General features: G+C 67.5%; 44 protein-coding genes and 1 tRNA gene (2 of these 45 running past the window's edge). 28 read left to right on the top strand and 17 right to left on the bottom strand.

Features of this window, described 5'->3' with window-relative positions:
* The 3 genes in view from FD678_RS03780 to FD678_RS03770 are tightly spaced (at most 54 nt apart) and all read left to right on the top strand, a layout consistent with a single transcriptional unit that may run on beyond the window.
* A protein-coding gene (locus FD678_RS03780; RefSeq protein ID WP_140719404.1) for a TonB-dependent copper receptor crosses the window boundary here: on the top strand, positions 1-1,147 show its 3' portion. The gene continues 905 nt to the left of window position 1, outside the view; the window shows 1,147 of its 2,052 coding nt (coding positions 906-2,052); its start codon lies beyond the left edge, outside the window; its stop codon occupies positions 1,145-1,147.
* Positions 1,148-1,201: 54 nt separating this feature from the next.
* Positions 1,202-3,244, top strand: a complete 2,043-nt coding sequence (locus FD678_RS20365) for a TonB-dependent receptor (RefSeq protein ID WP_140719401.1) — start codon at positions 1,202-1,204, stop codon at positions 3,242-3,244.
* Positions 3,241-4,665, top strand: coding sequence for a PepSY-associated TM helix domain-containing protein (locus FD678_RS03770; protein WP_218569476.1), 1,425 nt, complete (start codon positions 3,241-3,243; stop codon positions 4,663-4,665). Before FD678_RS20365 ends, FD678_RS03770 begins: the two co-directional genes overlap by 4 nt.
* A 377-nt stretch (positions 4,666-5,042) precedes the next feature.
* Here the strand turns inward: FD678_RS03770 and FD678_RS03765 are convergent, their stop codons facing one another.
* From FD678_RS03765 to FD678_RS03755, 3 genes are all read right to left on the bottom strand, one after another.
* Positions 5,043-5,765: a phosphoadenylyl-sulfate reductase gene (locus tag FD678_RS03765; RefSeq protein WP_140719399.1), complete on the bottom strand. Its 723-nt coding sequence runs from the start codon at positions 5,763-5,765 to the stop codon at positions 5,043-5,045.
* Positions 5,762-7,468: an assimilatory sulfite reductase (NADPH) hemoprotein subunit gene (gene cysI, locus FD678_RS03760; RefSeq protein WP_140719397.1), complete on the bottom strand. Its 1,707-nt coding sequence runs from the start codon at positions 7,466-7,468 to the stop codon at positions 5,762-5,764. Before cysI ends, FD678_RS03765 begins: the two co-directional genes overlap by 4 nt.
* 84 nt (positions 7,469-7,552) lie before the next feature.
* Positions 7,553-9,403 carry an assimilatory sulfite reductase (NADPH) flavoprotein subunit gene (locus FD678_RS03755; protein ID WP_140719395.1) on the bottom strand — a complete coding sequence of 617 codons (1,851 nt, stop codon included), beginning with the start codon at positions 9,401-9,403 and terminating at the stop codon, positions 7,553-7,555.
* 201 nt (positions 9,404-9,604) lie between these two features.
* Between FD678_RS03755 and cysD the strand changes: the two genes are divergently transcribed.
* From cysD to FD678_RS03735, 4 genes are all read left to right on the top strand, one after another.
* Positions 9,605-10,513: a sulfate adenylyltransferase subunit CysD gene (gene cysD / locus FD678_RS03750; protein ID WP_140719393.1), complete on the top strand. Its 909-nt coding sequence runs from the start codon at positions 9,605-9,607 to the stop codon at positions 10,511-10,513.
* A gap of 128 nt (positions 10,514-10,641) precedes the next feature.
* Positions 10,642-12,501 (top strand): sulfate adenylyltransferase subunit CysN, encoded by a 1,860-nt coding sequence (gene cysN / locus FD678_RS03745; protein WP_372237521.1) that lies wholly within the window; start codon positions 10,642-10,644, stop codon positions 12,499-12,501.
* A gap of 427 nt (positions 12,502-12,928) precedes the next feature.
* On the top strand, positions 12,929-13,996 hold the full coding sequence (locus FD678_RS03740; RefSeq protein WP_140719389.1) for an efflux RND transporter periplasmic adaptor subunit: 1,068 nt from the start codon (positions 12,929-12,931) through the stop codon (positions 13,994-13,996).
* Complete coding sequence (locus tag FD678_RS03735; protein ID WP_140719387.1) at positions 13,993-17,118, top strand: efflux RND transporter permease subunit; 3,126 nt, start codon at positions 13,993-13,995, stop codon at positions 17,116-17,118. The genes FD678_RS03740 and FD678_RS03735 overlap by 4 nt, the downstream gene beginning before the upstream one ends.
* 17 nt (positions 17,119-17,135) lie before the next feature.
* Here the strand turns inward: FD678_RS03735 and FD678_RS03730 are convergent, their stop codons facing one another.
* On the bottom strand, positions 17,136-17,615 hold the full coding sequence (locus FD678_RS03730) for a hypothetical protein (protein WP_140719385.1): 480 nt from the start codon (positions 17,613-17,615) through the stop codon (positions 17,136-17,138).
* 51 nt (positions 17,616-17,666) lie between these two features.
* Positions 17,667-20,165: a glycogen/starch/alpha-glucan phosphorylase gene (locus FD678_RS03725; protein ID WP_140719383.1), complete on the bottom strand. Its 2,499-nt coding sequence runs from the start codon at positions 20,163-20,165 to the stop codon at positions 17,667-17,669.
* Between the two features lie 120 nt (positions 20,166-20,285).
* Between FD678_RS03725 and FD678_RS03720 the strand changes: the two genes are divergently transcribed.
* The 3 genes from FD678_RS03720 (at position 20,286) to FD678_RS03710 (ending at position 23,377) form a co-directional block, all read left to right on the top strand.
* The gene (locus FD678_RS03720; RefSeq protein WP_140719381.1) at positions 20,286-20,834 is read left to right on the top strand and encodes a GNAT family N-acetyltransferase; all 549 of its coding nucleotides are present in this window, start codon (positions 20,286-20,288) and stop codon (positions 20,832-20,834) included.
* A gap of 166 nt (positions 20,835-21,000) precedes the next feature.
* The gene (locus FD678_RS03715) at positions 21,001-22,494 is read left to right on the top strand and encodes an alanine/glycine:cation symporter family protein (protein WP_140719379.1); all 1,494 of its coding nucleotides are present in this window, start codon (positions 21,001-21,003) and stop codon (positions 22,492-22,494) included.
* 1 nt (position 22,495) lies between these two features.
* Positions 22,496-23,377 carry a TrmH family RNA methyltransferase gene (locus FD678_RS03710; protein ID WP_140719377.1) on the top strand — a complete coding sequence of 294 codons (882 nt, stop codon included), beginning with the start codon at positions 22,496-22,498 and terminating at the stop codon, positions 23,375-23,377.
* A gap of 112 nt (positions 23,378-23,489) precedes the next feature.
* Here the strand turns inward: FD678_RS03710 and FD678_RS03705 are convergent, their stop codons facing one another.
* The 5 genes from FD678_RS03705 to FD678_RS03685 all read right to left on the bottom strand — a co-directional run bounded on the left by FD678_RS03705 (position 23,490) and on the right by FD678_RS03685 (position 27,767).
* Positions 23,490-24,506 carry a LacI family DNA-binding transcriptional regulator gene (locus tag FD678_RS03705; RefSeq protein ID WP_218569475.1) on the bottom strand — a complete coding sequence of 339 codons (1,017 nt, stop codon included), beginning with the start codon at positions 24,504-24,506 and terminating at the stop codon, positions 23,490-23,492.
* An 82-nt stretch (positions 24,507-24,588) separates the two neighbouring features.
* On the bottom strand, positions 24,589-26,010 hold the full coding sequence (locus FD678_RS03700; RefSeq protein ID WP_140719373.1) for a M28 family peptidase: 1,422 nt from the start codon (positions 26,008-26,010) through the stop codon (positions 24,589-24,591).
* Positions 26,011-26,183: 173 nt separating this feature from the next.
* Complete coding sequence (gene mscL / locus FD678_RS03695) at positions 26,184-26,597, bottom strand: large-conductance mechanosensitive channel protein MscL (protein ID WP_140719371.1); 414 nt, start codon at positions 26,595-26,597, stop codon at positions 26,184-26,186.
* Between the two features lie 62 nt (positions 26,598-26,659).
* The gene (locus FD678_RS03690) at positions 26,660-27,373 is read right to left on the bottom strand and encodes a fumarylacetoacetate hydrolase family protein (protein ID WP_140719369.1); all 714 of its coding nucleotides are present in this window, start codon (positions 27,371-27,373) and stop codon (positions 26,660-26,662) included.
* Positions 27,374-27,485: 112 nt separating this feature from the next.
* Complete coding sequence (locus FD678_RS03685; RefSeq protein WP_140719367.1) at positions 27,486-27,767, bottom strand: hypothetical protein; 282 nt, start codon at positions 27,765-27,767, stop codon at positions 27,486-27,488.
* Positions 27,768-27,910: 143 nt separating this feature from the next.
* Between FD678_RS03685 and FD678_RS03680 the strand changes: the two genes are divergently transcribed.
* A complete protein-coding gene (locus tag FD678_RS03680; protein WP_218569474.1) occupies positions 27,911-28,282 on the top strand; it encodes a Rieske (2Fe-2S) protein in 372 nt (123 codons plus the stop codon).
* A gap of 344 nt (positions 28,283-28,626) precedes the next feature.
* Here FD678_RS03680 and FD678_RS03675 read toward each other — a convergent pair whose 3' ends face one another.
* Both FD678_RS03675 and trmB read right to left on the bottom strand, forming a co-directional pair.
* Positions 28,627-30,489, bottom strand: coding sequence for an SLC13 family permease (locus FD678_RS03675; RefSeq protein ID WP_140719365.1), 1,863 nt, complete (start codon positions 30,487-30,489; stop codon positions 28,627-28,629).
* Between the two features lie 65 nt (positions 30,490-30,554).
* Complete coding sequence (gene trmB / locus FD678_RS03670) at positions 30,555-31,313, bottom strand: tRNA (guanosine(46)-N7)-methyltransferase TrmB (RefSeq protein WP_140719363.1); 759 nt, start codon at positions 31,311-31,313, stop codon at positions 30,555-30,557.
* A 222-nt stretch (positions 31,314-31,535) separates the two neighbouring features.
* Here trmB and FD678_RS03665 point away from each other — a divergent pair, with 222 nt between their 5' ends.
* The 8 genes from FD678_RS03665 (at position 31,536) to FD678_RS03630 (ending at position 41,438) form a co-directional block, all read left to right on the top strand.
* Positions 31,536-34,034, top strand: a complete 2,499-nt coding sequence (locus FD678_RS03665; RefSeq protein ID WP_140719361.1) for a TonB-dependent receptor — start codon at positions 31,536-31,538, stop codon at positions 34,032-34,034.
* 11 nt (positions 34,035-34,045) lie between these two features.
* Positions 34,046-35,512, top strand: coding sequence for a CehA/McbA family metallohydrolase (locus tag FD678_RS03660; protein ID WP_140719359.1), 1,467 nt, complete (start codon positions 34,046-34,048; stop codon positions 35,510-35,512).
* Positions 35,513-35,765: 253 nt separating this feature from the next.
* On the top strand, positions 35,766-37,586 hold the full coding sequence (locus FD678_RS03655; protein ID WP_218569473.1) for an autotransporter outer membrane beta-barrel domain-containing protein: 1,821 nt from the start codon (positions 35,766-35,768) through the stop codon (positions 37,584-37,586).
* Between the two features lie 101 nt (positions 37,587-37,687).
* Positions 37,688-37,761 (top strand) — tRNA-Gly (locus tag FD678_RS03650).
* A gap of 80 nt (positions 37,762-37,841) precedes the next feature.
* Positions 37,842-38,750 carry a 30S ribosomal protein S6--L-glutamate ligase gene (gene rimK, locus FD678_RS03645; RefSeq protein ID WP_140719357.1) on the top strand — a complete coding sequence of 303 codons (909 nt, stop codon included), beginning with the start codon at positions 37,842-37,844 and terminating at the stop codon, positions 38,748-38,750.
* Positions 38,751-38,905: 155 nt separating this feature from the next.
* Positions 38,906-39,379 (top strand): hypothetical protein, encoded by a 474-nt coding sequence (locus FD678_RS03640; protein WP_140719355.1) that lies wholly within the window; start codon positions 38,906-38,908, stop codon positions 39,377-39,379.
* A gap of 24 nt (positions 39,380-39,403) precedes the next feature.
* Complete coding sequence (locus tag FD678_RS03635) at positions 39,404-40,081, top strand: response regulator transcription factor (protein ID WP_140719353.1); 678 nt, start codon at positions 39,404-39,406, stop codon at positions 40,079-40,081.
* On the top strand, positions 40,074-41,438 hold the full coding sequence (locus FD678_RS03630; protein ID WP_140719351.1) for a sensor histidine kinase: 1,365 nt from the start codon (positions 40,074-40,076) through the stop codon (positions 41,436-41,438). Before FD678_RS03635 ends, FD678_RS03630 begins: the two co-directional genes overlap by 8 nt.
* Before the next feature lie 44 nt (positions 41,439-41,482).
* Here FD678_RS03630 and coaE read toward each other — a convergent pair whose 3' ends face one another.
* From coaE to FD678_RS03615, 3 genes are read right to left on the bottom strand one after another with little or no spacing between them, the layout of a single operon-like run.
* Complete coding sequence (gene coaE / locus FD678_RS03625; protein WP_140719349.1) at positions 41,483-42,103, bottom strand: dephospho-CoA kinase; 621 nt, start codon at positions 42,101-42,103, stop codon at positions 41,483-41,485.
* Between the two features lie 12 nt (positions 42,104-42,115).
* Complete coding sequence (locus FD678_RS03620; RefSeq protein ID WP_140719347.1) at positions 42,116-42,979, bottom strand: prepilin peptidase; 864 nt, start codon at positions 42,977-42,979, stop codon at positions 42,116-42,118.
* 6 nt (positions 42,980-42,985) lie between these two features.
* Positions 42,986-44,245: a type II secretion system F family protein gene (locus FD678_RS03615; protein WP_140719345.1), complete on the bottom strand. Its 1,260-nt coding sequence runs from the start codon at positions 44,243-44,245 to the stop codon at positions 42,986-42,988.
* Positions 44,246-44,610: 365 nt separating this feature from the next.
* Here FD678_RS03615 and FD678_RS03610 point away from each other — a divergent pair, with 365 nt between their 5' ends.
* From FD678_RS03610 to pilB, 5 genes are all read left to right on the top strand, one after another.
* Positions 44,611-45,048 (top strand): pilin, encoded by a 438-nt coding sequence (locus tag FD678_RS03610; RefSeq protein ID WP_140719343.1) that lies wholly within the window; start codon positions 44,611-44,613, stop codon positions 45,046-45,048.
* The gene (locus FD678_RS03605; RefSeq protein WP_218569472.1) at positions 45,027-46,784 is read left to right on the top strand and encodes a phosphoethanolamine transferase; all 1,758 of its coding nucleotides are present in this window, start codon (positions 45,027-45,029) and stop codon (positions 46,782-46,784) included. The genes FD678_RS03610 and FD678_RS03605 overlap by 22 nt, the downstream gene beginning before the upstream one ends.
* 52 nt (positions 46,785-46,836) lie before the next feature.
* Positions 46,837-47,421, top strand: coding sequence for a hypothetical protein (locus FD678_RS03600; RefSeq protein WP_218569471.1), 585 nt, complete (start codon positions 46,837-46,839; stop codon positions 47,419-47,421).
* A complete protein-coding gene (locus FD678_RS03595; protein ID WP_218569470.1) occupies positions 47,418-48,920 on the top strand; it encodes a hypothetical protein in 1,503 nt (500 codons plus the stop codon). Before FD678_RS03600 ends, FD678_RS03595 begins: the two co-directional genes overlap by 4 nt.
* A 117-nt stretch (positions 48,921-49,037) precedes the next feature.
* Positions 49,038-50,774, top strand: a complete 1,737-nt coding sequence (gene pilB / locus FD678_RS03590) for a type IV-A pilus assembly ATPase PilB (protein WP_140719339.1) — start codon at positions 49,038-49,040, stop codon at positions 50,772-50,774.
* Positions 50,775-50,849: 75 nt separating this feature from the next.
* On the opposite strand, the gene FD678_RS03585 is transcribed toward pilB, so the two are convergent.
* Together FD678_RS03585 and FD678_RS03580 are read right to left on the bottom strand one after the other, a co-directional pair.
* Positions 50,850-52,232 carry a sigma-54-dependent transcriptional regulator gene (locus FD678_RS03585; RefSeq protein WP_177497541.1) on the bottom strand — a complete coding sequence of 461 codons (1,383 nt, stop codon included), beginning with the start codon at positions 52,230-52,232 and terminating at the stop codon, positions 50,850-50,852.
* 88 nt (positions 52,233-52,320) lie between these two features.
* Positions 52,321-53,934, bottom strand: a complete 1,614-nt coding sequence (locus FD678_RS03580; protein WP_140719335.1) for a sensor histidine kinase — start codon at positions 53,932-53,934, stop codon at positions 52,321-52,323.
* A gap of 280 nt (positions 53,935-54,214) precedes the next feature.
* Here FD678_RS03580 and sucC point away from each other — a divergent pair, with 280 nt between their 5' ends.
* From sucC to FD678_RS03560, 4 genes are all read left to right on the top strand, one after another.
* Positions 54,215-55,384, top strand: a complete 1,170-nt coding sequence (sucC, locus tag FD678_RS03575) for an ADP-forming succinate--CoA ligase subunit beta (protein WP_140719333.1) — start codon at positions 54,215-54,217, stop codon at positions 55,382-55,384.
* 24 nt (positions 55,385-55,408) lie between these two features.
* On the top strand, positions 55,409-56,284 hold the full coding sequence (gene sucD, locus FD678_RS03570) for a succinate--CoA ligase subunit alpha (protein ID WP_140719331.1): 876 nt from the start codon (positions 55,409-55,411) through the stop codon (positions 56,282-56,284).
* Positions 56,285-56,848: 564 nt separating this feature from the next.
* Entirely contained in the window at positions 56,849-57,229 is a 381-nt protein-coding gene (locus tag FD678_RS03565; protein ID WP_140719329.1) for an endonuclease domain-containing protein, read from the top strand.
* Between the two features lie 13 nt (positions 57,230-57,242).
* Positions 57,243-57,671, top strand: partial view of an NAD+ synthase gene (locus tag FD678_RS03560; RefSeq protein WP_140719327.1) — the 5' end (the start) only. The gene runs 1,212 nt beyond the window's last position; the window shows 429 of its 1,641 coding nt (coding positions 1-429); the start codon lies at positions 57,243-57,245; its stop codon lies beyond the right edge, outside the window.

Raw genomic sequence — 57,671 nt, 5'->3', positions numbered from 1 at the left:
CAACCCGGATTCGTCGATGCCGATGGCGATGGCCGCGAACGTGGATCGCCGCACGACCGGAGGACGCGTCGCGTCCGAGTGGCGCTGGGGCGATGTCGAGCTGGTCGCCGGTATCGACGTCCAGGACAGCCGCCATCGCGACCGCAGCGCGATGGGGCGCGGCGCCTACCGGGCGATGCCCTGGCGCGTGGACGCGCGCCTGGCCAACCTGGGGGCGTTCTCGGAGATCACCTTCGGCGCCGGTACCGCCGCGCGCTGGGTGGCGGGTTTGCGCGTCGACCGCGCGGAGGCGAGGGACGAGCGCGCCACCATCGGCATGATGGCGATGCCCAATCCCACCGCCGGGCAGGCCCGCAAGGAGCACCTGGGCAGCGGCTTCCTGCGCCGCGAAGGAGATCTTGGCGGTGGCATCGGCTGGTATGCCGGGTTGGGCCACAGCGAACGCATGCCGGATTACTGGGAGCTGTTCTCCGCGGACCGCGGCCCGGACGGGGCGGCCAATGCCTTCGCCGGCGTGCGGCCGGAAAGGACCACCCAGCTCGATCTCGGCCTGCAGTATCGCGGCGAGCGCGTGGATGCCTGGGTCTCCGCCTATGCCGGCCGCATCGACGACTACATCCTGTTCGCCTACGCCGCGGGCGGGATGATGGGGACGAGCAGCGCCGCGCGTAACGTCGATGCGCGCATCGCCGGGGCCGAAGCGGGACTGGACTGGCGCCTGCGGGGCGGCTGGAAGCTTGGCGGGACGCTCGCCCATGCCTGGGGCGAGAACCGCAGCGACGGTTCCGCCTTGCCGCAGATGCCGCCGCTGGAGTCGCGCTTCAGCGCGGACTGGCAGGGCCGGCGCTGGTCGGCCGGCCTGTTGTTGCGTGCGGTGGCGCGCCAGGGCCGGGTGGCGGTGGGCGAAGGCAACGTGGTCGGGCAGGATCTCGGCGAGAGCGCCGGCTTCGCCACGCTTGCGCTCAATGCCGGCTACCGGATCAGCGACGCGATGCGCGTGACCGCCGGCGTGGACAACCTCCTCGACCGCGATTACAGCGAGCACCTGAACCTGGCCGGCAGCGCGGACTTCGGCTATCCGGCCGATCCGGTGCGCATCCACGAACCCGGGCGCAACGCCTGGCTGAAGCTCGACTACACCTTCTGATCCCGTCCGCGGCGCGCCGGCCTTGCGCCGCCGCGGACGGGAGGAGTCTTTCGCATGAACCGCCATGTCCATCCCGCTCCAATACCGTTGGCCGGTGCCGTGCTGTGCGTGCTCGCCTGCACCGCGCATGCCGCCCCGCAGGACGATTCCGTGCTCACCCTGGGCACGGTGCGCGCCGAGGCCCGCGCCGCGGGCGAGCGCAGCTTGCCGGTGGGGCGGGTGTTCTCCTCGGTCGACGTGCTCGGCGCCGACCTGGTGCAGGACCAGCGCGTCGACTACAGCTGGGAACTGTTCGCGCGCGCGCCTGGCGTGCAGGTGACCCAGTTCAAGATGGGGACCGACGCCGGCCGCATCTCCTTCCGCGGCTTCAACGGCGAGGGCCGCATCAATGCGGTCAAGCTACTGATCGACGGCGTGCCGTCCAACGACAACGCCGGCGGGATGCCGTACCTGGACGCGGTGTTCCCGCTCGACATCGCCGCGATCGAGATCGTGCGCGGCACCAACGATCCGCGCTACGGGCTCAACGCCATCGCCGGCGACGTCAACGTCGTCACCCGCAGCGGCGGCGACGAGGGCGCGCTGAGCGTCACCGCCGGCAGCTTCGGCACGCGCGACGTGCAGCTCGCCAAGGGCTTCGAGCAGGGGCCGTGGAGCCAGGACTATTTCGCCGGCTGGCGCGATTCGGACGGGTATCGCGAGCATGCGCGGGCGATCAAGCGCACCTTCGCCGGCAAGTGGTTCTATGCCGATCCCGAGGATCGCTGGCGTGCCGGGCTCAGTACCCGCTATTTCCACAACGATGCGCAGGAATCCGGCTACCTGGCCTATGCCGACGCGGTGGCACGCCCGCGCAGCTCGCCGGCGTATTCCGACCAGGATCGCAGCGAGCGCCAGACCGTGCAGACCGCGCTGCACCTGGATGGCCGCATCGGGGCCGACTGGAACTGGAACGCCAAGGCCTACGTCAACCGCTACACCAACGACCGGGTGGTGAAGTTCACCGCCGCCGGCGCGCGGCAGGAGCGCTACAACGACGAGACCCACCGCGGCCTGCTCGCCAACGCGACCTGGACGCCGCAGGTGGCATGGGCGCGCGAGTTCGCGCTGGAGGGCGGCGTGGACGCGCAGTGGCAGGACAACGTCGCGCGCCGCTTCGGCATCGTCGACGGCGCGCGCGGCACGGTGCTGCGCGACTGGGCCCACGCGCTGGACACGCGCGGCGCCTACGTGCAGGCGGTGATCCGCCCGGGCGAGCGGCTCAAGCTGGTGCCGGCCTATCGCATCGACCGCGTCCACGGCGATTTCGACGACGTCGCCAACGGCGCACGCTATCCGGTCTACGGCTACGGCACGATCCGGCAGCCGAAGTTCAGCGCCGCCTACCGCCTGGGTGAGACCTCCACCGCCTATGCCAACTGGGGCCGCAGCTTCCAGATCGGCACCGGCAACGGCGCCTACCGCACCGGGGCCAACGACCTGGCGCCATCGATCAACACCGGGTGGGAAGCCGGCCTGAAGTTCCGGCCGGGGCCCTGGGCGGACGCACGGCTGGCCTATTGGGAGCAGCGTGCATCGGGCGAGGTCGCCACGGTGCTCGGGGTGAACGGCAGCGTCGCGGTCGGCGACGTGGCCAACGTCGGCAAGACGCTGCGCAGGGGCTGGGATGCGCAGTTCAACCTGCAGCCGGGCGAGCGCTGGCGCGCGTGGCTGGCGTATTCGCGGCAGAAGGCCACGATCGTGGCGCCGGACCCGGGCGCGCCCGACACGCGCGGCAAGGAGATCGAGAACGTGCCCCGCTGGTTGGCGAACGCGGGCGTGGAATGGCAGGCCGGCGCCCGGCTCAAGCTCAGCGCCTGGGGCAACGGCCAGGGCGATTACTACGTCGAGCGCACCAATACGCTCGGCCGCTACGGTGGCTACGTGCTCGGCAACCTCGGCGCGACCTGGACGCCGGATGCGCGCAATGCGTTCTCGCTGCAGCTGAAGAACGTGACCGACCGCTTCTACGCCTACGCCTGGTACGACAGCGGGTCGTCCGGCTATTCCCCGGGCGATGGCCGTGCGTTCTACGTGAACTGGACGAGGCGCCTGTGAGCCGGTCGCGCGAAGGCGAGGCGGCGCCCTGGCGCTTCTACCGTGCGGTCTGGCGCTGGCATTTCTATGCCGGCCTGCTGGTGCTGCCGTTCCTGGCCTGGCTTGCGTTGACCGGCGCGGCGTTCCTGTACCAGAAGCCGATCGACCGGTTCTTCCACCACGATCTGAAAGTGGTGGCGCCGGCGGACGGGCCGCGGCAGCCTGCCCGGGCGCAGTTGGAAGCGGCGTTGCGCAGGCAGGCCGGGCAGGTCTTCCGCTACGTCGCGCCCGAGCGGGCGGATGCCAGCGCCGAGGTCGGCATCGTCGCGCCGGACGGGAGCCGGCAGGTGGTCTATGTCGATCCGTACCGGGCGCGCGTGCTCGGCACCTTGCCCGAGCACGGCACGGTGGCCTGGACGATCCGGCGCCTGCACAGCCTGGACCTGCTCGGCGTGCAGGCCAACGCGATGATCGAGGTCGCGGCGGGATGGGCGATCCTGCTGGTGCTGACCGGCTTCTACCTGTGGTGGGCCTCGGCGCGAGCCCCTCGCAAGCGCCCGCACGGCTCCGCGCGGGGATTCGGGTTCGCGCCGCGTGGGCGGCCGCGGCAGCGGCTGTTCTGGCGTGACCTGCACGCGACGCTGGGCGTGTCCGTCGGCGGCGTGTTGCTGTTCCTGGCGCTGACCGGGCTGCCGTGGTCGTGGCTGTGGGGCGCCAAGGTCAACGCGTGGCTCAACGGCCATGACTACGGCTATCCCGCCGGGCTGCGCGTGCAGGTGCCGATGTCCGACCAGCGCCTGGCCGACGCGACGGTACCGGCGTGGTCGTTGCGGCAGGCGCGGCTACCGCGTTCCGAACCGCATGCCGGGCACGAGCCGGCGGCACATGCGGCGCATGCCATGGCCGCCGGCGCGGGCGACTACGCGCCGCAGCCCGGCGCGATCGGCCTGGACGCGGCGCTCGCGCGCTTCGATGCGCTGGATGTCGCGCCGGGCTATGCGGTGTCGTTGCCGCGCGGCGCGGAAGGGGTCTATACCGCTTCGGTCTACCCGGCCGACCTGGCGCGCCAGCGCGTGGTCCATCTCGACCAGTACAGCGGCCGGGTGCTGCTGGACATGCGCTATGCCGACTACGGCGCGCTGGCGCGCGCGGCGGAGTGGGGCATCAACGTGCATCTCGGCCAGCAGTACGGGGTCGCCAACCAGCTCGTGCTGCTGGTGGCGTGCCTGGGCATCGTCGTGTTGTGCGCCAGCGCCGTGGCGATGTGGTGGAAGCGCCGGCCGGCAGGGCGGCTCGGCGTGCCGCCGGCACCGGTGGACCCGCGCACCTTGCGCGTGGTGACCGCGCTGCTGGCGATCGGCGGCGTGCTGTTCCCGCTGACCGGGCTGTCGATGCTGGTGGTGCTGGGATTGGACCGTTTGTGGCCGGGACGGCACCGCTGATCGTCGGCCGCTGAGCAGGCCGGAACAATCATTGTGGGAGCGACTTCAGTCGCGACGGGCTTTACCGGTAAGGCCCGCCGCGACTGAAGTCGCTCCCACAGTGCGTGGTGGGGCGCGTACTGGTGATGGGGGGCTGCTCCGATGACAGAGGTGCCGCTGCCGGCGGCGCTGGAAATGATTGTGGTTGGGCTGGCGTGCCTGCTCGCCGGCCATCGAGGGCCTGAATCATCGTGGGAGCGACTTCAGTCGCGACAGGGCTTTGTCGGTAGGGCCTCATCGCGACTGAAGTCGCTCCCACAGAAGCCGCTCCCATAGAAGCTGCTGCCACGGGAGTCATTGCCACAGGAGTCACCCCAGGCGCTTGTCCGCCGGGCCGCTCAGATGTCCTCGTGGATGCCGCACTCGCGCTTGAGGCCGAAGAAGCGGGTGTCCTCTTCGCGCATGCCCGGTTCCCAGCGGCGGGTGGTGTGGAAGTCGCCGATCGAGACGTAGCCCTGTTCCCACAGCGGGTGGTAGGGCAGGTCGTGCGCCTTCATGTACTGCCAGATGTCGCGGTCGGTCCAGTCGGCGATCGGGCTGATCTTCCAGCGCTCGCCGCGCTGCTGCACGATCGGGGTGTTGGCGCGGCTGGTGGCCTGCTGGCGGCGCAGGCCGGTGAACCAGGTGCCGACCTGCAGTTCGTCGAGGGCGCGGCGCATCGGCTCGACCTTGCGCAGGTTGTTGTACTGCTCGATGCCGACCACGCCCTGTTCCCACAGGCGGCCGTGGCGCGCCTCCATCCAGGCGCGGCTGACCAGCGGGCGGTAGACCTTGAGGTTGAGGCCGAGCCGTTCGGTCAGCGCGTCGGCGAAGCGGTAGGTCTCCGGGAACAGGTAGCCGGTATCGATCAGGATCACCGGGATGTCCGGCTTCTGCCGGGTCAGCATGTGCAGCGTCACCGCCGACTGCGCGCCGAAGCTGGAGGAGAGCGCGGCCTGCTTCGGTCCGTGCTCGAGCGCCCAGGCCACGCGTTCGACGGCATCGAGCTTCTCGAGCCGCGCGTTGACCGATTCCAGGTCGTAGGGGGCGTCGTGGTCGTTGGAGGCGGGACGGGCGGTCATGCGCGCAGTTCCAGTGAGATTTCGCGATGGGTGGGATAGGCGGGCAGGGCGATCTCGCCGCTGCGGTGCAGGAAATCGCCGAAACCCTCGTCGCCGCCGCGCTCGGCGGCGTAGCGGGCCAGCAGCGGGTCGAGCGCGGCCAGGATCTCGGGTTCGGTGATGTTTTCTCGGTACAGCGTGTTCAGGCGCTGGCCGCGGTGGTCGCCGCCGAGCATCAGGTTGTAGCGGCCGGGCGCCTTGCCGACCAGGGCGATCTCGGCCAGGTACGGGCGCGAGCAGCCGTTGGGGCAACCGGAGATGCGCAGCAGGATCGGCGCCTCCGCCAGTCCGTGTTTTTCCAGCAGGGGCTGCAACCTGGCATTGAAGTCGGGCAGGTAGCGCTCGGCCTCGGCCATGGCCAGCGCGCAGGTCGGCAGCGCGACGCAGGCCATCGAGGCGCGCGCCAGCGCGGTCGGGGCGCGGTTGTCCTGGTCCAGGGCATGGGCGCGGACCAGGGCGTCGATGCGTTCGCGCTCGCCGGCCGGCACCCCGGCGACGATCAGGTTCTGGTTGGCGGTCAGGCGGAACTCCCCGCGGTGTACCCGGGCGATCTCGCGCAGGCCGCTCAGGTGCGGCGTGCCGGGGCGGTCCGCGATGCGGCCGGTCGGCAGCGACAGGGTCAGGTGCCAGCGCCCGTCCTCGCCCTCGACCCAGCCGAAGCGGTCGCCGTTGTGGTCGAAGCGGAACGGCCGCGCCGGCTGCAGGGGGAAGCCGGCGCGTTCCTCCATCAGCGCGACCACGGCATCCAGGCCGAGGTCGTCGATGGTGTACTTGAAGCGCGCATGCTTGCGTTCGACGCGGTCGCCGTGGTCGCGCTGCACCGTCACCGCGGCCGCGGCGATCGCCAGTACCTGGTCGGGCGCGACGAAGCCGATCACGCTGCCCAGGCGCGGATAGGTCTTGGGGTCGCCATGGCTGGCGCCCATGCCGCCGCCGATGGTCACGTTGAAGCCGGCCAGGCCGCCGTCCGCATCGACGATGGCGATCAGGCCGAAGTCGTTGGCGAACACGTCCACGTCGTTGGTCGGCGGCACCGCCACGGCCATCTTGAACTTGCGCGGCAGGTAGGCCTTGCCGTAGACCGGGTCCTCTTCCTCGCCGCTGTCGGCCAGCTTCTCCTGGTCCAGCCAGATCTCGTAGTAGGCGCGGGTCCTGGGCAGGAACTCGGCCGACAGGCGCTGCGCCCACGCGTGCACCTCGGCATGCAGGCGCGACTGCAGCGGGTTGCTGGTCGACAGCACGTTGCGGTTGACGTCGCCGCAGGCGGAGATGGTGTCCAGCGCGGCGGCGTTGATCGCCTGCATGGTCGCCTTCAGTTCGCGCTTGATCACGCCATGGAACTGGAAGGTCTGGCGGGTGGTGACGCGCAGCGAGTGGTTGGCCCAGGTGGTGGCGATGGCGTCCAGCTTCAGCCACTGCTCGGGGCTGAACACCCCGCCCGGGGCGCGGATGCGGATCATGAACTGGTGTGCGGGCTCCAGCTTCTGCCGGCGGCGCTCGTCGCGGATGTCGCGGTCGTCCTGCTGGTAGGTGCCGTGGAACTTGACCAGGCGCTGGTCCTCGAACGACAGCGAGCCGGTGACCGGGTCGGCCAGGCCTTCCAGCAGCGTGCCCCGCAGGCCGCGGCTGTTGATCTTGATGTCTTCGACGGAAGGATGGCTCATGGGGCTTGCATTCCGATGTGGAGGGCGGCGACCGGTCGCGCGGGTTCTCGTTCCTGCGGATCCGGACCGCCGTGCCGGCTTCTTTCAGTAGACGTCGCGGCCGTAGCGGCCCTCCGCCTGCAGGGCGGCGAGGTACTCGGCCGCGGCTTCGGCGTTGCCGCCGTTGTGCGCGGCCACCACGTCCAGCAACGCGGCGTGCACGTCCTTGCCCATGGCGATGGAGCCGCAGACGTAGAAGTGCGCGCCGCCCTGCAGCCAGGCGTACAGTTCGGCGCCGCGCTCGCGCAGGCGGTCCTGGACGTAGACCTTGCGCGGCTGGTCGCGCGAGAACGCCAGGTCCAGGCGGTGCAGCTCGCCGCGGTGCAGCGCTTCCTGCCACTCGGTCTGGTAGAGGAAGCCGGTATTGAAGTGCTGGGCGCCGAAGAACAGCCAGTTGCGGCCGCGGGCGCCGGTCTCGGCGCGCTCCTGCACGAAACCGCGGAACGGCGCGACGCCGGAACCGGGGCCGACCATCACGATGTCGCGCTCGCCGTCGGCGGGGACGCGGAAGCGCTCGTTGGCCTCGACGTAGACCGGCACGCTGTCGCCCTCGGCCAGCGCGGCCAGGAAGCCGCTGGCGCTGCCGACGTGGGGGTGGCCGTGCGCCTCGTAGCGCAGCTCGTCGACGGTGAGGTGGACTTCCTCGCCGACCCGCTTGCGGCTGGAGGCGATCGAATACAGGCGCGGGGCGAGCGGGCGCAGCGCCTCGAGCAGGCCCTGTGGGTCCCAATCCGCCGGCCAGCGGCGCAGCACGTCGACCACCTGGTGGTCGGCCAGCAGCGCTGCCAGGCCGGCGGTCTGGGTCGGGTCGAGCAGGCGCTTCAGCTCCTCGGCGCCGCTGCGCTCGGCATGCGCGGCCAGGAACGGCCGCGACAGCTTGGTCAGCTCGCGGCGCGCGGCCAGCCATTCGGCCAGGCGCTGGGTTTCCTTGCCGAGCGCGACCTCGGTACCGGCATCCAGGCGTGCGGCCTGCAGCACGGCCTCGACCAGCACCGGCGGATTGCGGTGCACCACGCCCAGGGCGTCGCCGGGTTCGTAGGCCAGGCCGCTGCCGGCGATCGACAGCTCGAGGTGGCGTACGTGCTTGGATGCAGGACCGTAGACGCGGAACGCCGGCCCCTTGAACTCGCGGCCGCTGATCGGCTGGTTGGCCAGCACCTCGGCGGCGAACGGGTGGGTGGGCGACCAGGCGTGCGCCGCCGGCGCGGCATGGCGCAGCGGGGTGACGTTGCCGGCCGGCGCGGTGTCGAGGAATTCGCGGGCCCGGGCCAGCGCCTGCTGGCGCCACGGCGCGGCCACGGTGTCGATGTCCAGGTCGGCCTCGCCCAGCGGCTGCAGGCGGGTGGCGCCGAGCTCGGCCAGGCGCGCGTCGATGCGGCGGCCGATGCCGCAGAAGTCGGCATAGCTGGAATCGCCCAGCGCGAGCACCGCGTACTTCAGGTCGGGGAGCTTGGGCACGCGCCGGCCGGCCAGGAACTCGACGAAGCCGATCGCGTCGTCCGGCGGGTCGCCCTCGCCCTGGGTGCTGATCACCACGTACAGCAGGCGTTCGCCGGCCAGCTCGCGGGTGGGGTAGGCATCGGCGCGGACCAGCCGGACCGACAGCCCCGAGGCCTCCGCCTCGGCGACCAACTGCTCGGCGGCACGGCGCGCGTTGCCGGTCTGGCTGCCGTACACGACGGTGAGGCGCTGGCCGGCTGTGGCCGCCACCGCACCGCCGCCGCCCGGCACCAGCGCCAGCGAAGGCGGCGCGGCATGGCCCTGGGCGAGCCCGGCGGTATAGCCGGACAGCCACCACAGCGACGGACCGTCCAGGCCCTCGACCAGCTTCGCCAGCAGGGCCCTGCGGTCCTCGGGCAGGGGACTGGGAAGCGATGGGGCGGTGGCGGCGGTCATTCCCGTTCCGGATACAAAAGGAGGACGTCCGATGTTAGAGAAGCGTTTTTCCGTTCAGAAAGGACCAGCGGTTATCCGCTTATGCCCGTCGCTTATTTCGCCGCGTGGCGGCCGGACGACACACTGCCGGTCCCGGTCGCCTGGCCGGGCGTGGCCGCTGCTACGCTGGGCCCTGCCTTTATCCGCCTGCTTCGTGGTTCGATGAGCGCTCCTTCCCTGTCCCACCTCGACCGGCTCGAGGCCGAAAGCATCCACATCCTGCGCGAGGTCGCCGCCGAGTTCCGCAACCCGGTGCTGCTGTATTCGGTCGGCAAGGACAGTTCGGTGTTGCTGCACCTGCTGCTGAAGGCGTTCGCACCCGCCCCGCCGCCGATCCCGCTGCTGCACGTGGACACGCGCTGGAAGTTCCGCGAGATGATCGCCTTCCGCGACCGCCGCGCCGCCGAGACCGGCGTGGAATTGCGCGTGCACATTAACCCGGAGGGCGTCGCCCAGGGCATCGGGCCGATCAGCCATGGCGCCGCGATCCACACCGACGTGATGAAGACCCAGGGCCTGAAGCAGGCGCTGGACAAGTGGAAGTTCGACGCGGCCATCGGCGGCGCGCGCCGCGACGAGGAGAAGTCGCGCGCCAAGGAACGGGTGTTCTCGTTCCGCAACGACAAGCACCGCTGGGATCCGAAGAACCAGCGCCCGGAGCTGTGGAGCGTCTACAACGCCCGCATCCACCCCGGCGAGAGCGTGCGGGCGTTCCCGCTGTCGAACTGGACCGAGCTGGACATCTGGCTCTACATCTACCGCGAGAACATCCCGGTGGTGCCGCTGTACTTCGCCGCCGAGCGCCCGGTGGTCGAGCGCGACGGCGCGCTGATCCTGGTCGACGACGAGCGCCTGCCGTTGCGCGAGGGCGAGGTGCCGCAGCTGAAATCGGTGCGCTTCCGCACCCTGGGCTGCTATCCGCTGACCGGCGCGATCGAGTCCACCGCCGACACGCTGGAGGCGATCATCGCCGAGATGCTGGTCGCGACCAGCTCCGAGCGCCAGGGCCGGGTGATCGACCACGATCCGGGCGCGTCGATGGAGAAGAAGAAGCTGGAGGGGTATTTCTGATGAGCCGGGATTCGGGATTGGGGATTGGGGATTGGCAAGAGCGGGTTGCTGCGACGGGCGCGACGGCCGGGATTCCCGCCTTTGCGAATCCCCAATCCCGAATCCCCAATCCTGGCGAAGATAGCGCCATAGGCGCCTATCTTCACCAGCACGAAACCAAGCCCCTGCTGCGCTTCATCACCTGCGGCAGCGTGGACGACGGCAAGAGCACCCTGATCGGGCGGCTGCTGTACGACAGCAAGCGCCTGTTCGACGACCAGCTCGCCGCGCTGGAGAAGGACAGCCGCCGCCACGGCACCCAGGGCGAGCGCATCGACTATGCGCTGCTGCTGGACGGGCTGGCCGCCGAGCGCGAGCAGGGCATCACCATCGACGTGGCCTACCGCTACTTCGATACCGACAAGCGCAAGTTCATCGTCGCCGACTGCCCGGGCCACGAGCAGTACACCCGCAACATGGCCACCGGCGCTTCCACCGCCGACCTGGCGGTGGTGCTGGTGGACGCGCGCAAGGGCCTGCTGACGCAGACCCGGCGGCACAGCTACATCGTCTCGCTGCTGGGCATTTCGCACGTGGTGCTGGCGGTGAACAAGATGGACCTGGTCGGCTACGACCAGGCCGCGTTCGAGGCGATCGCCGAAGGCTACCGCGCGCTGGCCGCGCAGCTCGGCATCGCGCACGTGCAGGCGATCCCGCTGTCGGCGCTGGAAGGCGACAACCTCTCCACGCGTTCGCCCAACACGCCGTGGTACGGCGGCCCGTCGTTGCTCGAGCATCTGGAAACGGTGCGGGTCGAAACGCACGGCGAGGCCAGCGGCCTGCGCCTGCCGGTGCAATGGGTGAACCGGCCCAACCAGCATTTCCGCGGCTTCTCCGGCACGATCGCGGCGGGCGAGGTGCGGCCGGGCGATGCCGTGGTGGTGCTGCCGTCGGCGCGGCGCTCGAGCGTGGCGCGCGTGCTGGATGCCAATGGCGACGCCGAGGTCGCGCGCGCCGGGCAGGCGGTGACGCTGACGCTGGCCGACGAGATCGACGTCAGCCGCGGCGACGTGATCGCCGCCGCCGGCGATCCGCCGGAAGTGGCCGACCAGTTCGCCGCGCACGTGCTGTGGCTGGACGACGCGGCGCTGCTGCCGGGCCGGCCTTACTGGCTGAAGATCGGTGCGCGCACGGTCTCGGCCAGCGTCAGCGAGATCAAGCACCGCGTCGACGTGAACACGCAGGAGCACCTGGCGGCCAAGCGACTGGAACTGAACGAGGTCGGCTACTGCAACCTGTCGCTGGACGAGCCGATCGCGTTCGAGCCCTATGCGCGCAACCACGTGCTGGGCGGCTTCATCCTGATCGACCGCCAGAGCAATGCCACCGTGGCCGCCGGCACGCTGGAGTTCGCGCTGCGCCGCGCCGGCAACGTGCACTGGCAGCACCTGGACGTGGACAAGGCCGCGCGGGCGCGGATCAAGGGCCAGTCGCCCAGGGTGCTGTGGTTCACCGGCCTGTCCGGCGCGGGCAAGTCGACCATCGCCAACCGGGTGGACAAGCGCCTGCACGCGCTCGGCTACCACACCTTCATCCTCGACGGCGACAACGTTCGGCATGGATTGAATCGCGACCTGGGCTTCACCGAGGAGGACCGCGTGGAGAACATCCGCCGCGTCGCCGAGGTCGCCAAGCTGATGACCGACGCCGGCCTGATCGTGCTGGTGAGCTTCATCTCGCCGTTCCGCGCGGAGCGGCGGATGGCGCGGGAGCGCTTCGCCGAGGGCGAGTTCGTCGAGGTGTTCGTCGACGTGCCGTTGGAAGTGGCCGAGGCGCGCGACGTGAAGGGGTTGTACGCGAAGGCGCGCGCCGGGCAGATCCCGAATTTCACGGGCATCGATTCGCCGTACGAGGCGCCGGAGCATCCGGAGCTGCATCTGCGGGCGGATGGCGAAAACGTGGAGGCATTGGCGGCGCAGGTGCTGGAGTACCTGGGGCTGGATCGCTGAGCCTGGCCGGGCATCCGCCGTGCGGCGAACACCTCTCGCCGGCGCGAAGCAGTGCCCCGGCTTTCTCGTCGAGGCCATTCGTGTCGCTCTTGCAGGCGTCGTTGTCGTAGGCTCCGCCATGAGTCCCGAAAAGCGGAAAAGCCAGGTGGAATCATGAACAGCGGGCAGGGCCTGAGGCATGCAGCGCCTACGGCGGCCTTGCTGCCGTTGTCCCTCGACGGAAGCCGGGCGGCTAGCCTCGAAACGCCTGCCGCCTTCCCCCTGTATAAAGAAGCTCTCTCGTGAGGAACGGCAGCGGGCCGCGGCTGCCTGGTCGGGAAATGCACCATGGCAAGGGTCTTTGGTCATGGCGATTCAGGGGCGTTCCGGGGCGGCCGGTGCCATGTCCTCTCGTTAAACTCGGGGCAACCGTAGTCAGGACCTCTCGATGCTTTCTCGACACCGCGCGCGCGCCGTGGTTGCCGGGCTGCTGGCCATCGGGCTGGCGGCGTGCGGCCGCCAGGCCCACGAGCCAGCTGCCGGCGCTCCGATCCCCGTCACGATCCAGGCGGTGGCGGCGCAGCCTTGGCATTCCACCGTCCAGTCGATCGCCACGGTACGGGCGCGCGAGTCGGTGGCGTTGACCGCGGCGGTCAGCGACGTGGTCGAGCAGGTCCACTTCGAAAGCGGCGACGAGGTGAAGGCCGGGCAACTGCTGGTGTCGCTGCGCGGCAATTCGCAGCAGGCCGCGCTGGCGGCGGCCCAGGCCACCTTCGAGGAAGCCGACCAGCTCTATCGGCGCCAGCAGGAACTGATCGGCCAGCAACTGGTCGCCCGTTCCACCCTCGATACCCAGCGCGCCCTGCGCGATGCCGCGCTGGCGCGGGTGCAGCAGATGCGCTCGGACATCCGCGACCGCGAGGTGCGGGCGCCGTTCTCGGGCGTGCTCGGCATCCGCCAGGTCAGCCCCGGCTCGTTGGTGACCGCGCAGACGGTGATCGCCACCCTCGACGACATCGAGCGCATGCACGTGGATTTCCAGGTGCCGGAGGCGCAACTCGGGTTGGTGCGGATCGGCCATGCCGTCACCGGCAGCGCGGCCGCCTATCCTGGCGAGCGGTTCGAGGGCACCGTCGCGGCGATCGATTCGCGCGTGGACGAGGCCACCCGCGCGGTCACCGTGCGCGCCGACTTCGACAACGCCGATCGCCGCCTGCGCCCGGGCATGCTGCTCGACGTGCGGCTGTACCAGCCGGCGCGGCAGGCCTTGGTGATCCCGGAGATCGCGGTGGTGCAGGTCGGGCGCGATTCGTTCGTCTACCGGGTCAAGGACGACGGCAGCGTCGAGCGCGCCGACGTGCGCACCGGCGAGCGCCGCGACGGCAAGGTCGAGATCGTGGACGGCCTGGCCGCCGGCGAGCGGGTCGTGGTCGACGGTACCGGCAAACTGCGCCCGGGCCTGAAGGTCCGCGACGGCGGCGAAGCCGCGCAGGCCGCGGCGAAGGAAGCCGGATGAAACTCTCCGACGTTTCGATCGCCCGCCCGGTGCTGGCGGTGGTGATGAGCCTGCTGCTGGTGGTGCTGGGGGTGATGTCGTTCACCCGGCTGACCCTGCGCGAGCTGCCGGCGATCGATCCGCCGATCGTCTCGGTGGACGTGGAGTACACCGGCGCCTCCGCCTCGGTGGTGGAAAGCCGCATCACCCAGGTGCTGGAGGATGCGCTCGCCGGCATCGAGGGCATCGAGACGATCGAGGCGCGCAGCCGCAACGGCAGCTCGGACATCAACATCGAGTTCAAGCCGAACCGCGACGTCGAGGCCGCCGCCAACGACGTGCGCGACGCGGTCAGCCGCGTCACCGACCGCTTGCCCGACCAGGCGCGGCCGCCGGAGATCTCCAAGGTCGAGGCCGACGCCGACCCGATCCTGTGGCTCAACATGAGCTCCTCGACGATGGACACGCTGCAGCTGTCCGACTACGCCGAGCGCTACGTGGTGGACCGCTTCTCCAGCCTGGACGGCGTGGCGCAGGTACGCATCGGCGGTCGCCAGCGCTACGCGATGCGGATCTGGCTCGACCGCGACCAGCTCGCCGCGCGCGGGCTGACCGTGGCCGACGTGCGCACCGCGCTCGGCCGCGAGAACGTCGAACTGCCGGCCGGCAGCCTGGAATCCGAACAGCGCGACTTCACCCTGCGCGTGGAGCGCAGCTACCTCAAGCCGGAGGATTTCGCGCGGCTGCCCCTGGGCAAGGGCGGCGAAGGCTACGTGGTGCGCCTCGGCGACGTGGCCAAGGTCGAGTTGACCTCGGCCGAGCGCCGCGCCTACTTCAAGAGCAACGGCGTGCCCAACATCGGCCTGGGCATCGTGCGCAACTCCACCGCCAACGCGCTGGACGTGGCGCGCGCCGCGCGCCAGGAAGCCGAGGAGGTGCAGAAGACCCTGCCGCAGGGCACCAACATCTTCGTCGCGTTCGACACCACCACCTTCATCGACGCCTCGGTCGAGCGCGTCTACCACACGCTGGTGGAAGCAGTGATCCTGGTGCTGGTGGTGATCTGGGTGTTCCTCGGCAGCGTGCGCGCCGCGCTGATCCCGGCGGTGACGGTGCCGGTGTGCCTGGTCGCCGCGTTCATCGCGCTGTATGCGTTCGATTTCTCGATCAACCTGCTGACCTTGCTGGCGTTGATCCTGTGCATCGGCCTGGTGGTGGACGATGCGATCGTGGTGGTGGAAAACGTGCAGCGCCGCATCGACCTGGGCGAGCCGCCGCTGGTGGCCGCGCGGCGCGGCACCGCGCAGGTGGCGTTCGCGGTGATCGCCACCACCGCGGTGCTGGTGGCGGTGTTCCTGCCGGTCGGCTTCCTCGAAGGCAGCACCGGGCGCCTGTTCCGCGAGCTGGCGGTGGCATTGGCGGCGGCGGTGGCGATCTCGGCGTTCGTGGCGCTGACGCTCACGCCGATGATGTCGTCCAAGCTGCTCAAGCCGCACGCGAAGGAGAAGCCCAACCGGTTCCATCACTGGTTCAATGCGCGCATGGAGCGGGTCAGCGCCGCCTACCGGCGCTCGCTGGAGCGCAGCGTGGGCCGCAGCTGGCTGTTCGGGCTGCTGATGCTGGGGGCGCTCGGCGCCAGTGCCTGGTTGCTGACGCGGATCCCTTCCGAGCTGGCGCCGGCCGAGGATCGCGGCAGCTTCCAGATCATGATCGACGGCCCGGAAGGCGCCGGTTTCGACTACACCGTCGGGCAGATGCACCAGGTCGAGGCGATACTCGCGCCCTACATCGGCCCGGACAAGCCGATCGTGCGCGCCAACCCGCGCGTGCCGGGCGGCTGGGGCAGTAGCGAGGAGATGCATACCGGCCGGGTCAGCGTGTTCCTGCAGGACTGGGACAAGCGCGACCGCCCGACCACCGAGGTCGCCGACGAACTGCAGCAGCAGTTGTCGGTGCTGACCGGCGTGCGGGCGCGCACGCAGGTCGGCGGCGGGCTGGTGCGCGGGCGCGGCCAGCCTTTCCAACTGGTGCTGGGCGGGCCGGAGTATGCCGAGATCGCCCGGTGGCGCGATCGCATCCTGCAACGGATGGAGCAGAACCCGGGGCTGATCGGCCCGGATTCGGACTACAAGGAGACCCGGCCGCAGATGCGCGTGAACATCGACCGCCTGCGCGCGGCCGACCTGGGCGTGCCGGTCACCGAGGTCGGCGGTGCGCTGGAAGCGTTGATGGGTTCGGTGCGCGTCACCACCTTCGTCGACAACGGCGAGGAGTACGACGTGATGCTGCAGGCCGGCCGCCAGGGGCGCATGTCGCCGGAAGACCTCGCCGCGATCCGCGTGCGCTCGGCCAGCGGCGAGCTGATCCCGTTGTCCAACCTGGTCACGCTGGCCGAAGTGGCCGAGGCGGGCACGCTCAACCGCTTCAACCGGCTGCGTTCGATCACCATCAATGCCGGCCTCGCGCCGGGCTACCCGCTCGGCGAGGCGATCGCCTGGGTGCAGCAGGTGGCCGCCGAAGAACTGCCCGATTACGCCCAGCTCGACTGGAAGGGCGAATCGCGCGAGTACCTGCAGTCCGGCAGCGCCGTGCTGCTGACCTTCGCGATGGCGCTGCTGATCGTGTACCTGGTGCTGGCGGCGCAGTTCGAGAGCTTCGCGCATCCGCTGGTGATCATGCTGACGGTGCCGCTGGCGGTGCTCGGCGCGCTGGTCGGGCTGTGGGTCACCGGCGGCACGCTCAACCTGTTCAGCCAGATCGGGATCGTCATGCTGGTCGGCCTGGCGGCGAAGAACGGCATCCTGATCGTCGAGTTCGCCAACCAGTTGCGCGACGAGGGCCGCAGCGTGCACGAGGCGATCGTCGAATCGGCGGCGGTGCGCCTGCGCCCGATCCTGATGACCTCGATCGCGACCGTGGTCGGCGCGATCCCATTGGTGGTGGCCGGCGGTCCCGGCTCGGCCAGCCGCGCGACCATCGGCGTGGTGGTGATCTTCGGCGTGTCGCTGTCGACGCTGTTGTCGCTGTACGTGGTACCCGCGTTCTATTCGCTGATCGCGCCGTTCACCAAGTCGCCGGAAGCCCTGGCGCGCGAGCTGCAGGCGCTGGAGGCGCGAACGCCATCGGTCGGCGGGCATGCGTGAGGGCGGAAGGGCATTGCCTACGTCTTTGGGTCCGCCTTGGTTCTTTTGCTGGCTTCCAGGAGGCCGAGGGCGCAATCCTGGCTGCCGGTGGGAAGACTGCCGTCCGCCTGCTCCATAAAGCACCGCAGCAGTTCGCGTGCTTGCAGATGGCTATCGTCCCTAAGGATCGTTGGCCGCAGGCTGTCGGGTTGCGTGGCGAGCTTTCCGGCGAAGCGCGCGATCTGCCAACGCAAGCTCTCGTTGCGGATGCCATCGTAGTTCAATGCCAGGACGGTGGTCTGCGCGACCAATCCGTCGTTGACCATCCGAGCGACTTCTTCCGGCGCGCGCGGTGTGCCGCTGCGCTGGTCCGCTGCCGCGACGGCGTGATTGATCCAGGCATAGGCGATCATTTCGGCATGGGCGTCGATCTCCGTGCTCACTCTTCCGTACAGCCAGCCAGCAAAGGCCGTCGTGGCGAGGGCCAGCGCATACGACGCGATCTTGGCGACATGCATGTTCGTTCCTTCCATCCTGGCGGAGCGTGCAGGATAGCCTGATCCGATCGGTTACCCCGCCATCGTGGAATCTGGCGCTTCCACTACCACCGGCTGCACGTCCCAGATCTCGCGCGCGTACTCGGCGATGGTGCGGTCGCTCGAGAAACGGCCGGACGCGGCGATGTTGAGCACCATCTTGCGCGACCACGCCTCCGGGTCGGCGTACAGCGTGCCGAGCCGCGCCTGCGCGGCCGCATAGCTGCCCAGGTCGGCCAGGTGCCGGTAGTGGTCCACGTGCAGCAGCGTGTCCAGCAGCGGGGCGAACACGCCCGGTTCGTCCGGGCTGAAGTGGTTGGAGGCGATCAGGTCCAGCGCAGCGCGCGTATCCGGCTCGTTCTCGTAGTGCCAGCGCGGGTCGTACCAGCCGGCGCCGTCGCGGACCTGCCTGGCGTTGAGGCCGAACAGGAACAGGTTGTCCTCGCCGACGGCCTCGGCGATCTCGATGTTGGCGCCGTCGCGGGTGCCGATGGTCAGGGCGCCGTTCATCATGAACTTCATGTTGCTGGTGCCGCTGGCCTCGTAGCCGGCGGTGGAGATCTGCTCGGACACGTCGCTGGCCGGGATCAGCTTCTCGGCCACCGATACGCGATAGTCCGGGATGAACACCACGCGCAGCTTCTGCGCGATCGCCGGGTCGCGATCGATGGTCGCGGCGAGATTGTTGATGAACTTGATCACCAGCTTGGCCAGCGCGTAGGCGGGCGCGGCCTTGCCGGCGAACAGGAAGGTACGGCGTGGCAGCGGCGCATCCGGCTGCTCGCGCAGCCGCCGGTACAGCATCACGATGTGCAGCGCGTTGAGCAGCTGGCGCTTGTACTCGTGGATGCGCTTGATCTGGGTGTCGAAGATCGTCTCCGGGTCGAGCGCCGGTCCGCCGGCATGCCGCAGCCATTCGCAGAAGCGCAGCTTGGCCTCGTAGCGGGTGACACGCAGCTGTTGGCGGAAGTCGGGGTCGTCGGCGAGCGGGGCGAGCCGCTCCAGTTGCTCCAGGTCGGTGATCCAGCCCTCGCCCAGGCGCGCGGTCAGCAACCGCGCAAGCGATGGGTTGGCCACGCGCAGGAAGCGGCGCTGGGTGACGCCGTTGGTCTTGTTGTTGAAGCGCTCCGGGAACATCTCGGCGAACTCCGGTACCACCCGCTGCTGCAGCAGTTGCGTGTGCAGCGCCGCCACGCCGTTGACGCTGTGGCTGCCGAGGATCGCCAGGTGCGCCATGCGCACGCGCTTGCCGTTGCCTTCCTCGATCAGGCTCATCCGGCGCAGCCGTTCCAGGCGGCCCGGCCAGCGCATGCTCACCTGGTCGAGCAGGCGGCGGTTGGCTTCGTAGATGATCTCCAGGTGCCGCGGCAGCATCGCCTCGAACCAGCCCACCGGCCATTGTTCCAGCGCTTCCGGCAGCAAGGTGTGGTTGGTGTAGGCGAGCGTGCGGCGCGTGAGGTCCCAGGCCAGGTCCCAGTTGAGTCCCGCTTGGTCGAGCAGGATCCGCATCAGCTCCGGCACCGCCAGCGCCGGGTGGGTATCGTTGAGCTGGATCGCGGCCTTGTCCGGTAGTTGCATCCAGTCGTTGCCGGCGGCGCGGAAGCGGCGCAGCAGATCGGCCACCGAGCAGGCGACCAGGAAGTATTCCTGCAGCAGCCGCAGCGCCTGGCCGGAGACCGTGCTGTCGTCCGGATAGAGCACGCGGGTGATGGTTTCCGCGCCCAGCGAGGCGGCGAACGCGCCGACGAAATCGCCGCTGCTGAACTGCGCGAAGTCGAACGAGACCGGCGCCTGCGCCGACCACAGCCGCAGCGTGTTGATGGTCCTGCCGCCATAGCCGACCACCGGGCGGTCGTAGGGGATGCCGAGCATCGTCCAGGGCTTGCCCGGTACCGCGCGCAACACGCCGCCGCGCAGTTCCAGCGCGCAGTGCAGGGTCACCTCGACCGCTTCGCCGGGGCGGGCGATCTCCCAGGGGTCGGGCCGGGCGAGCCAATGGTCGGGCGTTTCCCGCTGCCAGCCGTTGGCGATCTGCTGGTGGAAGATGCCGTATTCGTAGCGCAGCCCGTAGCCCATGCCGGGCAGGCCGAGCGTGGCCATCGAGTCGAGGAAGCACGCCGCCAGGCGGCCGAGGCCGCCATTGCCGAGCCCGGCGTCCGGCTCTTCCTCTTCCAGCTGCGCCAGCGCCGAGGCGTGGTGCTGCTGTTGCAACTGCTCCAGCGCTAGGTCCAACTGCAGGTTGATCGCGTTGTTGGCGAGCTGGCGGCCGATCAGGAACTCCATCGACAGGTAGTACACGCGCTTGGCGTTGCGTGCCCGGTAGGTTGCCTCGGTGGCGATCCAGCGCTGGCTGAGGACGTCCCGCAGCGAAGCCGCCGCGGCCTCGTAGCGCTCGCGCATCGTCGCGGTCTCGGGACGCAGGATGTGGTCGAAGGTGAGGTGGCGCTCGAACAGGGCGTTGGGGTCGCCGGAAAAATCCACCGGACCGGCGCCGTAGCGATTGATCAGGTCGGCGAGGCTGATGCGGGTCATGCGGGATCTCCGTGGGGGAAGGAGTGCGGTGCCGCTTGCACTCGCGAGCTTGCCTGCATCCATGTGACCGGTAAATCCTGTCGGCCCGCGGCGGTGCCGCGAATCGGGCCGGGAGGCGGCATGTACGAGGCATTGCGGTTGCAGGGCGGGGGATTCCTGTTGCGGCGCTGGCAGGCTGGCGACCTCGAGGCGCTGCTCCGGCATGCCGACGATCCGCAGGTGGTGCGCGGGCTGAGCGAGCGTTTCCCGCATCCGTACACGCGCGCGGACGGCGAGGCCTTCCTGTCCGGGCGGGTGGTGGACCTGACCCAGCCCGTGCTGGCGATCGAGATCGACGGCGAGGCCTGCGGGGGAATCGGATTGCGCCAGGGCAGCGGCGAGCGCGCGCATTCCGCCGAACTGGGCTACTGGCTGGGGCGGCGGCATTGGGGAAAGGGCTGGATGACCCGGGTCGTGGCGACCTATCTGGACTGGGCGGTGCCGGCGCTGGCGCTGGCGCGCATCGAGGCGCACGTGCTGGACATCAATCCCGCCTCGGCCCGGGTATTGCTCAAGAACGGGTTCCAGGAGGAGGGCGTGCGCCGCTGCGCGATCGCCAAGCCCGACGGGCTGCACGACCTGCGCGTGTTCGGGCGGATCCACCCGCCGGCGGTCCCGGCCCCGGCATGAGGCCGGGATCCTCGTGGGAGGGGTTTCAACCCCGAATCCAAGGAGCCCGTCGGGATTGGGACCCCTCCCGCAGTCGCCCGGATCAGCGCGTTCCAAGCGATTCATGCACAATCAGGGCCAGCCCCGCATTCCGGGGCGATTCTGTAACCATCTTCCGGGGAACTGCATGGAATCCATCATCAACGCCGTCAACGGCGTCATCTGGAGCAAGGCATTGATCGCGATATGCCTGGGCGCCGGCCTGTTCTTCAGCTTCCGTACCCGATTCATGCAGGTGCGCGGGTTCTTCGAAATGTGCCTCCTGACCGTGCGCGGCCAGAAGTCCGAGGCAGGCGTGTCCTCGTTCCAGGCGCTGGCGATGTCGATGGCCGGCCGCATCGGCATCGGCAACATCGCCGGCGTGGCCACCGCGATCGCCTTCGGCGGGCCCGGTGCGATCTTCTGGATGTGGGTGATGGGCTTCCTGGGGGCGTCCACCTCGTACGTGGAAAGCACGCTGGCGCAGATCTACAAGGTCAAGGACGCCGATGGCCGCTACCGTGGCGGCCCGGCCTACTACATCGAGCGGGCCATGGGCCTGAAGTGGTATGCGATGGCCTTCGCGGTGGTGACCATCGTCGCCGCCGGCTTCCTGATGCCCGGGGTGCAGGCCAACGCGATCGCCGACAGCGCCGCCAACGTCTGCGCCGGCACTGCGCTGTGCGGCCCGATGGACGGGCAGTGGCTGGGGATGCCGGCCCGCGACGCGTTCAAGCTCGGGGTCGGCGCCGTGGTGGCGCTGCTGCTGGGCATCATCATCTTCGGCGGCGTCAAGCGCATCGCCAATTTCGCCGAGGTGGTGGTGCCGTTCATGGCGGCGGGCTTCATCCTGATGGCGATCACGGTGATGGTGCTGAACGTCGAGCGCGTGCCGGAGATGTTCGCGACGATCATCAGCAGCGCCTTCGGCGCGCATGCGGCCTTCGGCGCCATCATGGGCCTGGCGGTGGAGTGGGGCGTCAAGCGCGGCATCTACGCCAACGAAGCCGGCCAGGGCACCGGCCCGCACGCGGCGGCCGCGGCGGAGGTGTCGCACCCGGCCAAGCAGGGCTACGTGCAGGCCTTCGCGATCTACTTCGACACGATGATGGTGTGCACCTCGACGGCGTTCCTGGTGCTGTCCACCGGCATGTTCAACGTGTACTCGCCGGGCGGCGGCGCACCGTTGTTCAGCGGCGTGCCGGGCGTGGAGGAAGGCCCCGGGTTCGCCCAGGCCGCGGTGGAATCGGTGCTGCCCGGCTGGGGCGCCATCTTCGTGGCGGTGGCGCTGTTCTTCTTCGCGTTCACCACGATCATGGCCTACTACTACATGGCCGAGACCAACCTGAGCTACGTCAACCACAACCGGCACCGGCCGCTGACCGTGCTGCTGCTGCGCCTGGGCATCATCGCGATGGTGGTGTTCGGCGCCTGGCGCAACGCGCAGCAGGCCTGGGCGCTGGGCGACATCGGCGTGGGCCTGATGGCGTGGCTGAACATCATCGCCATCCTGATCCTGCACAAGCCGGCAATGCTGGCGTTGCGCGACTACGAGCGGCAGAAGAAGCTCGGCCTGGACCCGGTGTTCGACCCGGACGTGGCCGGCGTCCGCAATGCCGATTTCTGGAAGAAGAAACCCTGACATGAGCAGTCCCTGGAATACCGGGCCGCGCCGCCCCGGCGGCGGGGCCCCTCGCCATCCCGGCAAGCGCGGCGGCAGCGACGAGCGCGCGCCGCGGCAGTCCCCGGCCGAAACCGGCGAGCGCATGCCCGCGCCGGCCGGACGCCGGCACGAGGAGGTGCGGCTGTATGGCCTCAACGCCGTGCGCGCGGCGTTCCAGGCGCGCCCGCAGGCGCTGCGCAAGCTGTACCTGGCCGAGGCGCGCATCCCCGAACTCAAGCCGCTGCTGGCATGGTGCGTGAAGCAGCGCGTCGGCTACCGCGTGGTCGCCGACGAGGACCTGCGCAAGCTGGCCGGCAGCGAGCACCACGAAGGCGTGGTCGCCGACGTGGCCAGGACCGAGCCGTTGCCGCTGGCCGAATGGCTGGAGACGCTGCGGCCCGGTCCGCAACTGCTGCTTTGGCTGGACGGGATCGGCAATCCGCACAACTTCGGCGCGATCCTGCGCTCGGCCGCCCACTTCGGCGTGGCGGGCATCCTGTTGCCGGCCGAATCCACGCTGACCCTGTCCGGCGCGGCCGCGCGCATCGCCGAAGGCGGTGCCGAGGCGGTGCCGCTGGTCCGCTTGCCGAAGACTTCGCTGGCCGACGAACTGCTGCACGATGCCGGTTTCGTGCTGGCCGCGACGTTGGTGGGAGGCGGGCAGGACCTGTTCGCCACGCCGTTGCCCCAGCGCCTGGTCTATGTGATGGGAAGCGAGGGCGAGGGCATGGACCGGCGCCTGGCCGATGCCTGCGACCTGCGCGTGTCGATCCCCGGCACCGGCGCGGTCGAGAGCCTCAACGTCGCCGCCGCGACCGCGGTGTTGCTGGCGAGCTGGCGCGCGCGCCTCGGCGGGAACTAGGCATCTGCGGCCGCGGGCACCCATGTGGGAGCGACTTCAGTCGCGACGGGGCTTCCCCGGCGAAGCCCGCTGCGACCGAAGTCTTTTCCGCGGAAAAGCCTGACGCCTGGGCTCAGCGCACGGCCGGCGGCGCGGTCGAGCCGCGGCGCACCAGGCTGTAGCGCATCGTGTGCCGGACCGGCTCGGCCGCCTCGCCCTGGCGGCGCCGGCGGATGTCCTCGACCAGTTGGGTCACCGCGGTGCGGCCCATCGCGGTCACCGGCTGGCGGATCGTGGTCAGTTCCGGCCAGACCGTGGTCGCCACCGGCGTATCGTCGAAGCCGGCCACCGAGAGCTCTTCCGGCACGCGCAATCCCATGCCGTGCGCCACCGCCAGCGCGGCGGCGGCCATGTCGTCGTTGCTGCAGAACAGGGCGGTAGGGCGCCGCGCGCGGTCGAGCAAGGCCTGTGCCGCCGCCAGGCCCGAGCGGTAGGTGAACAGGCCTTCGGCGACATCCTCCGGGGACACCTCCAATCTGGCCTCGGCCATCGCGTCGAAGAAGCCGGCCGCGCGCAGCGCGCTCGGCGCATGCGTCGGATCGCCACGCACGAAGCCGATGCGGCGATGCCCGAGTTCCAGCAGGTAGCGCGTCATCGCCTGCGCGCCCTGGTAGTCGTCGATGCGCACCGCGCTGACCTCGGCGACCGGCGCGCCGCCGGCCACCGCCAGCACCGGCATGCCGCGCGCACCCAGCGCGGCGATGGTGGAGCGCGAGTCGCACAACGGCGGCGGCAGGATCACCCCGTCGACGCCGGCGGCGAGCAGGCGCTCGGTGGCGGCGCGCTGGCTGCGCAGCGAGCCGCACTTCTCCACCAGCACCTGGTGCCCGTCCAGGCTGCTCTGCTCCAGCACGCCCAGCATGAGCTGGTTGAGGTAGGCCGCGCTGGGATTGCTGTAGAGCAGCCCGATCCTGATCTGCTGCGCGGTGCGCAGCGAACGGCCGGCGAGGTTGGGGCGATAGCCCAGCGCGCGTACCGAGGCCTCCACGCGCTGGCGCATCTCCTCGCCGACCTGCGGGTGGCGGTTGATCACCCGCGAGGCCGTCATCGGCGAGACGCCGGCGTGTTGGGCCACGTCCAGCAGGGTCACTGCACCACCTTTGCGGCGTCGCTGTCGTACCGCCATCTCGGAGTCGTCGGACGTTGCGCCGCGCAGCGCGGCAGCGCCGAGCTTACTCGCTCGGCGGCACCGTCGGCTTGGCCTCGCTGCCGAAGCCGCCATCGGCCTCGGCGGCCAGGTAGGCGAACACCGCATAGGCCGCGACGTTCTGCGCCAGCGCCTTCGGATCGATCTTGTCGAGCGTATCGTCGGCGGTGTGGTGCAGGTCGAAGTAGTCGGTCCCGTCCTGCGCCAGCCAGGCCCAGGCGCCGCCCTTGGCCGCGATCGGGCCGATGTCCGGGCCGGGGCCGCCCTTGTCGGGCGCGTACTCGATGCCGAGCGGCGCCAGCGCCTCGGCGATCTGCCGGGTCGCCTCACGCGAGCCTTCCGGCGCCGCCGAACCGGTGTTGAAGGCGTAGATGCGGCCCGCGCCGAAATCGCTCTCCGCGCCGATCTGGTGCAGCTTCAGGTCGTCGGCATTCCTGCCGTGCGCTTCGGCATAGGCCTTGCCGCCGTACAGGCCCTGCTCCTCGTTGGCGAAGGCGACCACGCGGATGGTGCGCTTGGGCGCCTGCTTGAGCTGGCCGATCAGGTGGCCGGCGGCCATCGTGATGCCGACGCCGGCGCCATCGTCGATCGCGCCGGTGCCCAGGTCCCACGAATCCAGGTGGCCGCCGATCACCACGACCTCCTTGGGCTTCTCCCGCCCGGTGATCTCGCCGATCACGTTGTACGAGGTCGCGGTGCCATCCCAGCCGCAGTCCAGGCTCAGGCGGATGCGGGTCGGGCCGCGTTCGACCAGGCGCGCGAGCTGGTTGGCGTCGGGCACCGACAGCGCCGCCGCCGGCACCGGCGCCAGGCCGTCGTCGAAGCGGGTGATGCCGGTATGCGGCACGCGGTGCGAGTCGGTGCCGGCCGAGCGCATCACGAAGCCGACCGCACCCTTGCGGATCGCTTCCGACGGCGCACGGCTGCGGATCGCGCCGCCGTTGCCGTAGTCCTTGCCGTCGCGCGCCTTGACCATCTGGTAGTCGACGAAGGCGATCTTGCCCTTCAACGATCCCTCGGGCGCGGCCTTCAGCGCCGCCAGGTCGGCGAAGCGCACGACCTCGCCCTCGACCGTGCCGCCGGGGCTGCCGCCGAGCGCGGTGACCTTGAGCGGCTGCGCGTGCGGGCCGATCACCTCGGCCTTCTCGCCGCGGCGCTCCCACTTGGGAAAGGTCACCGGCTCGGTCCAGACCTTGTCGAAGCCGAGCTGCTCGAATTTGGCCTTGGCCCAGGCCACCGCCCGCGCATCGGCCTCGCTGCCGGCCAGGCGCGGGCCGACCTCGGTGGTCAGCGACTCGACCACCTTCCATCCGGTGTCGTCGGCGAGCGCCTGCTCGCGCAACTGCGCCGCCGTGGCCAACGCCTTGTCCGGGATCCGCGTGGCCGGCGCGGCCTGCACGCTGGAAGTGGCAAGGAGGGCGGCGATGGCGACGGCTAGGTAACGCATGGGCGACTCCGATAAGGGGAGAAGGAAAGGGTTGTCGCGAGGGCCCCGCACCATTTTGAATCCCCGCACATGGATGTGCGGGCTGTTGCGAGGGACTCGCACAACAAGAAGGCCACGAGCCTAGCAGCCCGTGGCCTCGCCGTTCCTGTGCGGGAGGTCATCCCTCCCGGGCATCACTTGCGGAGCGAATCGCGGATCTCGCGCAGCAGCACCACTTCCTCGCTCGGCGGCGCCGGCGTCGCGGGTTCCTCGGCCTTCTTGCGGCTCAGCCTGTTGATCGCCTTGACCACCATGAAGATCGCGAACGCCACGATCAGGAACTGGATCACCGTGTTGATGAAATCGCCGTAGCCGATCACCACGGCGGGCACTTCCTTGCCGGCGGCGTCCACGCTCGCCGCCTTCAAGGTCCAGGACAACTTGGAGAAGTCGATCCCGCCGATCAGCAGGCCGATCGGCGGCATGATGACCTTTTCCACCAGCGACGTGACGATCTTGCCGAACGCGGCGCCGATCACCACGCCCACCGCCAGGTCGATCACGTTGCCGCGCATCGCGAATTCCTTGAATTCGCTCATCATTCCCATGGTCCTCTCCTTCATTGCCGGTCGCGGCAGGCTCGCCGCGACGGCATCCTAGCCTGTTCAGGTCAATCGGCGGTGATGACGCCGTGCCTTTCGGCGACATTTTCCAGGCGGGCGCTGAAACGATCGCCGGGCTGGAGCGCGGCCACGCCGGCCGGGGTCCCCATGAACACCAGGTCGCCGGCCTTGAGTGCGTACAGCTTGGACAGTTCGTGCAGGATCTCCGGCACGCTCCAGATCATCTGGTCGAGCAGCGACTGCTGGCGCACCGTGCCGTTGACCTCCAGGGACAGGTTCAGCGCGTCCAGCTCGCCCACTTCGCCGGCGTGCACCAGCTCGCTGACCGGCGCCGAGTGGTCGAAGCCCTTGGCGATGTCCCAGGGCAGACCCCTGGCCTTGGCGGCGGCCTGCAGGTCGCGGCGGGTCAGGTCCAGGCCCACGCCATAGCCGTAGACCAGTGCCTCGGCCTGTTCCACCGGCAGCACGCCGGCGGGCGCGTCCTGGCCGAGCGCGACCACCAGCTCGACCTCGTGGTGCAGCTCCCGGGTGCCGGGCGGGTAGGGAATCGGATCGCCGTGGCCGACCACGATGGCATCGGCAGGCTTCATGAAGAACACCGGCTGGCCGCGCTCCGCCTTCGAGGCGGGCGCGTTGGCGCCCATCTCGCGGGCGTGGTCGGCGAAGTTGCGGCCGACGCAATAGATGCGGCGCACCGGGAACGTGCCGCCGCCCACTACAGGGATGCGTGGAATCTGGGGGGCGGGGATCACATCGCTCATGCAGGGAGCCTCGTTGCGGGGAGGCGCGAGTCTAGCAACTGCACGGCATGGTGGCGGCTTCCCGCCGGGTCCGCGCAACGGACGTGCGCGGACGTTGCGAGGGACCCGCGCTTCAGCGCGAGAGCGGCAGCACCGGCTTGCTGACGACGCGGTATTCGCCTTCGACGATGGTGCCCGCATTGGCGGCTGCGGTGCGCTTGCCCGGCTTGCCGAACAGCTTCCACGCCACGCCGCCCAGGATCATCGCCGCGCCCACGAACACGCCCACGAACACCAGCAGGGCCAGGATGGCCAGGCCGAGCAGGCCGAAGCCCAGCCGGACCAGCGGATGGCGCGGCTTGCGGGGTTCGAACCACTGGCGCAGGTGGCTGAAGTTAAGGAAACGTACGCGCATGATGACAGTTGTCTGTCGAAACGGACTGGGCGGGGAGTATCGTTGCAGTCGCAAGTTGCTGCGTCAAAAAAACGTTAATCGTGCGGGCGGTGTTGCCGGCCGATCATGTATGGCGGGGCGTCCGTCCGGGGACGCATGCCAGAATGCCGCTCCTTTTCACGATCCCGTTGGCGATGGCGACTCCCCCGATCCGTTTGCTTGCCCGAGACCAGATTCCCGAGGGCGGTTTCGCCGAGGTGGAGGCGCCGGTCGACGGCGCCGCCGAATCGCTGGTCCTGTACCGCGAGGGCGGCGTGGTGCGGGGATGGCTCAACGTGTGCCCGCACGCGGGACGGCGGTTGGACTGGGCACCCGGCCAGTTCCTCAAGAGCCGCGAAGGCCAGCTGGTCTGTGCCGCGCACGGGGCAGCGTTCGAGCTGGAGGGCGGGACCTGCGTCGCCGGGCCTTGCCGGGGCGATGCGTTGCGGGCGGTGGAGCTGCGGGTCGAGGGAGAGGACGTGGTGTTGGTAGGGTAGTGGCTGGGGTCGTGGTGGGTGGATTCCCACGATCATTTCCATGCGGATGGCTGGGTGCTTGCACCTTCTTTCCACCGTCGTCCCCGCGAAGGTGGGCAGCGTTTTTCAGCAGCCGAACGGCTGATCGTCCAGGGACGTTGCTTTGCTTTTGGCTTTGGGCCTTGGGCAATAAAAAAGCCAAAGCTTTCGCCTTCGGCGAGTTACCTTGATCAGCCATGACCAGCCATTCGGCTTCGTGTTTTTCCCGCCGTCTCCGCCGTAGGCCATGGAGGCTGGCGCGCCGCCGCGCGAGGAGGCGTCACCCAATCCAGGGCACAATCACGAGCAACAGCAACAATGCCTGCCTACCGGCCGGTCCACCAGAACAGCAAATTGATCACCGGCACCATCACCAGCACGTAGATCAGCGACAGCGGGCCGCCCACGCGCCATAGCTCGCGCGGCTGGTAGTTGGCGGGGCCGGTGACCATCGAGATCACCGGGTTGGAGGCGGTCATCAGGTTGTTGGAGGCCGACAGCGCCACGATCAAGGCGAAGGCGGTCGGATTGCCCCCGGCCGCCAGGGCCAGGTTGACCGCGATCGGCACCATCACGATGGTGGCGCCGACGTGGCTGATCACCAGCGAGAACGCCGTGGTCAGCAGCGCGAGCGCCAGTTCGATCACCCAGATCGGGATGCCCTGGGGCAGGCGGTCGATGGTGTGCCCGGCCACCCAGGCGGCGGTGCCGCTGCTGTCCATCGCCCAGCCGAGCGGGATCAGCCCGGCCATCATGAAGACCGTCTTCCAGTTGATCGAGGCATAGGCCTCGTCCATGCGCAGCACGCCGGTGACCAGCATGAAGGCCACGCCGGTCATCAGCGTCAGCGCCACCGGCAGCTTGGAGGTCAGCGCGATCAGGATGGTCAGCAGGAAGATCGCCATCGCGATCTTGAACTTGTGCGGGCGCTGTTCGCCCTTGGGATAGTCGGTGACCGGCACGAAGTCGCGGCTGTCGGCCGCCTGCGCCAGGTCCTGCCAGATGCTGTGCAGCACCAGCATGTCGCCGGCGCGCAGCGGCACCTTGCGCACGTCCTCGCGGATCACCTGCTTGTCGCGGTTGATCGCCAGCAGGCTGAGGCCGAACTGCTTGCGCAGCCGCAGGTCGGCCGCGCTCTTGCCGATGAAGCGCGAATTCGGCGGGATCACCGCCTCGGAGATGCCCGCGCGCGCCGGATTGAACAGGTCGCCCAGGTTGCGCAGCCGCGAGGACATGCGCAGGAAATGGTTCTGCGCGAAGTCGGCCACGGTCTGGCGCGCGCCCATCACGCCGAGCACGCTGCCGACCCAGATGCGCATGTCCGCCGGCGGCGACAGGCGAGTGTCGTCGCCGGTCTTCAGCGCCAGCAGCAGCGGCGCGTCGTGCATCGCCTCGGCCTCGCCCAGGGTCATGCCGACCAGCGGACTCTCGGCGCTGACGACCAGCTCGAACACGTCGCCCTCGATCCCGTAGGTCTTGGCGAAATAGCTTTCGGTGCGCGCGGGCGTGACGCCTTCGTTGACCAGCGTCTCCTCTTCGATCAGCTTGCGGTCGCCGTAGAAGCGGAAGTACAGCAGCGCCGCGGCCAGCAGCGCGACGCCGACCGGCAGCGGCGCGAACATGGTCAGCGGCTCGATCGTGGCCATGCCCGAGGGCAGGTTGTTGTTGGCCGAGACCAGCAGGTCGTTGAGCAGGATCAGCGGCGAGTTGCCGACCATGGTCAGCGCGCCGCCCATCACGATCGCCGCGGCGATCGGCAGCAGCAGCCGCTGCAGGGTGAGCCCGGTGCGCGCGGCCAGGCGCGAGGCCACCGGCAGGTACAGCGCCATCACCGACGGGTTCTGCATGAACGAGGAGTTGAGCCCGGAGATGCCAAGCGTCAGCATCATCAGCCGCTTCTCCTTGCCGCGGGAGCGCCGCAGCAGCCACGACGCCAGCCGGTTCAGCGCGCCGGTGCGCTCCAGGCCCGCGCCGAGCACCGTGGTGGCGATGATGCTCATCACCGCGTTGCCGGAGAAACCGCCGAAGATTTCCTCCGGCGCGATCAACCCGGTCACGCCGAGCACCACCAGCACGATCAGCGCGACCACATCGGCGCGGATGCGCTCGAACAGGAACATCGCCATCGTGAAGCCGACCAGCCCGAGCACGAGCTTCATGTCGTTGGTCAGCGTCAGCGCGGTGTCCATGGGGCGGGATTGGGGATTCGGGATTGGGGATTCGTAAGGGCGTCGGATCGCGGCGGAGAGGGCTGTTACGAATCCCGGATCTCGAATCCCGAATCCCGGTCGTAGAGCAGGTCCCACACGCCATGGCCCAGCTTCTGCCCGCGCGTCTCGAAGTGCGTCTGCGGGCGCCATTCCGGCCGCGGCACATGGCCGCGCGGGCCGGCCCGATTGACCAGCCCCGGGATCGCGTCGAGCACGTCCCACATCTGCTCGGCATAGTGCTCCCAGTCGGTGGCGGCATGCAGGCGGCCGCCCGGGCGCAGCTTGCGCACTAGCAGCCGGGCGAACTCCGGCTGGATCAGGCGGCGCTTGTTGTGGCGCTTCTTGTGCCAAGGATCGGGAAAGTAGATGCGGACTTCGTCGAGCGCGCCATCGGCGATCTCGTTGCGCAGCACCTCGACGGCGTCGTGGTGGTACAGGCGCACGTGGCGGGCGTCGTCCTCGGCCAGCGCATTGAGCAGGCGGCCGACGCCGGGCGCGTGCACTTCCACGCCGATGTAGTCGCGCGACGGGTCCTGCTGCGCGGCGAAGCGCAACGCGGCGCCGTTGCCGAAGCCGATCTCGAGCACCTTGGGCGCATCGCGGCCGAACAGCGCGTCCAGGTCGCGCCGCTGGCCCGTGTAGTCCACGCCGAAGCGCGGCCAGCGCTCGTCGAACGCGCGCTGCTGGGCAGGGGTGAAGCGCCCCTGGCGCAGCACGAAGCTGCGGACCGCGCGGTGGCCTTCGGTGACGGTGAAGGGCTTGGGCGGCACCTTGGCGCCGTCGCTGTTGAAAGGATCGGTCATGCGGCGGCAACCCCGCCGGAACGGCCGCCGGGGGCCCTGCGCGGCCCGGTAGGAATGAAGGTCTTCATGGCGGAATTATGGCCTCTTACGGCCACGCGCGGGGAGCAGTCACGGGCCGGGCGAGCCCGGAGTCACGGAAATGGAACATTGCTGCGCCAGCATGCGCGGCTGTCGTTGCCAGGGGAGGTGGCGAACCGTTTCCATCATTTCGAGGTACTTGCGATGCTCATTGCGCTCCCATGCGGCCGTAACCGGCTGCATCTCGCCCTGCGGCTGGTCCTGGCTGCCGCGCTCGCCCCCACCGCCGTCCTGGCCCAGCAAGCGCCCGCGCCCGGCCGCAGCCAGGTCCAGGACCTGGATAGCATCGTGGTCACCGGCCGCGCCGGCGCCGGCGTGCGCACCAAGGCCGAGACCAGCTACTCGGTCACCAACATCGAGGAAGAAAACCTGCGCCTGCAGGCGCCGACCAGCGTCACCGAGGCGATGAAATCGGTGCCGGGCTTCTGGGTCGAGGCCTCCGGCGGCGAGGCCAGCGGCAACATCCGGGCGCGCGGCGTGCCGGTGGACGGCTTCGGCTCGGTGCAGTTGCTCGAGGACGGCATGCCGGTGCAACACGATCCCGCGCTGGGCTACCTCAATGCCGACCAGGCGTTCCGGCTCGACGAGACCATCGAGCGCATCGAGGTGGTGCGCGGCGGCCCGGCGCCGGTGTTCTATTCCAACGCGCCGGCCGGCGCGATCAACTTCATCCCGCGCCAGGTGGGCGACAGTGCGGAAGGCCTGGTCAAGCTGACCGTCGGCCGCGACGACCTGTACCGCACCGACTTCTGGTACGGCACGCCGGTGGGCGATGGCGCCTGGAAGCTCGGCGTGGGCGGCTTCTACCGCAGCGAGGACGGCGTGCGCGACCTCGGCTTCACCGGCAACCAGGGCGGCCAGCTGCGGCTCAACCTGGCCCGCGAGCTGGAGAACGGCCGCATCAGCTTCGACGTCAAGCGCCTGGACGACAAGGTCGCGTTCTACACCGGCATCCCGATGCGCACCGATCGCGACGGCGAGATCCGCGCGGTGCCCGGCTTCGACGGCCACTACGGCACCGTGGCCGGCCCGGAGACCGCACACGTGCGCATGGTCACCGGCGACGGCGGCGACTACGACTTCGACAACACGCTCGGCACGCAGGTCAAGCGCACCCAGTTCAGCGCGGGGGCGCAGTTCGAGCTGGGCGACGGCTGGCAGCTCAACGACCGGCTGCGCTACAGCGACACCGAGACCCAGCGCAACGGCGTGTACCCCAATACCCTGCAGAGCGCGAGCAGCTTCCTGGCCAGCCGCGCCGCCGACCTGGCCTCGGTGCCGGGCGCCAGCGCCCTGCAACTGCGCTACGTGACCTCGCCCGGGCAGGTCTACGACGTCGCCAACCAGAACGGCAACGGCCTGGTCATCCTCGGCGGCCTGCGCGGCATCACCATGCCGGTGAAGGAACTGGCCAACGACCTGCAGTTCTCGCGCGTGTTCGAGGCCGGCAGCCAGCGCCACAACGTCACCTTCGGCTACTACTACGCCCACATCGAGGAGGACTTCGACCGCTACTCCTCCATCGCCCTGCTCGACGTGCAGGACAACGCGCGGCTGCTGGACCTGGTGGCGGTGGATGCCGCCGGCAACGTGCTCAGGCAGTTCACCGACAACGGCATCACCCGCTACGGCTACGAATGGGAGCATGCGGCGGGCAAGCAGACCACGCACGCGCTGTACCTGGCCGACGAATGGCAGATCGACGATGCCCTGCGCATCGACGCGGGCCTGCGCTGGGAACGCATGAACACCCACGGCTGGGTCGAGCAGAAGAAGACCGTCAATCTCGGCACGCCGGCGACCTCCAACATCCTCACCGGCAACGGCACCTACGCCGACTACGACGACACCTTCAGCCGCGTGGCCTGGACGGTGGGCGCCAACTGGCAGTTCAGCCGCAGCCAGGGCCTGTTCGCGCGCTACACCTCCGGCAACCGCCTGCCCAGCCTGGGCAACTACATCACCAACGCCGGCGCCACGCCGTACGTGCAGACCATGGACCTGGCCGAGATCGGCTACAAGTACTCGCAGCCGCTACTGGACGTGTTCGCCACGCTGTTCTGGACCAAGTACGACAACGTCTCCTTCAGCAACTACGTGTTCAATGCCGACGGCGCGACGGTGGAGGAACCGCACTTCGCCAGCACCCGGACCTTCGGCCTGGAACTGGAGACCGCGCTGCGGCCGGTCGACTGGTTCGACGTCAGCGCGACCGTGACCTTGCAGGACCCGGAGTACCGCGGCCTGACCTACCTCGACAAGACCGGCACGCTCAACGACTACGACGGCAACCAGTTGATCCGCGTGCCCAAGACCAGCGTGCGCCTGGTGCCGGGCGTGAACCTGATGCAGGGCCGGCTGCGCCTGCAGGCCGCCTGGGAATACCAGGGCAAGCGCTACGTCGACACCGCCAACTCGGTGCGCCTGCCGTCCTACGACGCGGTCAACTTCAGCGCGCGCTACGAGGTCAACGACCGCCTGTCGCTGTACGGCTACGTCGACAACCTCACCAACTCGCTCGGCCTGACCGAAGGCAATCCGCGCGCCGGCGAACTGGCCAGCGCCGACCGCGGCGCCAACACCTTCATCGCGCGGCCACTGCTCGGGCGCAACTACCGCCTGGCGTTGATGTACAAGTTCTGATGGGGCGGGATATGCGCAAGACGATGTGGTACGCATGCCTGGGCCTGTTGCTGTGGCCGCTGTGGGCCGCCGCGCAGCAGGCCGTGGTCGTCGAGGGAACGCTCGACGACCACGATCGCCAGCATTACGTGCAGGTGCCGTTCGACGTCCCGGCGGGCACTGCCCGGATCAGCGTGGACTTCGATTACGACGACCAGGGCAGAGCCGTGGTGGTCGACCTGGGGTTGCAGGGTCCGGCCGGATTCCGCGGCTGGAGCGGCGGCAACAAGCGCAGCTTCACCGTATCGGCCAGCGACGCCACGCCGTCGTACCTGCCCGGGGCGATCGAGCCGGGCAAGTGGCACCTGCTGCTGGGCGTGCCGCACCTGCGCCCCGGCACTCGCGCCCCTTATCGCGCCCGCATCGAGTTCACGCCGGTCGAACGGGCGGACGCCTTGCCGGCGTCGCGGCAGGTACGCCTGGACGGCACCGCGCGCTGGTATCGTGGCGACCTGCACATGCACAGCGGCCACAGCGACGGTACCTGCGCCGCGCAATCCGGCGCGCGCGTTCCCTGCCCATTGTTCATGACGCTGCAGGCGGCGGCCGACGCCGGACTGGACTTCATCGCCGTGACCGAGCACAACACGATTTCGCACGTGCAGGAACTGGCGGCCGCGCAGCCGTACTTCGATCGCCTGCTGCTGATCCCGGGCATGGAGATCACCACGTTCCAGGGCCATGGCAACGTGTTCGGCCTGCGCGCGCCGTTGGACTTCCGCGCCGGCGACGGCACCGACTGGGCGGCGATCGCCCGCGAGGCGCATCGCCGCGGCCTGCTGTTGTCGGCCAACCATCCCGGCAATCCTTCCGACGAAACCTGCATGGGCTGCGGCTGGACGCCGGCCGTGCCGCTGCCGCCGGGCAGCCTGGCGGCCGTGGAAGCGGTCAACGGGCTCGACGCCGATACCCCGACCTCGGGCATCCCGTACTGGGAATCGCTGCTGGCGGCCGGCGAGCGCGTGACCGCGATCGGCGGCAGCGACAACCACGACGGCACCCTGCGGGCCGGCGTGCGCGGGCGCAGCCGGATCGGGGTCCCGACCACCGTGGTGCACGCCACCGGGCTGAGCGAGCGCGAGATCCTCGACGGCATCCGCGCCGGCCGTGTGTTCGTCGATGCCGAGGGCAGTCGCGACCGGCTGCTCGACCTGAGCGCCCGGGCCGGCGACCAGCAGGCGAACATGGGCGGCGGGTTGGCCGCGCCGAACGGTACCCCGGTCCGGATCGGCGTGGACGTGGCCGCGCCGGCCGGCTCGCGGCTCGTGCTGAAGCTCGATGGCAAGCCGTTGCCCGCATGGACGGCGCCGCTGGGCGTGGCCCGCGAGCGGCGCGATTGGACCTGGACCAGCGATGGCGCCCGGCATTGGCTGCGTGCCGAAGTGCGCGCGCCGGATGACCGCTTGCTGCTGCTCGGCAACCCGGTCTATCTCAACTGATCTTCCCGATCGGGTCGTGCCGGCGCTCGCCGCGACGTGGCCCGGCGGACGCCGCACTGCCACGCCATGCCGGCTTCGTGACATCATGTCCGCATTGCGCGCCAAGGGCGCGCGATTTGTTTGGGCAAGGCACCGCGTGTGCCTTGCCGCAATGCAGCGTGAGCGGTCCGACCGGTGGTGGAAAGATGTGACCATTCGCCGGCGTACGCCGGCGTCGGCATTTGTTCCCATCCTCCACAAGGGAAGTAATCCCATGGTTTCTTCGATCCGCCCGATCCGTTCCCTGATGGCCGTCGCCATCGCCCTGGCCGCCGCGCCGGCGATGGCCGAGTCGGCCTACGACCAGACCGTCTTCTTCGGCGACAGCCTCACCGACAGCGGCTATTTCCGTCCGCTGCTGCCGGCCTCGGCGCAGGCCGTGACCGGCCGCTTCACCACCAACCCGGGCTGGACCTGGGCCGAGTACGTCGCCGATTACTACGGCACCAACGCCTCGGCCCATGGCAATGGCCAGACCGGCGACAACTACGCCGTCGGCGGCGCCCGGGTCGCCGTCGACGCCACCAATGCCCAGCTCGGCGGCGTCGCGGTGCCGTCGCTGGCGACCCAGGTCAACGGCTACCTGTCCAGCAATGGCGGCAAGGCCAATCCCAATGCGCTCTATACCGTATGGGGCGGCGCCAACGACCTGTTCGCCGCCGCGGCGGCGCCGGCCCAGGCACAGAGCATCATCGGCAACGCGGTGACCGCGCAGGTCGGCATCGTCGGCACGCTGGAGAATGCCGGTGCGCGCTACGTGCTGGTGCCCACCATTCCCGATGTCGGCCTGACCCCCAGCTTCAACGGCAGCGCGGCCACCAGCGCGCAGGCCACGGCATTGGCCGCGGCCTACAACAACGCGCTGTTCTCCGGGCTGAAGAGCGCCGGCCTGCGCGTGATCCCGGTGGATACCTTCCACCTGCTGCAGGAAGTGGTCGCCAACCCATCGGCGTACGGCTTCGTCAACGTCACCAACGCCGCGTGCACCACCAGCTCCTCGCTGACCTGCAACCCGACCAGCCTGGTCGCCGCCAATGCCGCCAACACCTACGTGTTCGCCGATGGCGTGCACCCGACCAGCGCCACCCACCAGGTGATGGGCCAGTACGCGCTGTCGATCCTGGAAGCGCCGCGCCTGCAGCAGGTGCTGACGCACTCCGCGCAGGTGGTCGGGCGCGCCCGTGCCGACCAGGTCGCCTGGCACATCGACGGCAAGCCCGAGGCGGACGGCCTGCGCTGGTGGGGCAGCGTGCGCGGCGACATGCAGCGCTACGACCATGCCGACCTGTACGACGGCACCTCGCCCGCCGGCCTGTTCGGCGTGGACTGGACCCGCGGCGACCTGGTGTTCGGCGGCTTCGCCGGCTACGGCCGCCTGGACGCGGATTTCGGCAACAGCCGCGGCAGCTTCAAGCAGACCGATACCACGCTCGGCGGCTTCTTCGGCTGGTACACCGGCCCGGTCTGGGTCAACGCCCAGGTCAGCTACACCTGGCTCGGCTACGACGTGGACCGCAAGGTCCAGCTGGGCGCCGCCACGCGCACCCACAGCGGCTCGCCGGACGGCAGCAACCTGACCGCGGCGATCAACGCCGGCTACGAGCTGGGCCAGGGCGCGATCAAGCACGGTCCGGTGGTCGGCCTGACCTGGCAGAAGATCAAGCTCGATGGCTACGAGGAAAGCAACGAGAGTTCCAGCGCACTGGGCTACGGCGACCAGGACATCGACTCGCTGGTCGGCCGCGTCGGCTGGCAGGTGCGCCTCGACGGCGCGGCGGTCAAGCCGTACCTGCAGGTCACCTACGACCACGAGTTCGAGGACCCGAAGGAAGCCAGTGCCTGGCTGCAGTCCATGCCGGAGGTCGGTACCTACCGTGTGCCGGGCCTGGACCTGGACCGCAACTACGCCACGGTGGTGCTCGGCGCCCGTACCGGGGTGTGGGGCCTGCAGAGCAACTTCGGCATCACCGGCACCACTGCGCAGAAGGGTGCGCGCGACGCCACGCTGTTCGTCAACTTCAGCGGCAGCTTCTGAGATGCCGCGGCAGCGAGGGGCCGGTGCGCCGGTCCCTCGCCCGGCCGCCGGCACCTCTCTTCTCAAAGGGCATGACTCGCTCTAGACTTGCCCCACGCCGCGCGGGCGTAGCTCAATGGTAGAGCTGTAGCTTCCCAAGCTACTGACGTGGGTTCGATTCCCATCGCCCGCTCCATCTTCCAGCCCCGGCACGGGGCTGAGGCAGCCGCCACCGGCCCGGGCAAGATGCACCAGGCTGCTCCGCGCGAACCCGCGATGAAGCTCGCCATCCTTTCCCGCAACAGCAAGCTCTATTCCACCCGCAGGCTGGTGGAGGCCGCGCGCGCGCGCGGGCACACGGTACGCATCCTCGACCCGCTGCGCTGCTACATGCGCATCGCGGCCGACGGCTTCTCCATGCACTACAAGGGCAAGCCGATCACCGGCTACGACGCGGTGATCCCGCGCATCGGCGCCTCGATCACCCGCTACGGCACGGCGGTGCTGCGCCAGTTCGAGATGATGGGGACGTACACCCCCAACCCGTCCGACGCGATTCTGCGCTCGCGCGACAAGCTGCGCGCCCATCAACTGCTGGCCGCGCAGGGCATCGACATGCCGGTGACCGTGTTCGGCGACAACCCGGACGACACCCAGGACCTGCTCTCGATGCTCGGCCCGCCGCCGCACGTGGTGAAGCTCAACGAGGGCGCGCAGGGCGCCGGCGTGATCCTCACCGAGAAGGCCAGCGCCTCGCGAGGGCTGGTCGAGGCCCTGCGGGGCCTGTACGCCAACTTCCTCGTCCAGGAATTCATCGGCGAGGCCGCCGGCGCCGATCTGCGCTGTTTCGTGGTGGGCGACAAGGTGGTGGCCGCCATGCGCCGCCAGGCCGCCGAGGGCGACTTTCGTTCCAACCTGCACCTGGGCGGAACCGCGGCCGCGGCCGAAGCGAGCCTGCAGGAGCAGGCCGTGGCAGTGCGTTCGGCCCAGGCGCTGGGACTGTCCGTGGCCGGCGTGGACCTGATCCGTTCCTCGCGCGGGCCGTTGGTCCTGGAGGTGAACTCGACGCCGGGGCTGGAGGGGATCGAGGCGGTCTGCGGCGTGGACGTGGCTGGGGCCATCGTCCACCAACTGGAGCGTTTGACCAGGAAAGCAGGCTCGCCCTCTCGTCATCCGGGCGCTTAATAATTATTTAATACCAGCGTTTTTCGACCTTAACAGAACGGCCGGCCAGGGGCATGTGCGGCCGTTCCCGTGTTTCCTTGCGCATGGTCGAGGAGTTGGTCAACATGGGGACTCATGGCGTGCCGACGCAGGATTTCTAAGGAGGGAGAAGGGAAATGCGTAGTTTCGTTCTTGTGCTGTTTCTGGGCCTGATGGCGTCTTCTTCGGCATTCGCTCAGGCTCAGAAGGGTAAGTTGCCGCTGGACCTGGGCAAGCCCGGCCCCGATGTCGCAGGGCAGATCCAGCAGATCCGCGCCGACCTCGCGGAAGGCAAGCTCTATTCGGAGATCGAGGCGGCCAAGCGGGCCGAAGTGGTGCAGGCGCTGGACCGTATATCCGCAACGATAGACCGTAACCAGGGTCGTGAACTTTCCAAGGCCGATCAGGTCTCACTTTCCAACGACCAGGAGCTCGTCAACGTCATCCTGACGCGTGCGAAGGAAGACAGCCGGATGGTATGCCGGCGGGAGCGAGCGATCGGCAGCAACATGATCACGTCCCAGTGCATGACCGTGGCGCAGCGAAGGGAAGCCCAGCGCCGCAGTCAGCAGGACATGAACGACGTACAGCGCAGGTCGCGGCTGGATTAGGTCAAGGCAAATCACGAGGCTCAAGTGCGTATTCTGGTAATCGAAGACAACAGCGACATCGCCGCCAACCTGGGCGACTACCTCGAGGACCGGGGCCATACCGTCGACTTCGCGGCCGACGGCGTGACCGGCTTGCACCTGGCGGTCGTCCACGAATTCGATGCCATCGTGCTCGACCTCAACCTGCCGGGCATGGACGGTATCGAGGTCTGCCGCAAGCTCCGCAACGAGGCGCGCAAGCAGACCCCGGTCCTGATGCTCACCGCGCGCGACTCGCTGGACAACAAGCTGGCGGGCTTCGACTCGGGCGCGGACGATTACCTGATCAAGCCGTTCGCGCTGCAGGAAGTCGAGGTCCGGCTCAACGCGCTGGCCCGGCGCGGCAAGGGCGTGCACACGCGGGTGCTGGAGACCGGCGATCTCGAGTACAACCTGGACACGCTGGAAGTGCGCCGCCGCGGCAAGCTTCTGCAGCTCAACCCCACCGCGCTGAAGATCCTGCAGGCGCTGATGGAAGCCGCCCCCGCCGTGGTTACGCGCCAGGAGCTCGAAACCCGCGTCTGGGGCGAGGAGCTGCCCGATTCGGATTCCCTGCGGGTGCATATCCACGGCCTGCGCTCGGTGGTGGACAAGCCGTTCGACGTGCCGTTGATCCAGACCCGCCACGGCATTGGCTATCGCATCGCGGCACCCGATGCCTGACGGCGGTAGCTCTCCGGCCGGTACGCCCGAGCGTCGCCGCGGGCGTTACCGGCGGCGGCTGCGCAGCCGCATCATCCTGTCCTTCGTCCTGCTGGGCACCGGCCTGACGGCGCTGTTCGCCTACCTGACCGACTACGCGCGGCAGCGCGTGGAAAACCAGCTCGTCGAAGACGTGATGAACAAGAACATCGACGAGTACGCGCGGCGTTTCTACCTGGACCCGTCGCGCAGCCCCGACATGCCCGTGCAGCAGATGATCGCGCGGGTGGTGAAGAGCGACAAGTTCGAGGAACTGCGCCGGGAGGAGCCGGACTGGTACGAGCTGCCGAACGGCATCCACAGCATTTCCGGCGTGGACGAGAAGGGCAAGCCGTTCGCCTACAAGCTGGCGGTGCGCAAGACGCCCAACGAATGGTTCTTCTTCGCCTACGACGTGACCCAGAGCATCAAGGGCGAACAGCAGCTCAAGCGCGCGCTGTACATCTCGGTGATGCTGTTCAGCGGGCTGTCGTTGCTGATCGGCTGGTGGTCGGCCTCGAAGGTGATGCGGCCGGTGTCGGACCTGGCCGCCCGGCTGCGGGCGTACCGCGGCGGCACCAGCGAATTCAAGCCGCTGGCGCCGCACTTTCCCGACGACGAGGTCGGCCAGCTGGCCGAGGCATTGGACGATTACTCCGTCCGGCTGACCGAAGTGGTGCAGCGCGACCGCGAGTTCAACGCGGACGTGAGCCATGAGCTGCGCACGCCGCTGGCGGTCATCCGCGGCGCCACCGAGCTCCTGCTGACCCGGCCGAACCTCGATCCGAAAGTCCTGCAGCGGTTGCAGCGCATCCAGCGCGCCGAACAGCAATGCAGCGACCTGATCGGCGCATTGCTGCTGCTGTCGCGCAACGAGCGCGGGCAGGGCAGTAGCAACGTCGCCAAGGTGGCCGAGCAACTGCTTGAGGCGCATCGCGCCCAGTTGGGCGGCAAGCCGCTGGAGCTCGTGCTGGAAGGCGAGCGTGGCCTGGTCATCGACGCGCCGGAATCGGCCCTGTCCGTCGCGCTGGGCAACCTCATCGGCAATGCCGTCAAGTACACGCAGGATGGCCAGGTCTGCGTAAGGGTGACGAACGATGCCGTCGAGGTCACCGATACCGGCCCGGGCCTGAGCGAAGAGGATGCGGCCAAGCTGTTCCAGCGCGGGTACCGCGGTACGCATGCCGGGCACTCCCAGGGCGGCGGCATCGGCCTGTCGATCGTCAGCCGGCTCTGCGACCTGTACGGATGGCAGGTGAGCGTCCGCCCCGGCAAGGAGCGCGGCGTGGTGGCGACGCTGCGTTTCGGCCAGGCGCGTGGAGCGACCCCTGCGGCTTGAGATGCCGTTGCGGCGGCGATCCCCGGCCAAGGCCGGGATCGCGCCTATCCGGCGGTCTTGGATGCGGCGAGTCCTCGATAGCGGCCGTCCAACGCCGCGACGAGCTGTCCAAGCGCTTCGGCATCGCCGTCGTTGACGATGACGTCGTCGGCCAGGGCAAGCCGTTGTTCGCGGCTGGCCTGGGCGGCGATCATGCGGTCGGCCAGGGACGCATCGATGTTGTCCCGGAGCATCAGGCGCTGGCGCTGGAGCGCCATGGGGGCATCGACCACCAGGATGCGATCGAGCCAGGGATAGCCGGTGCGCCCGCCGGCTTCGGCAAGCAGTGGGATCGCGGCGATGGCGTAGGGGCCGATGGCGGCCTCGCAAGCCTGCCGCAGGCGCAGGCGGATTTCGGGATGGGTGATCGCTTCCAGCGCCCGGCGAAGCTCCGGCTCGGCGAATACCAGCTCGCGCAAGGCGCGCCGGTCCAGGCGCCCGTCGACTTGCAGGATGCCCGGGCCGAAGCGTTCGGCGATCCGCGACAGCGTCGGGCCGGGTTCGACGACCTCGCGCGCCACCGCATCGGCGTCGACGACCGTTATGCCGAGCGCTTCGAAGCGGCGCCCGGCCTCGCTCTTGCCCGAGGCGATTCCACCGGTAAGGCCGACGATGAAGTCGCTCATGCCGGTCGCGGATCAGGCCAGGCCGGCGAGCCGCAGGTAGCCGTCGACGATCTGGTCGCCCCAGAAGAACACGATCCAGCCCGCGATCGCCAGGTACGGCCCGAACGGGATGGGGGTGGCGCGGTCGCGGCCCTTGGCCGCCAGCCAGATCGACCCCAGCAGCGCCCCGACCAGCGAGGAGATCAGGATGATCGGCAGGATGCCCTTCAGGCCGCACCACGCACCGAGCGCGGCCAGCAGCTTGAAATCGCCGTGCCCCATGCCTTCCTTGCCGGTGAGCTGCTTGAACAGCCACCAGACCATCCAGAGCGAGACGTAACCCACCGCCGCGCCCAGCAGGGCGGGCTTGGCGTGCATGTACAGGTTGTCCATGGACCCGACCAGGCCCAGCCACATCAGCGGCAGGGTCAGCTGGTCGGGCAGCAACCGGGTCCGCAGGTCGATGCCGGACAGCGCGACCAGGAAGCAACTGAGCACGATCGCACCGAATCCCTGCCAGCCGAAACCGAAGCGCCACACGCTGGCGACCACCAGCAGCGACGTGAGCAACTCCACCATCGGGTACTGGAGCGAGATCGGCGCATGGCAGTGCCGGCACTTGCCGCCCTGGATCACCCAGCTGACCAGCGGGATGTTCTCGTACCAGCTGAGCCGATGCTTGCAGTGCGGACAGTGCGAAGGCTCCACCACGATCCCGGGCGGCGGCGGCTCGTAGATGTCCGGCTCGCCCAGGATCTCGCGCGCATCGCGCTTCCACTGCCACTCCATCCGGCGTGGCAGCCGCAGGATCACCACGTTGAGGAAACTGCCCAGCAGCAGTCCCAGTCCGGCCGCGGCGGGAAAGCCAAGGCCGGGATGCTGGTCGAGAAATGCCATTAACTGTTATCCGACGACGGCGCCAAGTTTGAAGATGGGCAGGTACATGCCGATGACCATGCCGCCCACGATGGTACCAATGAACACCATGATCATGGGTTCCAGCAGGCTGCTCAGGGCGTCCACTGCGTTGTTCACTTCCTGCTCGTAGTACTCGGCCACCTTGAACAGCATCGCGTCCAGGGCGCCGGCCTCCTCGCCGATGGCGGTCATCTGCACGACCATGTGGGGAAACAGGTTGACCTGCTTCATCGCCATGTTGACCGGATAGCCGACCGACACGTCGTCGCGCATGCGCAGCACGGATTCCTCGTAGATCTTGTTGCCGGTGGCGCCCGCGACGATGCCCAGCGCTTCCACCAGCGGCACGCCGGCCTTGAACGTCACCGCCGTGGTACGGGCGAAGCGGGCGATCGAGCTGTTGTGCATGATCTGGCCGATCACCGGTACCTTCAGGATCAGCCGGTCCATGCCGTGCTGCATGCGTGGCGATCGCTTGTAGGCGAAGATGAAGCCAAAAATGGAGCCGACGGCTACGAGCAGCATCAGCCACCAGTAGCTGACCATGAAGCGCGATGCAGCCACGATCATCTGGGTGAATGCCGGCAACTCGGCGCCGAAGCCCTTGAACACCTCCTCGAACTGCGGGACCACGAAAATCAACAGGATCGCGCTGACGATGATCGCAACGGCGATGACCATCGCCGGGTAGAACAAGGCTTTCTTGATTTTGCTTTTGAGGCCCTCGATGTTTTCCTTGTAGGTGGCGATGGTGTCGAGCACGGTCTCGAGCACGCCAGCCCCTTCGCCAGCGCGTACCAGGTTCCGGTACAGTTCGTCGAACTGGATAGGGTGCTTGCTGATGGCCTCGTATAGCGAAGAGCCGCCCTCGATGTCGCCACGGATATCGCCCACCAACTTCTTCATACGTGGGTTCTTGTGGCCGCTGCCGATGATTTCCAGCGCCGCGACGATCGGTACGCCCGATTTCATCATGGTCGCCATCTGGCGGCTGAAGAAAGCGATGTCCTTGGGCTTGATAGGGGCGCCGGCGCTGCCGAACAGCGGCTTGGGCTTGGGCTTGACCACGCCGGGCGTGATGCCCTGCTTGCGCAGCTCGGCCCTGAGCAGGTTGGCATTGCGGGCGGCCTGCTCCCCCTTCATCTTGACGCCGCGCTTGTCGGTGCCCTCCCAGACGAAGGGCTGGAGCTGGCTGGTACTGCGGTTTACGGGCTCTTTCTTGACGGCGCTACGCGCTATGGACATATGGATTCCCCGGGTCCGGCCATCCCCAGGCCGGAAGTATGTGGATGGTACTGGGTTCCGGCCTGACAGGCATCGGGAACAGCTACAAGCGTGGAGACGGTCACGGTGGCCGGGAAAGGCACGATGCCGGAAAGGGATGGTGGCAAAAAGTGACGTTCTGCGTCACATCGAAGTTCTTGTCGCAAATGCAGTAGAAGGAGGCTTCCAATTGCCGTGCAGGCTGCCATCATTGCGCCGGGGAGTTGTACCGGAAAGATGCAGGGAAGTTGGCATGCTATCTGCTACAAGCAGGCTTGCGTGCCGATTCGCTCGATAGACTCAGCCCGGTATGCACCTTCAATCAACCAACCTCTAGGGGATGACACATGAAGAAGCAGCAGGGCTTTACCCTGATCGAACTGATGATCGTTGTGGCGATCATCGCCATCCTGGCCGCTATCGCGCTGCCGGCATATCAGGACTACACGGTACGTGGTCGTGTTTCGGAAGCCATGGTTGCTGCTTCCGCTGCTAAGACCGTGGTTGCAGAGAATGCAGCCAATGGCGTGGCCTTGAATAGCGGTTGGACCGCGCCAACCGCAACTAATAATGTCTCTGGAGTTGCTATCGACGCTGGAAACGGTCAGATCACTGTCACTACTACTGCGCGTGCGGGTAACGGTACGATTATTTTCGTTCCGACCGCTAACGGAGCCGCTCTGCAGTCGGGTACTGTTCCTGGTGATCGGATTTCCTGGGCTTGCACCACAGGTAGTCTCGCTCCGAAGTACCGCCCTGCTGAATGCCGTGGTTCGGGCACCTGATTAATGATTTGATTTGGCATGAAAAACCCCGCATTAGCGGGGTTTTTTTAGTTATGGAGTGTGGAGTCTTTGTTTTGGGAAAAAATCGTCTGTCCTGGATGGCATTGGTGTTTCTCGTAGCTCTATGCCTCAGTCCGGCTGTCGTAGTCATCTTGATAGCCCATACGACACAGACCCTAATTATGCTTGCTTATTCGTTTGCGGGCCTTGCTTTAGTCTTGGCTCCGCTTGCGCATCTACCGCGGCTCACGGCTAGTGGGCTGGCATTTTTAGGTCTCGGTGCCGTTGTGCAACTAGAAATGCTGATGCGCTTCGGTGGTTTAGTGGACGTTAACGCCCTGGCCTTGGTATCGGAAACAAATAGCGGTGAAGCATTTCCCTTGCTCGAATCAATTCCTCAACGCTTATTGTTGAGTCTTTTACTGGTTGCGGTGGCCTGGGGAGTGACGATGCGGTGGCCGGTATCGCCACCATATTGGCCTGGAAAGCGTATTGCAGGCATGGCTGGGTTCAGCATTGTGGCGATTCTGAGTATTGTGGTCCTATTCGAAGGGAATGATAGTCAGGATGCTGTAACCACATTCGACGCACCTCCACTGGAGCGTATGGAAGCCCTGCGTCAGGCATATCCGACAGGAGTGCCTCTAGTGATTGCCGCTTACCTAAAAGAGCGACGGGAGCTGCGTAATGCCGCTGCGACCCTGGAGCATTTCAAATTCGGTGCCAGGAGATCGCAGGTAGGGACCTGGCCTCGCCGGGTACATGTTCTGGTGATCGGGGAAACGGGAAGGGCGGATCACTGGGGCATGAACGGATACTCGCGCGACACCACGCCTCGGTTGTCGAAGCGAATGGATTTGATTAGTTTTCGTCGGTTTTATTCGAAAGCGACGTTCACGCGTCTATCGGTTCCAGTAATTCTTAGCCGCAAACCTCCGGATTCGCAGGAGGCGGTCTTTCACGAGCGTTCGATCTTGGCCGCAGCTCGTGAGGCGGGGTATCGCACGGTTTGGCTTTCCAGTCAGGCTCCGATGGGATTCCATGATTCACCCGTGACAGCGTTGGCCAAGGATGCCGAGGAAGTAAGATTCGTCAGTCCAGTGGACTATCGCCATGCCGGTGTCGTGGATGAGGACTTGTTTCCATATGTGGAGCAAATTCTCAGTGCTAGTAATCGGGATCTCTTCTTGGTTATCCACACCATGGGAAGTCATTTTCGCTATCGGGATCGTTATCGTGCAGGTGATGCTGTTTTCCTTCCTGATCGTCCCGATTCTGGAAGCGAGCAGCTTTACAATCCAGCGCATAAGGAATATTTGGTAAACGGTTACGATAATTCCATCCTGGCTACCGATCGGTTTCTAGATGGACTGATAGTACGTCTTGAAAAGCTGAATGCCGCGTCCTGGATTTTCTATGTTGCCGACCATGGCGAAGCTCTCTTCGATGACTGTCGTGGGGAAAGTGGCCATGGTCAGTCTTCGCCAGCAACCCATCATGTAGCCGCGTTGTGGTGGGGGGCGCCAGCATATGTGGAACGCCGGAGACAGGCGGTGGAGTTGCTCAAATCAAATGGTAACTCCCTGTTATCGACAGCGATGGTGTTCGATACGCTAGCGCACATGGCTGATATCCAGGTGCCGGGTTATCGGCCATCGTTCGATTTTTCTTCCGGAATAGTGAATGCTCCACAGGATATTCGAGATTTCGGACTGAAAGAGCCTAGGTGTCAGTAGGGGGATTTGAATGGTGGAAGTTTGTGAAATGCCGCGGAGGAAACGCCGGCTGATGTCAGTGCTGGGGTGCTTGTTTTTTCTTTCTGGCGCTGCTGCGCTCCTTTATCAAGTCTGCTGGCAGCGTGTGTTGTTTGCGGGTTTGGGATCGGATGCGCTGTCGATTGCCGTCGTCGTATGCGTGTTCATGTTGGGATTGGGAGTGGGAGGGCTGTTAGGTGGTTGGCTGGCAGATCACGTCGCGTATCCGTTGCGCTGGTTCGTTACGATAGAGCTATCCATTGCAGGCTATGGGCTATGTAGCACGGGTTTGATCGACCAGATGATGATGAAGGCTGGTGGATTGGGATATGGAGCTACATTTATTGGTGCCCTGCTAGTCTTGATGGTTCCCACGACATTGATGGGCATGACGCTGCCTGTACTGGTAATTTTGCTGGATCGGGTGGTACGCAGCATTGGTGAGGCAACCGGGATGCTGTACCTCGCCAACACGATGGGGGCTGCTGTTGGGGCTGTTGTGACCAGCATGTATTTGTTCCATATGATGGACTTGCGCCAAGTTACCTGGCTTGCGGCAGGGTTTAACTCCGTTGTCGCCATTGGGGGGTGGGTATTGGCGCGGAGAGAAAACGCATGAAGTGGATGCCGCGTGGCGTCGCATTTCTTGTCGGGGCAGCCAGCCTTGTGCAGGAAGTACTCTGGATGCGACTGGCAGGACTTGCCAGCGGAGGGTTGCCGGAGGTATTTGGGATTGTTCTGGCTCTCTATCTTTTTGGAATGGCTATTGGTGCTCAGCTAGGGCGCCGTCTATGCAGGAATGAAGTGGGCGCCATTCGATATTGTGGAGCAATGATCCTGTTTCTGTCGGCGCTGTTTGATGTGTTGGCTCCATTTTTATTTGCATGGAGCATAAGTTTCTTGCCAGTGATGCTTGCAGTGGCGCCTTTGGTGATTCTTACAGCAGCGCTCAAGAGCGTCATGTTCCCGATCGTGCACCACCTAGGTAGTAACGATGCGATGTCCTGGAAAGGAATTTCCTTTTCGCGAGTTTATTTTGCGAACGTCTTGGGCTGCACGATGGGGCCGCTATTAGTCACTCTTTGGGCCATGGATCTATGGTCTATGGAGCAACTATTCGCAGGTGTTGCAGTGGTAACTGCCGCTGCGGCGGGCTTGCTCATGGGGAGGTGGTACGCCCTGGCTGGCATGGGTGGTGGGGCGGTGATCGGAGTAATGCTGGTCCCCTACTTGCCGGGACTCGCAGGCCGCGTGGTTGAGGCGACGGGTGGGACTCCAGTCGCATGGTTATTGGAACGCAAAGAAGGAGTCATTCACACTATTGACGATCCTCTAGGAGACATCGTATTCGGTGGCAACGTGTACGATGGTCGCATCAATATCGATCTACGCAGGAATAGTAATAGAATTGATCGTGTTTATGCAGCCATGATCTCTTCGCCCTCGCCTAAGAAAGTTTTGGTGATAGGTTTGAGCGGAGGGAGTTGGACCAGAGTGATAGCCTCATTTCCTACCGTGCAGCAAGTGGATGTGATTGAAATAAATCCTGGATATCTCGAATTGATTGCTCGTTATTCTGAGGTTGCCCCTATATTAAGTGACCCTCGTGTACATATCTACATCGATGACGGACGGCGATGGTTGAGGATGCGCGAAGCATATCGCTACGATGCAATTATCGTGAATAGCACGTTCCATTGGCGTTCTGGGGCCACCACGCTGCTATCGCGCGAGTTCTTTCATTTACTTTCAAGGCATTTGACGGATAGTGGCATTGCCCTGATCAATGCCACTGGATCGCCAGAAGTACTGAAGACGGTAAAGGCGGAGTTTGCTCATGCTTACCAATTCGGTAATTCTGTGATCATGTCGCAGCAGGATTTTCGTGCGGTGCTTAGGGCAGGGGCAGAGGCAATTTATCGTACGCGGCTGGATGGACGTATAGTCTTCGATGCTAGGCGCAAAGAAGATGCGGAAGCAGTGCGGCGAGTTGTTGAGGGCGACTTGCGTGGGCTTGACGTCGTAGAGAGAGAGGTGGGGCGTTCGGCCGAGATCAATACGGATCTTAGGATGCTGACCGAGTACAAGTATGGGGCGTCTTCAATGCTGAAGAAGTAGGACATGGGCGTGATGGAGTAGGTGTTGGCCAAAGTGTTCGAACGCTGGACGCCGCGCTGGAGTCCCTCGGGCCGAGCCAATGCGGTATCTTTGTCTAGCAGTCAGGGGAAACCGCCAATGAACGCACTCGCATCCGTCAATCTTGTCGGCATCACCGGCATTGCCCGGCGTCTGGTCCAGGATGGGGTCCTGGACGAGGCTGCCGCGCGGTCCGCCATGGACCAGGCCGCGGTCGCCAAGGTCCCGCTGCCGCAGTGGTTCGCGGAGAAGAAGCTGGCCACCGCGGCCCAGTTGGCGGCGGCCAACTCGGTCGAGTTCGGCATGCCCTTGCTCGACGTGTCGGCCTTCGATGCCAGCCAGAGCGCGATGAGGCTGGTCAGCGAGGAGTTGCTGCAGCAGCACCAGGTGTTGCCGCTGTTCAAGCGGGGCAACAGGCTGTTCGTGGGGGTCAGCAATCCGACCCAGACCCGCGCGCTGGACGACATCAAGTTCCACACCAACCTGGCGGTGGAGCCGATCCTGGTCGACGAGGACCAGATCCGGCGCGCGCTGGAGCAGTGGCAGTCGAGCAACGGCGTCCTGGGGGCGGCGCTCGGCGACGACGACGAGGGCATCGACAATCTCGACGTCGCGGTTGGCGACGAGGACGTGGGGGCCGGCGGCGATGCCGGCATCGACGCGAAGGGCGACGACACGCCCGTCGTGAAGTTCGTCAACAAGGTGCTGGTGGACGCGATCCGCCGCGGGGCTTCGGACATCCATTTCGAGCCTTACGAGGACGACTATCGCGTCCGCTTCCGCATCGATGGCCTGCTCAAGCAGGTGGCCAGGGCGCCGGTCAAGTTGAAGGAGCGCATCGCGGCGCGCCTGAAGGTGATGTCGCAGCTGGACATCGCCGAGAAGCGCGTGCCGCAGGACGGCCGCATCAAGCTAAACCTGTCCAAGACCAAGCAGATCGATTTCCGCGTTAGCACGCTGCCGACCCTGTTCGGCGAGAAGATCGTGCTGCGCATCCTGGACGGCAGCGCGGCCAAGCTGGGCATCGACAAGCTGGGCTACGAGCCGGACCAGCAGAAGCTGTTCCTGGAGGCCATCCACAAGCCGTACGGCATGGTGCTGGTGACTGGCCCGACCGGATCGGGCAAGACGGTGTCGCTGTACACGGCGTTGGGCATCCTCAACGACGAGACCCGCAACATCTCGACGGCCGAGGATCCGGTCGAAATCCGCCTTCCCGGCGTGAACCAGGTCCAGCAGAACAACAAGCGCGGCATGACGTTCGCCGCCGCGTTGCGCTCGTTCCTGCGCCAGGACCCGGACGTGATCATGGTCGGCGAGATCCGCGACCTGGAGACGGCGGAAATCGCAATCAAGGCGGCGCAGACCGGCCACATGGTGCTGTCGACGCTGCATACCAACGATGCGCCGCAGACCATCGCACGCTTGATGAACATGGGCATCGCGCCCTACAACATAACCTCGTCGGTGACGCTGGTGATCGCCCAGCGCCTGGCGCGCCGCCTGTGCCCGCATTGCAAGCGCAAGACGGAACTGCCGGCCAACGCACTGCTGGCCGAGGGGTTCACGCTGGAGCAGATCGAAGCCGGCTTCGACCTGTACGAGCCGGTCGGTTGCGACGAGTGCACCGAAGGCTACAAGGGCCGCACCGGCATCTACCAGGTGATGCCCATGACCGACGAGATCGCCGCGATCGTGCTGGCAGGAGGTAATGCGCTGCAGATCGCCGAGGCTGCGCAGAAGCTCGGGGTGAGGGACCTGCGCCAGTCGGCGCTGCTGAAGGTGGTGCAGGGGGTGACCGGACTGGCCGAGATCAACCGGGTGACGAAGGATTGAGGCGGGCCAGTCCTGCCCTCATCCGGCGCTTCGCGTCACCTTCTCCCGCCGCGCGGGAGAAGGGATGGCTGTTCCCTACTCCATCCCCAGCTTCTTCAGTTTGTAGCGCAGGGCGCGGAAGGTGATGCCGAGCTGGGCCGCGGTGCGGGTCTTGTTCCAGCGGTTTTCTTCCAGCGCCTTCTGGATCGCCGCGCGTTCGAGTTGCTCGATGTAGGAGGGCAGGGCGGCCTTCGCCGGGTCGATGTCGACGACGGCTTCGGCGGGCTCTGCCGATGCGCCGGGCAGGCGCGGCGCGTTGTGCTGGGGCAGGCGCAGGTCGCTGGCGCTGATCTGGTCGTCTTCGGCCAGGGCCAACGCCCGTTCGAGGATGTTCTCCAGCTCGCGCACGTTGCCGGGAAAGCCGTAGTGTCCGAGCGCGTCCAGCGCGGAAGGCGAGAGCAGGGGCATCGGCCGCCCCTGGCTGCGTGCCAGGCGGGCCAGGATCGAGGCCGCGAGATGGGGCAGGTCGTCGCCGCGCTCGCGCAGCGGCGGCACGCGCAGTTCGATCACGTTGATACGGTAGTACAGGTCGTGGCGGAAGCGGCCGTCGGCGACCAGCTCGCCGAGATTCTTGTGCGTGGCCGACAGGATACGCACGTCCACCGGGACCTCGGCGGACGCGCCGACCGGGCGCACGGATTTTTCCTGGATCGCGCGCAGCAGCTTGACCTGCATCTGCAAAGGCAGTTCGGCGACCTCGTCGAGGAACAGGGTGCCGCCGCTGGCGGCCTGGAACAGGCCGGGCTTGTCGGCGTGGGCGCCGGTGAAGCTGCCCTTCTTGTGGCCGAAGAACTCGCTTTCCATCAGCTCGGCGGGGATCGCGCCGCAGTTCACCGGGACGAACGGGCCGGCAGCGCGCGCGCCCTGCTCGTGGATCGTGCGCGCAACGAGTTCCTTGCCCACGCCGGATTCGCCGAGGATGTAGACCGGCGCCTGGCTGCGCGCGACCTTGGCGATGGTGGCGCGCAGCGCGCTCATCGCCGGGGAGTCGCCCAGCAGGCGGCTGGCCTGCTCCGGCGGCGGAGGTGGCGGGGCCGGGCGCTCGCTGTTGTTCAATTCCAGCGCGTGCTTGACCATGCGGCGCAACACATGGATGTCGACCGGCTTGCTGACGAAATCGAAGGCGCCGGCCTTCAGCGCTTCCACCGCGAGGTCCATGCTGCCGAACGCGGTGATCATCGCCACGGGCGTGTGCGGATGGTGGCGGGCGATCTCGGTGACCAGCTCGATGCCGTTGCCGTCGGGCAGGCGCATGTCGGTGATGCACAGGTCGAAGCGGTTGCTGCCCAGCAGTTCGCGCGCTTCGGCGAGATTGGCGGCGGTGCTGACGCGCAGGCCCATGCGTCCGAGCGTGAGGACCAGCAGTTCGCGGATGTCGCGTTCGTCGTCGACGACGAGGGCACTTCGGCTTTCGTTCATGGGGGACAAAGATAGATCGGCGCGAACGATGACGACAAATTCTGCCGGAATATGCCGCGCGGCGTCGTTTCGGGGCTGTTCGTCGGAATCATGGCGGCGCCAGTGTATGCGGCCCGGGCAGGATCACCCGGAAGCAGGCGCCGCCCGCAGGAACCGCCACGTACTCGAGCCGGGCCTGGTTGGCGCGGCAGAGCTCGCGGGCGATGTACAGGCCAAGCCCGGTACCGTGCTCGGAAGTGGTGAAGAACGGGCGGAACAGCTGCGCGGCGACCGCGTCGGGAATCCCGGGACCGCGATCCATCACGTCGACCACCGCGCTGCGGTCCTGCGCAGCCACGCGCAACCTGACGCGCGCGGGCTCGTCCATCGTACGCCCGTACTTGAGAGCGTTGTGCACCAGGGCGGTAAGGATCTGGTGCAGGTGCTTGGGGTCGACCAGCGCCTGCACGGTGGCTTGGCTGGTGATGGCTTCCAGGCTGTCGGTCTCGATCGACAGGGTCTGCCGGTACTCCAGCACGAAGCGGCGCACGAACGCGGAGAGGTTGAGGTTCTCGGGATTGGCGCGCTCGCGCCTGGCCAGGCCGAGCACGCTTTCGACGATGCCATTGGTGCGCAGGCACTGCTGGTGGATGATCTGCAGCAGGCGGCGGTCGGCATCGCCGATCGCGGTCGATTCTTCCAGCAACTGTGCGGCATAGTTGATCGCCGCCAGCGGATTGCGGATCTCGTGGGCCAGGCTCGCGGAGAAGCGGCCCATCGCCGACAGGGTCAGCGATTCGGCGCGCCGCGACACGACGGTGGCGTCGTCGAGGAAGACCAGTGTGAGGTCGCTGTCGGCCAGCAGCCGGGCGAAGCGCGGCTGGACTTCCGGCTGGTCGGGGGAAAGCTGCAGCGGTGCCTCGTCCTGGGTCCAGCCGTTGCGCCAGCGCTGCAGGCGCCGGGCCAGCTCTGGCGCGGCGCTGGTCAGTTCGAGCTGGCCAGCGCCCGCGTGGCCGTCGGCGTCGCCGAGCAGGGCGGCGGCGGCCTCGTTCGCGAGCGCGACGCGATTGCGCGCGTCCACCACCAGCACGCCGGTGCGCATGCGGCGGATGATCAATTCGTTGATCTCGTAGAGGTTGGCGACCTGGGCGCCGCGCCGTTCGGCCAGGGCCTGGTTGTTGCGGGCGCGCTGGCCGATCTGGTGGCAGATGTAGGCCAATGCCAGGTAGCTGGTGACGAACATCGCGAGCTCGGCCAAGGTCCGGTTGCTGGCGTCGCCGTCGAGCTGGGTCCAGGCGTACTCGAGCACGGTGGCGATGCCGGCGAACACCGCGATGCCCAGGCCGTAGCGCAGCGGCAGCAGCATCGCGGCCGCCGCGACGTTGAACAGCAGCATCATCGCGATGCCGGCGCTGGCGCTGGGCAAGGCATGGATCGCCAGCGTCGCCGCGAGGATGTCCGCCGCGGTGCTGCAGGCCACGATCGGCGTCAGCCAGCGATCGTTGCGGCCCCAGAACAGCAACAGCATGGCCAGCAGCAGGTAGGCGGTGGTGACGCCTTGTGCCAGACCGGGATGCAGCGGCTTGCCGACCAGCATGGACAACGGGCTGAAGACGAGCGCGGCCAGCAGGCCGGCGACCAGCACCCGATACAGGGCGAAGAAATAGAGCTCGCGCCGGGGTACGGACTCGATCCGGTCGATGAGCGAGGCGCTGGGTGACAAGCCGGAACTCCCCTTCTGGCTGGCAGGAGCCGGAGTATAGGGGCGTGTCGATGGCGTGGTTTGCCGGGCCAGGCCGTTATGGGCGGTGCCTGGGTCCGATGCGCTGGCGCTGGCGCCCGCCGGGCCCGAACTCGCTCGCGCAAAGTCGCCGGGAATGCCCGATTTTGCGCCGCAGCCGCTCGTCGGCGACAATAGGCGGCCCGCCCGAGCACGTCAGGCAGCCCTGCAAGGCAGGGTCGCCGTGGTACCGGACGGTCGTTTCCTTTTCCCACGGTGACGCATGAATTTCCACGAATACCAGGCAAAACAATTGCTTGCCGAATACGGCATCCCGGTCCCGGCCGGCAAGGTCGCGGCGACTCCGGATGAAGCGGTCGAAGCCGCCAAGTCGTTGGGCGCCGGCCCCTGGATGGTCAAGGCGCAGATCCATGCGGGCGGCCGCGGCAAGGCCGGCGGCGTCAAGTTCTGCAAGACCGTCGACGACGTGAAGGCCGCGGCGGCCAAGATGCTCGGCACCAAGATGGCCACCTACCAGACCGCCGGCGTCGAGTTGCCGATCAACCTGGTGCTGGTGACCACCGCCGGCGAGATCGTCAAGGAACTGTACCTGTCGGTGCTGGTCGACCGCGGTACCAAGACCATCACCTACATCGCCTCGTCCGAGGGCGGCGTCGAGATCGAGCAGGTCGCCGCCGAGACCCCGGAGAAGATCCACACCCTGAACGTGGACTTCGTCGAGGGCGTGCAGGGCTACCACGGCCGCGACATCGGCTTCAAGCTGGGCCTGACCGCCAAGCAGGCCGGCCAGTTCGCCAACATCATGGTGAACCTGTACCGCATCTTCAACGAGAAGGACCTGGCGCTGGTCGAGATCAACCCGCTGGCGATCCTGGACGACGGCAACCTGTACGCGCTGGACGGCAAGTTCAACAGCGACGACAACGCCAATTTCCGCCACAAGGAACTGGTCGCCATGCGCGACAAGTCCCAGGAAGACCCGACCGAGGTGATCGCCTCGGAGCTGGACATCAACTACGTCACCATGGACGGCAACATCGGCTGCATGGTGAACGGCGCCGGCCTGGCCATGGCCACCATGGACGTCATCAAGCTCAACGGCGGCGAGCCGGCGAACTTCCTGGACGTGGGCGGCGGCGCGAACAAGCAGCGCGTGGTCGAGGCGTTCAAGCTGATCCTGTCCTCGGACAAGGTCGAAGGCATCTTCGTCAACATCTTCGGCGGCATCGTCCGCTGCGACATGATCGCCGAGGGCATCATCGCCGCGGTCAAGGAAGTGGGCGTCAAGGTGCCGGTCGTGGTGCGCCTGGAAGGCACCAACGTGGAAGAGGGCAAGCAGCTGCTGCGCGACAGCGGCATGGCCATCATCCCGGCCGACAACATCAACGACGGCGCCAAGAAGGTCGTCGAAGCGGTCAAGAAAGCCGCCTGATCCACGACACCGAAGGAAATTCCCATGTCTGTTTTGATCAACAAGAACACCAAGGTGATCGTGCAGGGCTTCACCGGCCAGCAGGGCACCTTCCACGCCACCCAGATGATCGAGTACGGCACCCAGGTCGTCGGCGGCGTCACCCCGGGCAAGGGCGGCACCACCCACCTCGAGCTGCCGGTGTTCAACACCGTGGCCGATGCCGTGCAGAACACCGGCGCCGACGCGTCGGTCATCTACGTCCCGCCGCCGTTCGCGGCCGACGCGATCCTGGAGGCCGCTGCGGCCGGCATCAAGGTCATCGTCTGCATCACCGAAGGCATCCCGGTGCTGGACATGCTGCGCGTGAAGAACGTGCTGACCCGTTCGTACCCGGACACCGTGCTGATCGGGCCGAACTGCCCCGGCGTGATCACCCCGGGCGAGTGCAAGATCGGCATCATGCCGGGCCACATCCACAAGCCGGGCAAGATCGGCATCGTCTCGCGCTCGGGCACGCTGACCTATGAAGCGGTCAAGCAGACCACTGAGGTCGGCCTGGGCCAGTCCACCTGCATCGGCATCGGTGGCGACCCGATCAACGGCCTGAACTTCGTCGACTGCCTGAAGCTGTTCAACGAAGACCCGCAGACCGAAGGCATCATCATGGTCGGCGAGATCGGCGGCGACGCCGAGGAAGCCGGTGCCGAGTACATCAAGAACCACGTGAAGAAGCCGGTCGTCGGCTTCATCGCCGGTGCCTCGGCGCCGGCCGGCAAGCGTATGGGCCATGCCGGTGCGATCGCCTCGGGCGGCAAGGGTACGGCAGAAGGCAAGTTCGCCGCGATGGAAGCGGCGGGCGTCAAGACCGTCCGCTCGCCGGGCGACCTGGGAGCGGCGATCGCTGCGCTGGTGAAGTAAGCCGGCGCTGCATTGCAGCTTTTTGGAAGGCCGCCCTCCGGGCGGCCTTTTTTCATGGGGCGAAGGCGGTGGCCCTCATTCGCCCTTCGGGCACCTTCTCCCGCGAGCGGGAGAAGGAAATCGCGAGCTTTCACTTTCCACGAAGGAGGAAGGAGCCGCGGGTTTTCCCCTTTCCGCGAGGGAAGGAGGTAGCGAGTTTTTCCTTCCAGCGGGGAGGAGGAAGTCGCGAGTCTTGAGGTGAGAAGGAGCCTGCGAGCTTTTCCCTTCCAGCAAGGGCGAGAAGGAGCCGTGAGCTTTTCACTTCCGGCAAGGGGAAAAGGAGCCGCGAGCTTTTCCCCAGCAAGAAGAAGGAGTCGGCGAGCTTCCCCCCAGCAAGAGGAAGAAGGAGTCGGCGAGCTTCTCCCCAGCAAGAAGGAGCAGGAGCCGGCGGGCTTTTCCCCTCTCCCGCTTGCGGGAGAGGGGTAGGGGTGAGGGCGCTTCCCTACATCAAATTCCCGCCTCCTCCGATCCCGCGCCTCGGCTCGCCGTTCGATCCTCATGCATCTCCTGCAAGGAAAGGGCGGGATGCGCAACGGACAGAAAACCTCATCCGCCAGAGTTCTCCGCGGCCGGATGACCGACGCCGAGCGTCGGCTCTGGTACAGGCTGCGCGACCGCCGCCTGTTCGGCTGCAAGTTTCGCCGCCAATGCCCGATCGGTCCGTACGTGGTCGATTTCGCTTGTCTGGAACGGCGGCTCGTGATCGAACTCGACGGTAGCCAGCACCTCGATTGCCAGGCGGATTCCCGGCGCGACGCTTTCCTGGCGGGCGAGGGCTTCGCGGTCCTGCGGTTCTGGAATAATGAGGCGTTGGCGAATACCGACACGGTCTGCGGCGAGATCGCACGATGGTTGGCGGAACATCGCCCGATCCCATATCGGCCGCCGCACGGCGGCATCCCGTGAAAGGCTGCCCGACATGTCCAAGACCCTTCGCATCGCCCTGGCCCAGTTCGATTTCCCGGTAGGCGCCGTCGCGCAGAATACCGACCGCATCATCGAGATGATCGGCCACGCGCGCGACGAGTTCGGCGCCGACGTGGTGCTGTTTCCCGAACTGGCGGTCAGCGGCTATCCGCCGGAGGACCTGCTGCTGAGGCCGGGGTTCCTGGCGCACTGCGCGGAGGCGATCGAGCGCATCGCCGCGGCCGCGAAGGGCATCGTCGCGGTGGTCGGCTGGCCGCAGAGCGCGGGCGCGGTGGTCTACAACGCGGCCAGCGTGCTGCGCGAAGGCCGTATCGCGCAGACCTACCGCAAGCGCGAACTGCCCAACTACGCGGTGTTCGACGAGCGCCGCTACTTCGACGTGGATCCGGATGGCGGCAGCTGCGTGTTCGAGGTCAAGGAC

Origin of the sequence: Pseudomonas sp. Hp2 (assembly GCF_006386585.1) — a bacterium.
GTDB classification, from domain to species: domain Bacteria; phylum Pseudomonadota; class Gammaproteobacteria; order Xanthomonadales; family Xanthomonadaceae; genus Pseudomonas_S; species Pseudomonas_S boreopolis.
This window is presented reverse-complemented; position numbering and strand designations above follow the sequence as displayed.

What these genes read in the sequence shown, in the direction of transcription:
- trmB (WP_140719363.1), bottom strand. Translation starts at nt 31,313, where the DNA reads ATGACCGATCCTTTCAACAGCGACGGCGCCAAGGTGCCGCCCAAGCCC.
- FD678_RS03595 (WP_218569470.1), top strand. Translation starts at nt 47,418, where the DNA reads ATGAAGTGGATGCCGCGTGGCGTCGCATTTCTTGTCGGGGCAGCCAGC.
- FD678_RS03735 (WP_140719387.1), top strand. Translation starts at nt 13,993, where the DNA reads ATGAAACTCTCCGACGTTTCGATCGCCCGCCCGGTGCTGGCGGTGGTG.
- pilB (WP_140719339.1), top strand. Translation starts at nt 49,038, where the DNA reads ATGAACGCACTCGCATCCGTCAATCTTGTCGGCATCACCGGCATTGCC.
- FD678_RS03615 (WP_140719345.1), bottom strand. Translation starts at nt 44,245, where the DNA reads ATGTCCATAGCGCGTAGCGCCGTCAAGAAAGAGCCCGTAAACCGCAGT.
- FD678_RS03680 (WP_218569474.1), top strand. Translation starts at nt 27,911, where the DNA reads ATGCCGCTCCTTTTCACGATCCCGTTGGCGATGGCGACTCCCCCGATC.
- mscL (WP_140719371.1), bottom strand. Translation starts at nt 26,597, where the DNA reads ATGGGAATGATGAGCGAATTCAAGGAATTCGCGATGCGCGGCAACGTG.
- FD678_RS03665 (WP_140719361.1), top strand. Translation starts at nt 31,536, where the DNA reads ATGCTCATTGCGCTCCCATGCGGCCGTAACCGGCTGCATCTCGCCCTG.
- FD678_RS03655 (WP_218569473.1), top strand. Translation starts at nt 35,766, where the DNA reads ATGGTTTCTTCGATCCGCCCGATCCGTTCCCTGATGGCCGTCGCCATC.
- FD678_RS03700 (WP_140719373.1), bottom strand. Translation starts at nt 26,010, where the DNA reads ATGCGTTACCTAGCCGTCGCCATCGCCGCCCTCCTTGCCACTTCCAGC.
- FD678_RS03600 (WP_218569471.1), top strand. Translation starts at nt 46,837, where the DNA reads ATGTCAGTGCTGGGGTGCTTGTTTTTTCTTTCTGGCGCTGCTGCGCTC.
- FD678_RS03640 (WP_140719355.1), top strand. Translation starts at nt 38,906, where the DNA reads ATGCGTAGTTTCGTTCTTGTGCTGTTTCTGGGCCTGATGGCGTCTTCT.
- sucD (WP_140719331.1), top strand. Translation starts at nt 55,409, where the DNA reads ATGTCTGTTTTGATCAACAAGAACACCAAGGTGATCGTGCAGGGCTTC.
- FD678_RS03720 (WP_140719381.1), top strand. Translation starts at nt 20,286, where the DNA reads ATGTACGAGGCATTGCGGTTGCAGGGCGGGGGATTCCTGTTGCGGCGC.
- FD678_RS03660 (WP_140719359.1), top strand. Translation starts at nt 34,046, where the DNA reads ATGCGCAAGACGATGTGGTACGCATGCCTGGGCCTGTTGCTGTGGCCG.
- FD678_RS03620 (WP_140719347.1), bottom strand. Translation starts at nt 42,979, where the DNA reads ATGGCATTTCTCGACCAGCATCCCGGCCTTGGCTTTCCCGCCGCGGCC.
- FD678_RS03755 (WP_140719395.1), bottom strand. Translation starts at nt 9,403, where the DNA reads ATGACCGCCGCCACCGCCCCATCGCTTCCCAGTCCCCTGCCCGAGGAC.
- FD678_RS03585 (WP_177497541.1), bottom strand. Translation starts at nt 52,232, where the DNA reads ATGAACGAAAGCCGAAGTGCCCTCGTCGTCGACGACGAACGCGACATC.
- FD678_RS03605 (WP_218569472.1), top strand. Translation starts at nt 45,027, where the DNA reads ATGCCGTGGTTCGGGCACCTGATTAATGATTTGATTTGGCATGAAAAA.
- coaE (WP_140719349.1), bottom strand. Translation starts at nt 42,103, where the DNA reads ATGAGCGACTTCATCGTCGGCCTTACCGGTGGAATCGCCTCGGGCAAG.
- FD678_RS03725 (WP_140719383.1), bottom strand. Translation starts at nt 20,165, where the DNA reads ATGACCCGCATCAGCCTCGCCGACCTGATCAATCGCTACGGCGCCGGT.
- cysD (WP_140719393.1), top strand. Translation starts at nt 9,605, where the DNA reads ATGAGCGCTCCTTCCCTGTCCCACCTCGACCGGCTCGAGGCCGAAAGC.
- FD678_RS03675 (WP_140719365.1), bottom strand. Translation starts at nt 30,489, where the DNA reads ATGGACACCGCGCTGACGCTGACCAACGACATGAAGCTCGTGCTCGGG.
- FD678_RS03730 (WP_140719385.1), bottom strand. Translation starts at nt 17,615, where the DNA reads ATGCATGTCGCCAAGATCGCGTCGTATGCGCTGGCCCTCGCCACGACG.
- FD678_RS03610 (WP_140719343.1), top strand. Translation starts at nt 44,611, where the DNA reads ATGAAGAAGCAGCAGGGCTTTACCCTGATCGAACTGATGATCGTTGTG.
- FD678_RS03715 (WP_140719379.1), top strand. Translation starts at nt 21,001, where the DNA reads ATGGAATCCATCATCAACGCCGTCAACGGCGTCATCTGGAGCAAGGCA.
- FD678_RS03690 (WP_140719369.1), bottom strand. Translation starts at nt 27,373, where the DNA reads ATGAGCGATGTGATCCCCGCCCCCCAGATTCCACGCATCCCTGTAGTG.
- FD678_RS03710 (WP_140719377.1), top strand. Translation starts at nt 22,496, where the DNA reads ATGAGCAGTCCCTGGAATACCGGGCCGCGCCGCCCCGGCGGCGGGGCC.
- FD678_RS03565 (WP_140719329.1), top strand. Translation starts at nt 56,849, where the DNA reads ATGCGCAACGGACAGAAAACCTCATCCGCCAGAGTTCTCCGCGGCCGG.
- FD678_RS20365 (WP_140719401.1), top strand. Translation starts at nt 1,202, where the DNA reads ATGAACCGCCATGTCCATCCCGCTCCAATACCGTTGGCCGGTGCCGTG.
- FD678_RS03630 (WP_140719351.1), top strand. Translation starts at nt 40,074, where the DNA reads ATGCCTGACGGCGGTAGCTCTCCGGCCGGTACGCCCGAGCGTCGCCGC.
- FD678_RS03685 (WP_140719367.1), bottom strand. Translation starts at nt 27,767, where the DNA reads ATGCGCGTACGTTTCCTTAACTTCAGCCACCTGCGCCAGTGGTTCGAA.
- FD678_RS03765 (WP_140719399.1), bottom strand. Translation starts at nt 5,765, where the DNA reads ATGACCGCCCGTCCCGCCTCCAACGACCACGACGCCCCCTACGACCTG.
- rimK (WP_140719357.1), top strand. Translation starts at nt 37,842, where the DNA reads ATGAAGCTCGCCATCCTTTCCCGCAACAGCAAGCTCTATTCCACCCGC.
- cysI (WP_140719397.1), bottom strand. Translation starts at nt 7,468, where the DNA reads ATGAGCCATCCTTCCGTCGAAGACATCAAGATCAACAGCCGCGGCCTG.
- FD678_RS03740 (WP_140719389.1), top strand. Translation starts at nt 12,929, where the DNA reads ATGCTTTCTCGACACCGCGCGCGCGCCGTGGTTGCCGGGCTGCTGGCC.
- sucC (WP_140719333.1), top strand. Translation starts at nt 54,215, where the DNA reads ATGAATTTCCACGAATACCAGGCAAAACAATTGCTTGCCGAATACGGC.